Origin of the sequence: Shewanella sp. SG41-3, assembly GCF_014164545.1 — a bacterium.
GTDB lineage: Bacteria > Pseudomonadota > Gammaproteobacteria > Enterobacterales > Shewanellaceae > Shewanella > Shewanella vesiculosa.
In genome coordinates this window covers 115344-173014 of record NZ_JACJFJ010000004.1, presented here as the reverse complement: position 1 = coordinate 173014, position 57671 = coordinate 115344, and the positions used below count along the sequence as shown (strand labels likewise).

43 protein-coding genes and 1 tRNA gene (2 of these 44 cut by a window edge) are annotated in these 57671 nt (G+C 40.9%); 23 read left to right on the top strand and 21 right to left on the bottom strand.

Annotated elements, in window-relative coordinates:
* Positions 1 to 793, bottom strand: the 5' portion of a protein-coding gene (locus H5164_RS09165) for a S1/P1 nuclease (RefSeq protein ID WP_182755735.1). The gene continues 14 nt to the left of window position 1, outside the view; only the first 793 of its 807 coding nucleotides appear in the window; its start codon is at positions 791 to 793; its stop codon lies off the left edge, out of view.
* Between the two features lie 294 nt (positions 794 to 1087).
* Between H5164_RS09165 and H5164_RS09160 the strand changes: the two genes are divergently transcribed.
* The gene (locus H5164_RS09160) at positions 1088 to 4261 is read left to right on the top strand and encodes a TonB-dependent receptor (RefSeq protein WP_182741791.1); all 3174 of its coding nucleotides are present in this window, start codon (positions 1088 to 1090) and stop codon (positions 4259 to 4261) included.
* 138 nt (positions 4262 to 4399) lie between these two features.
* On the opposite strand, the gene H5164_RS20030 is transcribed toward H5164_RS09160, so the two are convergent.
* Both H5164_RS20030 and H5164_RS09155 read right to left on the bottom strand, forming a co-directional pair.
* Positions 4400 to 4522, bottom strand: a complete 123-nt coding sequence (locus H5164_RS20030; protein WP_011635985.1) for a hypothetical protein — start codon at positions 4520 to 4522, stop codon at positions 4400 to 4402.
* Between the two features lie 267 nt (positions 4523 to 4789).
* A complete protein-coding gene (locus H5164_RS09155; RefSeq protein ID WP_124017278.1) occupies positions 4790 to 5728 on the bottom strand; it encodes a LysR family transcriptional regulator in 939 nt (312 codons plus the stop codon).
* Positions 5729 to 5824: 96 nt separating this feature from the next.
* On the opposite strand from H5164_RS09155, the gene H5164_RS09150 reads away from it, so the two are divergent.
* The 4 genes from H5164_RS09150 to H5164_RS09135 are packed head-to-tail and all read left to right on the top strand — an operon-like array spanning position 5825 to position 9387.
* Positions 5825 to 6919 carry an HlyD family secretion protein gene (locus tag H5164_RS09150; protein WP_182755733.1) on the top strand — a complete coding sequence of 365 codons (1095 nt, stop codon included), beginning with the start codon at positions 5825 to 5827 and terminating at the stop codon, positions 6917 to 6919.
* A 1-nt stretch (position 6920) separates the two neighbouring features.
* Positions 6921 to 8552, top strand: a complete 1632-nt coding sequence (locus tag H5164_RS09145; RefSeq protein WP_182755731.1) for a DHA2 family efflux MFS transporter permease subunit — start codon at positions 6921 to 6923, stop codon at positions 8550 to 8552.
* A 44-nt stretch (positions 8553 to 8596) separates the two neighbouring features.
* Positions 8597 to 9055, top strand: a complete 459-nt coding sequence (locus H5164_RS09140) for a GNAT family N-acetyltransferase (protein ID WP_182723362.1) — start codon at positions 8597 to 8599, stop codon at positions 9053 to 9055.
* 14 nt (positions 9056 to 9069) lie between these two features.
* Positions 9070 to 9387, top strand: coding sequence for a putative quinol monooxygenase (locus tag H5164_RS09135; RefSeq protein ID WP_182755728.1), 318 nt, complete (start codon positions 9070 to 9072; stop codon positions 9385 to 9387).
* Positions 9388 to 9551: 164 nt separating this feature from the next.
* On the opposite strand, the gene H5164_RS09130 is transcribed toward H5164_RS09135, so the two are convergent.
* Positions 9552 to 10580 carry a porin gene (locus tag H5164_RS09130; protein ID WP_182755726.1) on the bottom strand — a complete coding sequence of 343 codons (1029 nt, stop codon included), beginning with the start codon at positions 10578 to 10580 and terminating at the stop codon, positions 9552 to 9554.
* A gap of 799 nt (positions 10581 to 11379) precedes the next feature.
* Here H5164_RS09130 and tcdA point away from each other — a divergent pair.
* Positions 11380 to 12183, top strand: coding sequence for a tRNA cyclic N6-threonylcarbamoyladenosine(37) synthase TcdA (tcdA, locus tag H5164_RS09125; protein WP_404948420.1), 804 nt, complete (start codon positions 11380 to 11382; stop codon positions 12181 to 12183).
* A 26-nt stretch (positions 12184 to 12209) separates the two neighbouring features.
* On the opposite strand, the gene H5164_RS09120 is transcribed toward tcdA, so the two are convergent.
* The gene (locus tag H5164_RS09120) at positions 12210 to 13790 is read right to left on the bottom strand and encodes an ATP-binding protein (RefSeq protein WP_124017284.1); all 1581 of its coding nucleotides are present in this window, start codon (positions 13788 to 13790) and stop codon (positions 12210 to 12212) included.
* Positions 13791 to 14020: 230 nt separating this feature from the next.
* Between H5164_RS09120 and H5164_RS09115 the strand changes: the two genes are divergently transcribed.
* Positions 14021 to 14632, top strand: a complete 612-nt coding sequence (locus tag H5164_RS09115) for a superinfection exclusion B family protein (protein WP_182755724.1) — start codon at positions 14021 to 14023, stop codon at positions 14630 to 14632.
* Positions 14633 to 14805: 173 nt separating this feature from the next.
* On the opposite strand, the gene H5164_RS09110 is transcribed toward H5164_RS09115, so the two are convergent.
* Positions 14806 to 14937 (bottom strand): DUF3149 domain-containing protein, encoded by a 132-nt coding sequence (locus H5164_RS09110; protein WP_011635995.1) that lies wholly within the window; start codon positions 14935 to 14937, stop codon positions 14806 to 14808.
* Positions 14938 to 15286: 349 nt separating this feature from the next.
* Here H5164_RS09110 and H5164_RS09105 point away from each other — a divergent pair.
* A tRNA-Leu gene (locus H5164_RS09105) sits at positions 15287 to 15371 on the top strand.
* 326 nt (positions 15372 to 15697) lie between these two features.
* On the opposite strand, the gene H5164_RS09100 is transcribed toward H5164_RS09105, so the two are convergent.
* Positions 15698 to 16669 carry a DUF4862 family protein gene (locus tag H5164_RS09100; RefSeq protein WP_182755723.1) on the bottom strand — a complete coding sequence of 324 codons (972 nt, stop codon included), beginning with the start codon at positions 16667 to 16669 and terminating at the stop codon, positions 15698 to 15700.
* Between the two features lie 468 nt (positions 16670 to 17137).
* Here H5164_RS09100 and nagA point away from each other — a divergent pair, with 468 nt between their 5' ends.
* A complete protein-coding gene (gene nagA / locus H5164_RS09095) occupies positions 17138 to 18274 on the top strand; it encodes an N-acetylglucosamine-6-phosphate deacetylase (RefSeq protein ID WP_182755720.1) in 1137 nt (378 codons plus the stop codon).
* Positions 18275 to 18291: 17 nt separating this feature from the next.
* A complete protein-coding gene (locus H5164_RS09090; RefSeq protein WP_182698409.1) occupies positions 18292 to 19209 on the top strand; it encodes a dihydrodipicolinate synthase family protein in 918 nt (305 codons plus the stop codon).
* 458 nt (positions 19210 to 19667) lie between these two features.
* Here the strand turns inward: H5164_RS09090 and nagB are convergent, their stop codons facing one another.
* From nagB to H5164_RS09065, 5 genes are all read right to left on the bottom strand, one after another.
* Positions 19668 to 20468, bottom strand: a complete 801-nt coding sequence (gene nagB, locus H5164_RS09085) for a glucosamine-6-phosphate deaminase (RefSeq protein ID WP_182741782.1) — start codon at positions 20466 to 20468, stop codon at positions 19668 to 19670.
* 33 nt (positions 20469 to 20501) lie between these two features.
* On the bottom strand, positions 20502 to 21386 hold the full coding sequence (locus H5164_RS09080; RefSeq protein WP_182755718.1) for an ROK family protein: 885 nt from the start codon (positions 21384 to 21386) through the stop codon (positions 20502 to 20504).
* Complete coding sequence (locus tag H5164_RS09075) at positions 21383 to 22102, bottom strand: N-acetylmannosamine-6-phosphate 2-epimerase (RefSeq protein WP_182755716.1); 720 nt, start codon at positions 22100 to 22102, stop codon at positions 21383 to 21385. The genes H5164_RS09080 and H5164_RS09075 overlap by 4 nt, the downstream gene beginning before the upstream one ends.
* A 31-nt stretch (positions 22103 to 22133) precedes the next feature.
* Positions 22134 to 24824 carry a sodium:solute symporter gene (locus tag H5164_RS09070; protein WP_182755714.1) on the bottom strand — a complete coding sequence of 897 codons (2691 nt, stop codon included), beginning with the start codon at positions 24822 to 24824 and terminating at the stop codon, positions 22134 to 22136.
* Between the two features lie 194 nt (positions 24825 to 25018).
* Positions 25019 to 25726: a transcriptional regulator NanR gene (locus H5164_RS09065; protein WP_182698404.1), complete on the bottom strand. Its 708-nt coding sequence runs from the start codon at positions 25724 to 25726 to the stop codon at positions 25019 to 25021.
* Between the two features lie 201 nt (positions 25727 to 25927).
* Here H5164_RS09065 and H5164_RS09060 point away from each other — a divergent pair, with 201 nt between their 5' ends.
* The gene (locus H5164_RS09060) at positions 25928 to 26737 is read left to right on the top strand and encodes an alpha/beta hydrolase (protein WP_182698403.1); all 810 of its coding nucleotides are present in this window, start codon (positions 25928 to 25930) and stop codon (positions 26735 to 26737) included.
* Between the two features lie 394 nt (positions 26738 to 27131).
* Here the strand turns inward: H5164_RS09060 and H5164_RS09055 are convergent, their stop codons facing one another.
* Together H5164_RS09055 and H5164_RS09050 are read right to left on the bottom strand one after the other, a co-directional pair.
* Positions 27132 to 28325 (bottom strand): cyclically-permuted mutarotase family protein, encoded by a 1194-nt coding sequence (locus tag H5164_RS09055; protein ID WP_182698402.1) that lies wholly within the window; start codon positions 28323 to 28325, stop codon positions 27132 to 27134.
* Positions 28326 to 28439: 114 nt separating this feature from the next.
* Positions 28440 to 31346, bottom strand: coding sequence for a TonB-dependent receptor domain-containing protein (locus tag H5164_RS09050; RefSeq protein ID WP_182698401.1), 2907 nt, complete (start codon positions 31344 to 31346; stop codon positions 28440 to 28442).
* Between the two features lie 1128 nt (positions 31347 to 32474).
* Between H5164_RS09050 and H5164_RS09045 the strand changes: the two genes are divergently transcribed.
* Positions 32475 to 33173: a hypothetical protein gene (locus tag H5164_RS09045; protein ID WP_182755712.1), complete on the top strand. Its 699-nt coding sequence runs from the start codon at positions 32475 to 32477 to the stop codon at positions 33171 to 33173.
* A gap of 289 nt (positions 33174 to 33462) precedes the next feature.
* Here the strand turns inward: H5164_RS09045 and H5164_RS09040 are convergent, their stop codons facing one another.
* The 5 genes from H5164_RS09040 to H5164_RS09020 all read right to left on the bottom strand — a co-directional run bounded on the left by H5164_RS09040 (position 33463) and on the right by H5164_RS09020 (position 39686).
* Positions 33463 to 37326: a S8 family serine peptidase gene (locus H5164_RS09040; protein ID WP_182698399.1), complete on the bottom strand. Its 3864-nt coding sequence runs from the start codon at positions 37324 to 37326 to the stop codon at positions 33463 to 33465.
* Between the two features lie 294 nt (positions 37327 to 37620).
* Positions 37621 to 38082, bottom strand: a complete 462-nt coding sequence (asnC, locus tag H5164_RS09035; RefSeq protein WP_124017288.1) for a transcriptional regulator AsnC — start codon at positions 38080 to 38082, stop codon at positions 37621 to 37623.
* Positions 38083 to 38180: 98 nt separating this feature from the next.
* Complete coding sequence (rluA, locus tag H5164_RS09030; protein ID WP_124017289.1) at positions 38181 to 38858, bottom strand: bifunctional tRNA pseudouridine(32) synthase/23S rRNA pseudouridine(746) synthase RluA; 678 nt, start codon at positions 38856 to 38858, stop codon at positions 38181 to 38183.
* Between the two features lie 85 nt (positions 38859 to 38943).
* Positions 38944 to 39234: a hypothetical protein gene (locus H5164_RS09025; protein ID WP_124017290.1), complete on the bottom strand. Its 291-nt coding sequence runs from the start codon at positions 39232 to 39234 to the stop codon at positions 38944 to 38946.
* Between the two features lie 32 nt (positions 39235 to 39266).
* Positions 39267 to 39686, bottom strand: coding sequence for a hypothetical protein (locus tag H5164_RS09020; protein ID WP_124017291.1), 420 nt, complete (start codon positions 39684 to 39686; stop codon positions 39267 to 39269).
* 404 nt (positions 39687 to 40090) lie between these two features.
* On the opposite strand from H5164_RS09020, the gene H5164_RS09015 reads away from it, so the two are divergent.
* Together H5164_RS09015 and H5164_RS09010 are read left to right on the top strand one after the other, a co-directional pair.
* Entirely contained in the window at positions 40091 to 41080 is a 990-nt protein-coding gene (locus H5164_RS09015) for a 2-hydroxyacid dehydrogenase (RefSeq protein WP_124017292.1), read from the top strand.
* 145 nt (positions 41081 to 41225) lie between these two features.
* Entirely contained in the window at positions 41226 to 41963 is a 738-nt protein-coding gene (locus H5164_RS09010; RefSeq protein ID WP_182755710.1) for a dienelactone hydrolase family protein, read from the top strand.
* A 230-nt stretch (positions 41964 to 42193) separates the two neighbouring features.
* On the opposite strand, the gene H5164_RS09005 is transcribed toward H5164_RS09010, so the two are convergent.
* The gene (locus tag H5164_RS09005; RefSeq protein ID WP_124017294.1) at positions 42194 to 42757 is read right to left on the bottom strand and encodes a mechanosensitive ion channel family protein; all 564 of its coding nucleotides are present in this window, start codon (positions 42755 to 42757) and stop codon (positions 42194 to 42196) included.
* 151 nt (positions 42758 to 42908) lie between these two features.
* On the opposite strand from H5164_RS09005, the gene H5164_RS09000 reads away from it, so the two are divergent.
* From H5164_RS09000 to H5164_RS08960, 9 genes are all read left to right on the top strand, one after another.
* Complete coding sequence (locus H5164_RS09000; RefSeq protein WP_124017295.1) at positions 42909 to 43652, top strand: spermidine synthase; 744 nt, start codon at positions 42909 to 42911, stop codon at positions 43650 to 43652.
* Positions 43653 to 43906: 254 nt separating this feature from the next.
* Positions 43907 to 44476 (top strand): alkyl hydroperoxide reductase subunit C, encoded by a 570-nt coding sequence (ahpC, locus tag H5164_RS08995; protein WP_124017296.1) that lies wholly within the window; start codon positions 43907 to 43909, stop codon positions 44474 to 44476.
* A 112-nt stretch (positions 44477 to 44588) separates the two neighbouring features.
* Positions 44589 to 46154 (top strand): alkyl hydroperoxide reductase subunit F, encoded by a 1566-nt coding sequence (gene ahpF / locus H5164_RS08990; protein WP_182755708.1) that lies wholly within the window; start codon positions 44589 to 44591, stop codon positions 46152 to 46154.
* A gap of 471 nt (positions 46155 to 46625) precedes the next feature.
* Entirely contained in the window at positions 46626 to 48245 is a 1620-nt protein-coding gene (locus H5164_RS08985) for a methyl-accepting chemotaxis protein (RefSeq protein WP_182755706.1), read from the top strand.
* A gap of 343 nt (positions 48246 to 48588) precedes the next feature.
* Positions 48589 to 52302 carry an ATP-binding protein gene (locus tag H5164_RS08980; protein WP_182755704.1) on the top strand — a complete coding sequence of 1238 codons (3714 nt, stop codon included), beginning with the start codon at positions 48589 to 48591 and terminating at the stop codon, positions 52300 to 52302.
* Entirely contained in the window at positions 52302 to 52955 is a 654-nt protein-coding gene (locus H5164_RS08975) for a hypothetical protein (RefSeq protein WP_124017300.1), read from the top strand. The genes H5164_RS08980 and H5164_RS08975 overlap by 1 nt, the downstream gene beginning before the upstream one ends.
* On the top strand, positions 52952 to 54172 hold the full coding sequence (locus H5164_RS08970) for a phosphoenolpyruvate carboxylase (RefSeq protein ID WP_182723381.1): 1221 nt from the start codon (positions 52952 to 52954) through the stop codon (positions 54170 to 54172). The genes H5164_RS08975 and H5164_RS08970 overlap by 4 nt, the downstream gene beginning before the upstream one ends.
* Positions 54173 to 54269: 97 nt before the next feature.
* Positions 54270 to 55265 (top strand): hypothetical protein, encoded by a 996-nt coding sequence (locus H5164_RS08965; protein WP_182755702.1) that lies wholly within the window; start codon positions 54270 to 54272, stop codon positions 55263 to 55265.
* A gap of 312 nt (positions 55266 to 55577) precedes the next feature.
* Complete coding sequence (locus tag H5164_RS08960) at positions 55578 to 56834, top strand: dicarboxylate/amino acid:cation symporter (protein ID WP_182755700.1); 1257 nt, start codon at positions 55578 to 55580, stop codon at positions 56832 to 56834.
* Between the two features lie 167 nt (positions 56835 to 57001).
* Here the strand turns inward: H5164_RS08960 and H5164_RS08955 are convergent, their stop codons facing one another.
* Positions 57002 to 57671, bottom strand: partial view of a lipopolysaccharide assembly protein LapB gene (locus tag H5164_RS08955; protein WP_182755698.1) — the 3' portion only. 506 nt of this gene lie beyond the right edge of the window; 670 of the gene's 1176 nt are visible here — the last part of the coding sequence; its start codon lies beyond the right edge, outside the window — the gene reads right to left on this strand; the stop codon is at positions 57002 to 57004.

The window sequence follows — 57671 nt, the reverse complement described above, 5'->3', positions numbered from 1 at the left end:
CATTGAGTTTTTCTGCCAATCTGATGCCTGCTTGCTGCAATCGCTGCTCGATAATTGGTTTACTGGTAAATACATAGTTAAAACGTAAATCGTCTTCACCTTGATAATTCTGTTCGAGCTGGTAAGCACCTTGCCTTAATGCTTTTGACTCATCTGCCCATTGGTAATAGCTTTGACCTATCCACTTTTGGCGTTGTTGCTCGTTAATACGCTTTAAAAAATCACTGTACTCTGTATAGCTTAACTGCTGCTGTTCTATTAGTTTGCTGTCCCACACTGTATGCAAATTTGTTTGTTCACCGAACCACTTCAAATTAACGGTATTGCCACCTTTATCATGGCTATGACCCACATGTAGCGGTTGGTGAATGTCGCCAACAAAATGTACGTAAAATGCCAATGCTTGCCATTTTTCTTGCTGGCTGGCTTTAGGGTTTGCTAATATTTTTTCAAAGCGTTGTAAACTTTCGATGATATCGCCATCAGGATTACGCTTAACGGTCTTCCATGTTTCATCGTCTTCAATTGAAATGTAATGCCATGGGGCAGCACGATCCCAAGTCTTATCTGAGCGGATTTCATCTGCCCAAGTCGACATTTGTGCTAAGCCTTCGCCATCTGTCAGTTGGTTTATTTGCTGTTGAGCTGTTGGGGATAAATTGGCTTGAGCGATTTGGCCTATAATTCTGTGACCTAATTGACCAAATGCTTTGGCTGGGAGGCTGAATGTTAAGGTGAACAAAGCACAGCTCACCAGCAATAACATGTTATTCAGTAAAACAGACGATTTCATAAAAAATTTCCCATTCATTATTGTTTCTAAAGCAAGAAGCGCGTCTTTAATGTGCCAGCATACGAGATGATTTTTATGTCGTGACACAGACTCGAGTCGCGACTATATAGCAACAATATGACATTTATGTGTTACTCCAAAGTTGTTTTTCTGTGGCTTTTTTCGTTTAAAAATGACATTAAAATGCAACATATCGACCTTAGACTTCGCCCTGAAGTTTTTGCTCTATTGATTTACCAAGCCCGATAAACGGGTAACTAAACATTAAAATATAAAAATATTCAGGGGTTTGAAATGTTGCTTAATCATAAGATGAGTCGTCTCGCGCTGGCGACATGTTTTGCTATGGGAATTGCTCTACCTGCAATGGCGGCCGATACCGCATCTGATATTCGTGGTCAGATTATAGGACCTGCGGGTAATGCTGTGACTGATGCAAAAATTACTATTATCCACCAGCCAACCGGAACTGTTACTGAAGTTCCTGTGAGTGCCAACGGGCAGTTTACTGCCCGCGGTTTGCGTGTCGGTGGTCCTTATATTATCAAAGTTGATTCTGATGTGTTTGCTGACACAGTTGAAGACAATGTCTACTTAGGATTAGGCGAAACATTCCGTTTTAACCGCACGCTAGAGGCCATTTCTGCTATGGAGCGTGTAGGTGTCGTTGGCAATGCGAGTTATTATCGAAGCGCCGGCAGTAACAGTGATTTTGGTGAGCAAGATATTGCTAATGCACCCGGTATTAGCCGTGATTTAAAAGATGTATTACGCCAAAACCCAATGGCTGTTGTGGGCACTGACGGTATTTCAATGAGCGTGGCAGGCATGAATCCACGTTTTAACACTTTCGTCGTCGATGGTATTTCTCAAAACGATGATTTTGGTCTTAATTCAAATGGCTATCCAACTCAGCGTTCACCTATTTCTATCGACGCAGTAGAGAGTGTTGCCCTAAACGTATCGCCTTATTCCGCTCGTAGTGGTGGCTTTACGGGTGCGCAAATTAACGCGGTCACTAAGTCTGGCACCAATGATTTATCTGGGACGGTTTTTTGGGAAACCACCAACGATAGTATGGCTGGTGATGGTAAAGACCAAGACTCTGGTGACACCTTAACCCAAGATTTTGAAGAAACCACATTTGGTGGCACGGTTGGCTTTCCTCTAATTAAAGATACCCTGTTTTTCTTTGGCTCATATGAAAACTTTGATGCGCCAAAATCAGCTGAGTGGGGGCCAAAGGGCGCTGGTTTTGCCAATGAGTCAGATGTGACTTCAGAAGAGCTTATTCGAATTGAGCAAATTGCCCAGTCTGTTTATGGTCTTGATAGCATTGGCGGTTACACCACCTCACCACAAGAAAAAGATGAAAAAATCTTAGCTAAAGTGGATTGGAATATTAATGACCAACACCGTGCTAGTTTTACTTACCAATCGACCGTAGGTAATTTAACTAACAACATGTCATCGAATAGTTCGTCATTAAAATTATCAAGCACTTGGTATGATAAAGAAGAGACTTTAGAAACCTACGCGGCAAACTTATATAGCGATTGGACTGACGATTTTAGTACTGAGATCAAAATTGCTTATAAAGATACCACCACTAAATCGAAAACCATTGATGACTTAGGCATTGGTATGGTGTCGGTACAAACTTTCGAAAAGTCAGGTGATAAAGTTATTTTTGGTACTGACAGTTCTCGCCAAGCAAATGAATTAAATAACCAAAATCTTGAGCTACGTTTTGTGGGCGACTATTACTTAGGCGATCATGATATTGGCTTTGGTGCTCAATACAATAGCGTCGAAATATTTAACTTATTTGCTCAAGATGTGTTGGGAAATTGGGAGTTTGATTCCATTGATAACTTAGCGACAGGGACTGTCGATGGTTTCCGTTATCAAAATGCAACTTCGGGTAATCCAAATGATGTAAGTGCCAATTTTAACATGGACACCTTGGCATTATTTGTTGAAGACACATGGGATATTACGGCCGATTTAGAGCTCACGTTCGGCATGCGTTATGAAACCATTAGCATGTCAGATAAACCAGCCATAAATGAAAATTTTGTTAATCGATATGGTTTTGCTAACAACGAAACCTTAGATGGCCAAGATATTTGGTTACCTCGCGTAGGGCTTAAATACCTGTTAAGCGATGATGTGACCCTATACGGTGGTGTGGGTCGTTACAGTGGTGGCTCGCCATCAGTATGGATTTCAAATAGTTTTTCAAATGATGGCAACAGCTTATTAAGCTATAACGATGGTTGGAACCCAGCTTGGGGCACCCCAGATTTTGGTAACGTCCCTGCTGATGCTCAAGCGGGGTTAGTCGGGGGCGACGGTAATGTTAATGCCATCGATCCTAACTTTGAGTTACCTTCTGACTGGCGTGCAAGTATTGGTTTTGACAGTACATGGGATTTAGGTGCTTTAGGTGATAATTGGTTTGTGGGTGGTGAATTTTTATACATTCAAAAAGAAAACGACTTAGCTTGGGTTGATTTAGCCCGTCGCCAAGTGAAAACCGATGCCACTGGCCGTGTGGTATACGAAACATGGGACCCATTAGCCAATAATGGTGCTGGTGGTAATACCGAGCGTTATGACCTCATGTTAACCAATGCAGAAGAAGATGGCTCAAGTAAGACGTTAAGTTTCTCGATTGCCAAAGAGTGGGATATGGGTCTTAGCATGCGTGCGGGCTATGCATATAACTCAGTTGAAGAAGGCAACCAAGGCTCGTCATCTACAGCAACGTCTAATTATCAATATACTCCAGTACAATATGATCGTAATGGCACCACTATGGGGACTGGCTATTATGAAACACCGCATCGCTTCACCTTTAGCTTGGGTTATGATGTAGAGTTTGTTGCAGGTTATAACTCTAGCTTTAACTTATTCTACGAAGCTCGTGAAGGTAACCCATTAACCTGGACACTAGGTTCATATCGTGATGGTAATTTAGGTGATCAAAGTAAGTTTGCTGGCGCATCATATTACTTACCTTACATTCCAACAGGTGCTGATGATGCCAATGTTGAATATGCGGGTGGATTAACTTATGAGGAGTTTAAAGCGGCTATTGATGAAATTGGTTTAGGCCAATATGCCGGTGGTATAGCACCAAAAGGTACTGACAACCAGCCATGGATACATCAGTTAGACTTCCGCTTTACGCAAGAGTTGCCAGGATTTACTGACGAGCATAAAGGTATTTTATACTTTGATATCAAAAACGTACTTAACCTAGTTAATGAAGATTGGGGCGTGGTTGAATACCAAAGTTTTAATAATGCTAAGTTAGTTGATCATGACTACAATGCGACGACGGGAGTTTATACTTATTCTGTTCCATTTGGCCAAGATGGTATTGAGACTAACAATTACGATACTTATGACATCAACAAATCAGCTTGGCAGCTTAAAGTGGGCGTGAAGTACAAGTTCTAGCCATCTGTTAAGTAGAATGCTGTTAAGCAGGGCGCGAATAAATAAGCGCTAAACAAAAAATACCGAGCAATTAGCTCGGTATTTTTATGTGCTCAGCATGCCTGCATCAAGCTATTTATAGGTTAAACGACGCATAAATTATTTGATCTTGCTGGCAAAATTTTCAGGTGAATTTTTTGACTGCTTAACTGCACGTTTCTCTTTTAAAGATAATGCCGGTTTTTTCTTCGCTTCTTTTGAATTATTACGTTCTTTGCTCATTTGTATAGCTCCTAGCGCGCATTATGCGTGACTAATAAATGTAATGTGTGTGGTTAGTATTGCAGCAGACAATGGATCAGTCGCTTAATACTTACCTAGCCTTTGAACAATTTCCTGAACCAAACTTATCATTGATATTGCGAATTAATAGTGCGAAAGCTGACCTCTATGATCTCAATTAATCACTTTATTGAGTTGATACTAGCACCTAGTCAGTTAAAAATATCTATATATCCTATAGATTATTTTGTGCTTAAAAACTCATCTTTAATTATGATTGTTTTGTACTATAAAGTCGGGGATTTCCAGCACACCATCTCCCCAACGCTGAAACAGGGCATCATATAAAAATTCGATGAATACTCGGTATTTTCGTGGGAGATATATTCGCTTGGGAAAGCTGAGTGTGACCTTAGTTTGCATCATGGGGAAATCTTCTAATACTGGCAGTAGTTGCTTACTATCAATAGCTTCTTGAGCAATAAAAACCGGTACCGCGGTAATACCTAGGCCTTCAATGGCTGCCTCTCGGGCAAAGGTAACATTATTGACCTTCAGCTGTGCTGGTGGATCGAGATCTAGCCATTTGATGCCATCAAAAATACGCCAGCCACCATCAATATGGGCCGATTGAAGCTTGATTGCAGTATGATTCATTAAGTCCTGCGGTGTTGCGGGAGCTCCATGACGTTTAAGGTAACTTGGACTTGCCATTAATTGTCTGCTTGCGGTCACCAGAGAGTAACTTTGCAGCTTTGGATCGTGTTGTTCGGTAATTTGAAATAAGAAATCGACGCCTTCTTCTATTACATCTACTTTGCGGTTAGTCAGTTCTGCATCAATGGTAATGTTGGGATAAGTCGCCAAAAAACGCGCAAGAATCCTCCCCAGATATAACTGACCTAGCTCGATAGGACAAATTACTTTTAAATTGCCTTTAATATCTTGTTGGCTTGCGCTGAGTAAGTCTTCGGCATTTTGTAAATCTTGCAAAATTTTACTGATGCGATGGTAATAACTCGAACCCGCTTCGGTCAGTTTTAATGATCGAGTGGTTCTAAATAGTAATAGCACACCGGCATCGGCTTCGAGTTCAGCAACCTTTCTGCTCACTGTGGCTTTGGTGATCCCTAAAGCTTTGGCTGCACCAGTAAAACTGCCTTGTTCAACCACCTGTGAGAAAATTTGTACACGATTTAGATCCATATTGTTACACCTGTGGAACAGTGGGTTATATTTTTACTATCTAATAAACTAAAGGAAACAGTAGTAAACTAGGCGAGAATAAATTAGGAGTCAAACATGTCTATCAATAAGCGCTTAGTATTAGTGCCAAGTATTATCCTTGTATTAGTTGTTGCCGGTGTTTATTGGTGGTCACAAGTTCGATTTATAGAATCAACGGATAATGCTTATGTCGAGGCCGATATTTCTAATATCAGTGTCAAAGTGCCAGGTTATATTGTCCAGTCTACCGTGGTAGATAATCAACATGTCAGCAAAGGTGAACTATTGGCTCAACTTGAAGATAGCCAATTTGTTGCCAAGCTAGCCCAAAGTAAAGCCTTATTAGCCAGCTCGCAAGCTAACTTGCAAACCTTGGCGGCGAAGGTTGATTTGCAGCAAGCGTTAATTAATCAGGCTAAGGCTGCTGTTGTGGCCTCACAGTCTGAACAGTTAATCGCCCAGCAACAATTAAAACGTTCACAAAAATTAAAAGTCAGTAATTACAGCTCACAAAATGATGTTGACCAACTTCAGGCGGGTTTCGATTCTGCCTCGGCACATGTCGATGAAGCTCAAGCTGCATTGGTGGCTAAACAGCGTGAATTATCAGTGTTTAATGCTCAGCTATTGCAAGTGCAAGCAGATGTTAAGCAGGCTGAGGCTAGTGTCGAATTAGCCAATATTCAATTGGCTGATACACGCGTTACAGCGCCATTTTCAGGCATTATAGGTAAGCGTGGTGCCATGGTAGGCCAGTATGTTCAACCGGGACAGGCATTGTTTAGTTTAGTACCAGATACTCAAGTGTGGGTAACGGCTAACTTTAAAGAAACTCAAATTGAGCACATGCAAGCAGGACAAAGCGTTAACGTCAGTTTAGATGCCTATCCTGATGAGGTGTTTAGTGGATTTATCGACAGCTTAGCTCCAGCATCGGGCTCTAAATTTAGCTTGTTACCTGCAGAAAATGCGACCGGTAACTTTACTAAAATTGTTCAACGTATTCCGGTGCGCATTCGGCTTGAACGAAAGCAGTCTTCATATGCTATCGGACGTATTTTGCCTGGACTGAGTGCGGTGGTTGAAGTCGATACTGAATCTGCTGCTCAATCTCAGGCGCTGGCTAAGTCGTCCGCTGATCAAACCACGTTAGCGGCAGCAGGGCATTAATATGAGTCAATCAACTGCAGAGGTAAATGCTTCTGAAGTTAGCTCTGCTAGTAAACAGGATGATAAACCGACTGGGTACCAGCGTGGTAGTGTCCGATCTTGGATAGCCGTTGCGGGCGGCCTAATTGGTGCATTTATGGCGATTTTGGATATTCAAATCACCAATGCGTCGATGAAAGAGATCCAAGGTAGTTTAGGCGCCACTTTAGAGGAGGGTAGCTGGATTGCTACCGCCTATTTAGTGGCAGAGATGATCGCGATTCCCCTTTCGGGTTGGTTAAGTACCGGATTATCGACTCGACGTTATTTACTCTGGACCACAGCGGCTTTTATCTTGGCATCGATATTATGTTCTTTGTCTTGGAACCTTGAGTCGATGATTGCTTTTCGTGCCTTGCAGGGGTTCTTCGGTGGAGCATTAATTCCGTTAGCATTTAGACTCATACTTGAGTGCTTACCTGACAATAAACGTGCGATGGGCATGGCTTTGTTTGGGGTGACGGCCACATTTGCCCCTTCTATTGGGCCGACGCTGGGAGGCTGGTTAACTGAGCAATTTAGTTGGCATTATTTATTTTATATTAATGTTCCGCCAGGCTTATTTGTAATGGCGATGTTAGCTTATGGTTTAGAGCGCAAACCCATTATTTGGGAAAAGTTAAAAGATGCTGATTATTCCGGTATTGTGACGATGGCACTGGGTATGGGCTGCCTAGAAGTGGTGCTAGAAGAGGGCAATCGTAAAGACTGGTTTGGTTCAGAGCTTATTCGTAACCTCGCGATAATTGCCGCCATTAATATCAGTCTATTTATTTGGATTCAGTTACGTAAAGCACAACCCTTAGTCAATATCCGTCTGCTTGCTCAGCGTGATTTTGCCTTGTCTACAGTGGCATATTTTTTACTCGGTATGGCATTATTTGGGGCCATTTACATGATCCCCTTATATCTATCACAAATTCATGACTACACTCCGTTAGAAATAGGTGAAGTCATTATGTGGATGGGTTTTCCACAATTACTGGTGCTACCTTTAGTGCCTAAGTTAATGCAGAAGTTTGATCCGCGTTATCTGGCTGCACTTGGATTCGCTTTATTTGCCACCAGTTATTACATGAATAGCAATATGACTCTTGATTATGCGGGTGATCAGATGATTACCTCGCAAATAGTACGTGCCTTGGGTCAACCGTTTATCTTAGTTCCTATTGGTATTTTGGCGACCATGCATTTAAAACCACATGAAAATGCTTCGGCATCGACTGTGCTCAATGTGATGCGTAATTTAGGTGGGGCGTTTGGTATCGCTTTGGTGGCAACATTAACCGATAACCTCGCAAGGGGGCATTTGGCACACATAAAAGAAACTTTACCCGCCGTGAGTTCGCAAGCCTATAATTATATCGCTCACACCAGTTCGATATTACAGACTGCTGGCTCGGACGCTGTAAGCGCTAACTCGCAAGCTTATGCTTTACTTGCTAAAACCATGTCACAACAAGCGTATATTCAAGCCTATAATGATGTGTTTTTTATTATGGCATGTTTTCTTTTTATCGCAGTCTTTGCAGTATTATTTATTCGAAAACCCCCAGAAAAAAGCCCATCAGATGAGCCTAGTGAGATACATTAATCATGCTAATATGGCACATAGAGCAGGGATAAATAAGGTTTGTGATGACATTACAATGGGTAGATGTTGGCTTTTCTGAATTGACGCTGGAACAACTTTATGGGTTATTACAACTTCGAGTTGATGTGTTTGTGGTGGAACAAAATTGTCCGTACCCTGAGTTAGATGGTAAAGACAAACATCCGCAAACAAGGCACTTACTTGGGCTGGACGAGCTTGGCCATGTTGTGGCCTATAGTCGTGTGTTAGCACCTAGTCTGAGTTATCCTCAGGCCAGTATTGGCCGTGTTGCTGTGGCGAAAGTAATACGGGGTCAGGGGATTGCTAATCAATTAATGCAAAGAGCTATTAGTATTGCCAAACGACATTGGCCCAATGACAATATCCAAATCGGTGCGCAAGATTATTTACGTCAGTTTTATCAACAGCATGGTTTCGTAGTTAATTCTGCAGTGTATCTTGAAGATGGGATTGAGCATTTAGATATGCTGTTAATTTATTAATGTAAGGAAAAATAATGTCAGATTACGCAATAAATACCCAACAAATTGTTTGTGTCGCTCAGTTTACCGCTAAAGCAGGAAAACGCGATGCCTTAGTGGCTGCATTGGCAAGTTTAGTTCCAGATACTCTACGTGAGCTAGGCTGTATTCGTTATGAACTGAATATCAGTATAGATGATGACAATAAAGTCGCCTTTGTGGAAAAGTTTGTCGACCGAGCTGCGTTTGATCAACATTGCGCTAAAGATGCGATTGAGCATTATTTTCACCATGTGATGCCAGAGTTGGTTGAGTCACATCATGTTGAAGTGTTCAATCAAGTGATTGCTTAGCTGACGGTTGTTAATCGTAAAGTGCAACAGCCTAATTTTAAATCACTTTTTAACATCTGATGACCACATCGTAATGATGGTATTACAAATACAAAAATGCCAGTCTACATAGACTGGCATTTTTAATCATTTATGCTGTTAAGCCGAAGCGGCTAGCACTATGATTAGAAGTCGTAACGTGCACCAACAGTGAAGATATTGTCATCTTCTAAATCAACAGTAGCAGTACCGACTTTGTGGTCGCCTTCATACATAGCATAGTGACCATAAACTAAGGTTGACTTAGAGATACGATAGTCAGCACCCACAGTAATTTGAGTGATATTTACGTCTGTACCTGTCGCTTCTTTAATATTTTTGTAGTAACTACCAAAACCAGCTTCATCTTGACCGTATTCAGCTTTTAAGTTTACGCCGTTTAGGTTGTAAGATACGTTAAGGAAGAAAGAATCACCTTCTTGATCAGTGGTTTGGCTTTCAGTGTTTTGGTATAAACCACCAAGCTTGAACTCACCTAGCTTAACTTGCGCCACACCACGATAAGCATCAATACCACCAATAGTGTTATAAGCTGCAGCAATATAATAAGGTTGTGCTTTAAGACCTTTGTCACCAAAGGTTGCACTTAATGCATATTGGTCTTCATCTGAACCTTCGTAGTTGTCATCCATTAAATAAGTTGCGTTTAATGTGACTAAACCAGCAATCACTGGTGAGTAGTACCAAATACCGTCAGCTCTACGTAATTGGCCACCAATCATACGATCGATATCGGCGTTAAAGTTACCGAATAAATCTATGCCACCTTCAGATTGTTTGAATACTGTATCGTTACGGCCGACTAACACAGTACCAGCGTCACTTTTTAAACCTAAGAATGTGTTACGCGCTTTAAATACGACTTCGTCACTGCCATTTTTGCCTTCAGTTTGAGTGGTATTTTCAACTTGGAATTCCATTTGGTATAACAGTTCAATACCGTTAGCAAACTTTTCACTGCCTTTTACGCCTAAGTTAGAAAAGTTGTTTTCTAATACTGTGCCTTCTTTACCATTTTGAGTTGTAGCGCCTTTATCAGAATTAGTCACAGCTAAATCTAAACGACCATAGAAACTTGGGCCTTCAGCAAGTGTAGCGAAAGAAACTAATGTGAGTACTGATGCTACCGATGCAGAGATTAAGGTTTTTTTCATCTTTCATGCTCCCTAGAACGTTATGTTCTATATTCCATTTTTCATGGTTTTAGTTAGTGAAGTTTGTCGCAGATTTAATTCTGTAACAATCTGGTGCAGATTTTCACAGATTTAGTTCCTTCATAGTGTGGGCTAGATCAAATAAACAAGCCCAACTTGAAATTTTGTCGATAAATCTGTGATATCAGCGACCATCTGTGTAATTAAATCAATATATGTCTTAAATCTGCCTCTTAGGGGCGTACCTATTTATGTAAAATCGGCTAGCGCTCAACCACAAAAGTTGCAGAATTGTATTTTAGTCCATGTTAATTTAATCATCGCGAATATTGAATGATAAATTGATCTCTTTAGTCTAATAAGGTCATAAATTAAGCATTTTTTAAGCGTTTTGTGATAATCGATTAGTTTGAGCGACCCATTTATATTTGATTACCTCCAGAGTGAGGCCTTTATTGACCACTACAAAATGCTGTTCCTGGCTTATTGCGAAGATTAATTGCTTGTATTAATTCGTAATAGACGTGCTCTTGAGGTATCAATCCACTTTTTAGTAACTAAAGTGTCAGTTTTATTTGGATAGTTTAACCACAGGTTATTTTTGATTGCTTTATCGCAACACTTATCCAAGTTGATGTGGAGCATTATCAGTAAATGCTTACATCAGATGCTTATGAATAACTTGAACCGCCACCTTAATCAGATTCATGTCGAGCAAATCGTGACAAACGTTTAGCTTTGGCGATAAATCGTTTAAAATTAGCCGCGAAAAAAATAGTCGTTAATTAGGGCGTAACCAATGTTGTCAGAATCTTATACTCATCGTTTTGCTGGTGTCGGCCGTTTATATGGTCAAGCAGCACTCGCGACTTTTTCAAAAGCACATGTGGTGGTTGTGGGTATCGGTGGCGTCGGAACTTGGGTCGCTGAAGCTCTAGCGAGAAGTGGTATAGGACAGATCACTCTTATCGATTTAGACGATATTTGTGTTACCAATACCAATCGCCAAATACATGCATTAACCTCTACTATTGGCCAATCAAAAGTCGAGGTTATGGCAAAACGCATTGGTGAAATCAATCCCGAGTGTGTGGTTAATGAAGTAGAAGATTTTATTACTTTAGACAATCTGGCGGAGTATTTTAAGCCTGCCTCACAGGGTGGTGATATTGATTATGTGATTGACTGTATTGATGCGGTAAAACCTAAAGCAGGTTTAATTGCTTGGTGTAAGCGCAATAAAATTGCCCTAGTGACTATTGGTGGTGCTGGCGGCCAAACCGATCCGACCTTAATTCAAGTGACTGACTTGGCTAAAACGGTACAAGATCCATTGTTGGCAAAAGTGCGCAACATATTACGCAAAGATTATAATTTTACTAAAAATATTCAGCGCCGTTTTGCGGTAGAGGCGGTGTTTTCGACCCAACATCTAGTCTATCCTCAAGCTGATGGCAGCGTATGCAACACTAAGGAAACAGCACAAGGCAGTATGCGGATGGATTGCGCTTCTGGTTTTGGCGCCATTACCATGGTGACGGGAACATTTGCTTTTGTTGCTGTGAGTCGTGTACTGAGTAAATTAGCCGCGAGAACAGTTTAGCATCGTTAAGTGCTGCTTTGCTGATGTTATCGCGGCACGCTTATCACGAACATAGGTCCTCCAAGGGGTGACATAGCAACATAGCGAATACTGCCTTTTATCTGCGTAATTGCATTAAATGCAGCTGCGAGCCCTAAGCCGACGCCACCTTTGTGGCGAGCGGTGGTAAAGAAGGGTTCAAATATATGCTCAGCAATGTCACTTGGAATAAGCGCGCCATTATTTTGAATTTCGATATCAATAGTGTCAGGTTTAGTTATAACATTAATGCAGATCTTCGCTTGTGAGGTATCTTTAAATGCATGTAAAAATGCATTTGATATCACGTTATTAATAGCTTGGGAGAGTAGGCTGGCATTAGTGTAAACCTGCAATTGCTCATCAATATTGACGGTTATCTCAACCTTTTGCGGCGAAAATATCATTATGGTTGAGTCGGTAATATCGCGTAATTGGTGATTAAGATTAAATAGAGTGTATTTTTCTTGGCTTTGTTCTGCCGCAATAGATTTAAACTGCTGGATTAAATAACTGGCACGAGTGATATTACTCACAATTAACTGACTGCTTTTTTGGTATTGCTCTAAAATCCCATTGATTTGTTCTAATGTGGCATGATCACTATGGATAAGCTTGATCAGATCTTCTACATAAGCCAATTGTGAACTTGCAGCCGTTAAACAAATACCTATCGGGGTATTAATTTCATGGGCGACGCCGGAAACTAATCCTCCTAATGCGGCCATTTTCTCTTTTTCTATCAGCACTTGTTGTGTTCGTTTTAACATTTGCAGTGATTGTTCAAGTTCTCTGGTTTGCTCTTTTACTTGGCGAGCAAGTTCATCTTTATAACTACGCTCTAATAATAGTAAGCGATCTCGATCTTCAACGGCATGCATTAAATCGACTTTTGATTGCTGCAGATCTTGATAAGATCCTCGAATTTGTTGCTGCATTGTATTGACGGCTTCGGCGACTAAACTGAACTCATCACGTTGTGGCTTACGGTTAAAATTTAAGGGCGTAAAGGGATTGTCTAAGCTAATTTCATCACAATATTGGCTTAATTGGCGCAGATGTTTGGTGACATTGAACCAGACCAAAAACAAAATAAAACCTGCAACGAAGAAGGTTTTGATCGCGTTGGACAGTAAAATCAGTATTGTTTTATTATACAGACGATCATAAATGGCATTGAGATCGGCTTGTACTGTAAGGGTCCCAACAGGAATATTTTCATTGTTGGTATAAATCAACGGAAATTGCTTTTCGATAACGGCCGTTTTCTGATACTCACCAAAATGCCATTCTTGATTACTGTCATCACGGATAGAAATATATTTAATGTCAGGTAATTGGCTTAAACCATAGAGTTGAGTGTTAATTAAGTCTTCGTCTATTACCCAAACACTGGATGCTAATACTTCTAAATTTACCGCTTCTATACTTGAAAATACGCGATCAATTCTATTCACATCCTCCTGATAATCACTTATGAGCTGATAAGCTGTCGTCACAATCGTAATCAAAGAGCTAAACACCACGATAGACAGTGTTAACTTTCGGGCAATAGGGCTCTGGAGCAATTGACGTATGAATATCAGCATATTTTCTTCAATGTGATTAATTACCAATGATGAGTGACATATAAAATACGAGCTTACAGCTTGTTGCGCTAGTGTTAATTCCAACTTTCTGAATTTTATTCAAGCATAGCTTGAATGTCCTAATATGGAATTGAAATGGTGTGAATAAAGATAATGTTAGTGATGTTTTTTTATGGCATATATTTTGCTTTAAGTCAGTATGATCAAAAATCTGACACTGCGGGTAAGCTATGATGAAAATAAAAGTAGGTTCAATAAAGTTGTTTAATAGCAAACGTTTATTCGTAAGTGCTATGACATGGGTTATTGTAACATGTACTAGTTTACTGTTTGCGCCTAAAGATTTACTGGCGTTTTTATCGTTAGATCACCTAGTCAATCAATATGGTCAGTTTATTGGCTTAGGATTAATAATGGGAGTCGCGTATTTTTTAAGTCAAATTTTTGCCTTTGTGGTTGATGAGTCTATTGTGTTTTTTCGCCAAAAACGCACAGTAGAAACCATCGAAGCAAAAGTGAAACTACTCGATCCGGCAGAACGAGCCTTGTTACGCGAATTCTTTTTACAGGGACAGACTATTTTAACCCTGCCGCAAAATGAGTTAGCAGTTAAAAATCTAGTTCATAGCAGTATACTTGAGATGCTTGGAAATGAGCGCCACTATGCGATTCAAGGACCAACGGCAGAATACAAGATATCGATGCCGGCGCGAAATTATTTAAATCGCGATGTATTACGTTTACCAGCAGGTGAGCCGAGTGCTGAGGAAATGACCTATCTAATCAAAACACGTCCACATTTTATTAATGGCTTGGTTCAATCACGCAAGCATGCCGCTTAATTTAATATTTTGTGCAGTATTTGATTGGTATAGATAAAAAAATGGGGGCCATATAGCCCCCAACTTGACATAAAAACACTCCATGTGTTTTATCGCCAATGTATGATTCGCAAGGAAGAATCCATATTGATCATGAAATAATAAGCAGTAAAATACTTAGCCTAGTTAGAGACTCACTTAGTAGGTGCAGACTTCACAATAAACATCCACATTAGATAAGACATTATTCCAAAGGTACAAAAGATTACAGTCATCGATAGTAATCCTATTGCGTTACCAAACATTAAATCTAACCAAAATGCCATGATATTTATCCTCTGGAATGTGAAATCATGATCATCATAAAGTCAAAACTCTGTCGTGATACTGATCTTGATCAATCTTCAGCAGTGATAATGTTATATTTGTGTGAAACTGCTAATTAGCTCACAAAAACCATCAGCCATTGTTATTTGGCACTATGAATGACTTTTGAGCAATTGAGTGTTTTTTATAGAAATAATAGGTAAAGTACTTGCGATTATTAAATGCAAAGGTATAATCGCCAACACTCAATTGTGACAACATAAGTTGATTAATTGAGTGGTTAGTTTTGCAAAGATATTTGCGTAAAGCAGATTTTTTTGCAAAGCTAAATACAGCTTACAAGTCTTTGCCTGAGTGATGAAATTGGTATACATGGGGGATTCAAAATCCCCTGCTTCGCGGCGTGTCGGTTCGAGTCCGACCTCAGGTACCATTATTTAAAGCCCTGTTCTTAATCGAACGGGGCTTTTTTATGCCTATAATTTAAGGTGACAGTGATAAGTTCATCACTTTAATACGTTAGCAAGCCATTGCATTCTTTAGTCGGTAAATTGACATGTTATCTATTTATACACCATTTCCGGTATAAACTGAGTTAAACATTTACTTGTCACTATGTTGCGCAATGCACTCAAATACTAAGCGCTAGAATGGGTAAAATGCACTATACAAACCATTAAAGTAAATTTTTAATCAGAAATACATGTGGCATATCTCATATAGATTATATTTGGCTGGCCAAAATGATTGATAGATTGCTCATGATTTTATTTCGAGTACGTGATCGAGCAATGTTGTTATGCTTTTTAAATAAGAAATTCGTTGGTCAACATTTGCCTCATTTGGGCTTAATGAAATTTTTCCACCAATAAACTTCAGTTGCTTGTAATCACACTGTTGCATGGTTTTTTCTATTTGCTCCATCGTTAATAAAGAGTTTTCTGCAAAGCTGGGAATGTATACGGCTTGTGCTGGAGGCATGTGAGTGTCTTTCCATTGCCCATAAGGGCCGTCTATATCTGAGGTACCAGAAAAGATGATCCCTTTTAACAAGCCGCTGAGATAAGCTTGTTTAGTATGTTGCAAGGGGCCATCGGTATTACGTGTTTCAATAGCTGAACGCCCCCAATTGATACTGACACCAATATCACTATTCAGTTTACTGTTAACGTGCGTAATCGCCGTCATTTCATCTTGTAATAGCATGAAGCCCTTTTCAGCTTCTTGCCCTGCGATATGTGCATCGCAATGTTCAATGACGAGTTTTGCGCCGTACCAGTTCCATGATTGCATGGCTTCAAGTGATGTTTGCAAAGCTTGAATAGATGATTGTGTGTTTTCAGTTATCTTTGGTGCTGTATGTATTTTTAAAAAGCTTACAGCCTCTCTTTTTAAGTGATTGTTTAATTTAAATATAGCTTGCTGTGCTTGTTGGTAAAAAGCCAGTGCAGCTTGTCTACCTGTTTCATTGGTGGAGGCTATGCCAAAATGCGGGTTTTTAGCAATCTGCCTCATCACCCCTGGAATTGATGTAAAAATGAATTGCCAATTCTCATCAATATTCTTAAGAAACCATTCATCATCATAAGGATGCAGCTTTCCCACAAAGGGGTGTTCTAAGCCAATGATATTACTTTGTAATTTTAGCCCCTGGTAGTAACTCGCTTCTAATTCTTGATCCCATTGCTGGGTCGAAGGTGCTGCGGCATACGCACCAATAATATATTCCATTAAATATTAGCCTTAATAAGCAGATTACGCTGTAGGTATACCTATTACACCACTTGAAGTGGTGTAATGCAATCCAGCTTTTGGATTTTTCTGATGAGTTGGATGGTAAATATCTCATTAATATCGAATGAAAATCGTTCATGGCCAAAGCAGAAGTATCTCTATGAACATCTAACAGCAATGTTTACGTAAGATTTTTAAAAAATATATTTTTCTAATCAAGTAACTGGTAAGGGAAGGATTTTAGACATTTAACTGTTGCTCAACTTACTGCTTTTCAAACAGCTTCATCATGCGGCTTAGTTGCTGATAGATTTTTTATTTTGACAAAAATAAATCAAAAGGTATATTGGTATAACAGGTTGATGGTGTACCTGTGATTTATTCTGCCAATAGTAGGGCTACTTTTTAAAAGCCTTGTTGAGTTCGCAAAACACTTTGTATGAAGCAACGTAAAGTCGAGAAGTCATGATAACAACTGTAATTGCCGAACAAGTATTTGATGGAAAAAACATCACTAATAACCAACCGATAAGTTTTGAAAATGGCAAGGTTATCGCTTTTGATGTGGTTAATAACGCCAAGGTTATTAAGGTTTCAGGCTTACTAACTCCGGGTTTTATTGATGTACAGGTCAACGGTGGAGGAGGTTTTTTATTTAACCATGACACGAGTTTATCAACGCTTAAAGCAATGGTTGAGGCACATAGCAAGTATGGGACCACAGGATTATTACCGACGCTGATCACTAGTAATCTTGAAACTATAAGTGCTGCCGCTAATACTATCGCACTAGCAATCAAGCAAGAGATCCATGGTGTTATAGGTGTACATTTTGAGGGACCGCATATCAGTGAGCCCAAGAAAGGCATACATAGCAGCCAGCATATTAGGCCCCTAAGTGAGCAGGAATTAGCGATTTATTGTCGCGATGATTTAGGAATAAAAGTGGTCACCTTGGCACCTGAGCGTGTGACAGGTGAGCAAATACAGCGATTAACTCAGCACAATGTAAAAGTGTGCTTAGGCCACTCTAATGCCAGTTTTGAATTAACCCAAGCAGCACTAGCTGCAGGGGCAGTTGGTTTTACTCATTTATTTAATGCGATGTCACCATTGACATCTCGTGAGCCGAATATGGTCGGTGCAGCATTGCTTGATAAATACAGTTGGTGTGGGCTGATACTTGATGGTCATCATGTTCATCCGGCAACGGCAAAGTTGGCAAATAGGCTTAAATGCTCTGGCAAAATGATGTTAGTCACTGATGCCATGTCAACCATTGGCAGTAGCCAAAAGGCGTTTGACTTCGATGGTCATAAAATTGTGCTTGAAGGCGATAAGTTGATGAGCCAAACAGGTCAATTAGCGGGTTCAGCATTAGATATGATCACGGCAGTCAATAATGCTCAAGTGATGCTTGATATACCTCTTGAGGAGGCGCTAAGAATGGCGAGTATATACCCTGCTAATTTTCTTGGAATAAATGACAACATACAGCAATTTGCCATAGGTGCTAATGCAGATTTTACCGTGCTTGAATGCGGTAATAACTCTGCCTTGCACGTTAGCCACACCTGGATTGGCGGCAAAAAAATATTTTAAATTTATGGAGATTTATAATGCAAAAACTGACTGGATTAATTTCCGCCCCTCATACGCCATTTGATAGCAACGGTGAAGTTAATCTTCCTGTCATCGATCGCATTGCTGAACTTCTTATTCGTCAAGGCGTGAAAGGTGTTTATATTTGTGGCACAACAGGTGAAGGCCTTAACTGTTCTGTTGCTGAACGTAAAGCGATTGTTGAGCGTTGGGTTTTGGCATCACAAGGAAAGCTCAGTATTACAGTTCATACTGGTGCCTTATCCATTGTAGATACACTTGAATTAACAAGACATGCTGAAACCCTCGATATTTTTGGCACTTCGATTATTGCGCCTTGTTTTTTCAAACCGAGTTCTCTTGATAGCCTTGTTGATTACTGTGCCACTATTGCAGCAGCAGCACCGACAAAAGCATTTTATTATTACCATTCAGGTATGTCTGGGGTGATGTTTGATATGGAACAGTTTCTTATCAAAGCTGATAAGGTGATTCCAAACTTGGCTGGTATTAAGTTTAACCATGTTGATCTTTATGAGTATCAACGATGTGTACGAGTGTGTGATGGTAAATTTGATATTCCATTTGGGATTGATGAGTTTCTCCCGGGTGGCCTTGCTGTTGGCGCGATAGGTGCAGTAGGAAGTACCTATAATTATGCTGCGCCACTCTATTTGGATATTATTGCTGCTTTTAACAAGGGTGATCAGCTGGCTGTCGCTGCCCTCATGGATAAGGTTATTGCTCTCATTCGTCCACTGGTACAATACGGGGGAGTTGCTGCCGGTAAAGCTGCTATGTTGTTACATGGTATCGATGTTGGTGATCCTCGCTTGCCAATTAGTGCGCTTTCTAACCAAGAGAAAGAGGATGTTGTTGCTAAAATGACAGCGGCTGGCTTTATGGAACACATGCCGCATGACAAAAATAACTAATAATAATTATCTTTTTGGTATTAGAAGATAATATTAATTATTTAGCATGAGGTTTTAGGAATATATAAAAAAGTTTGAACGCGAAGATTTTTATATTGTAGTGTTTTTAAAGTGAAGTTGTTGTTAGTGCGTCATATCTAACCATCAATATATTATTGGTGGTTTTTTTATGCAAGATAGTCGGGTAGGTAAATCTGGGCGGTAATAATTACTGTTCAGTGATGTGCTCTGTAGACAGTTCATCATGGCGAACAGGGTTTGCTTAATATTACCTTGCAGGTCCAATTGAGCGATCTATAGATTCCGAGTGGCAATTAGTGGAGAGCTTGGTATTTATTTGGTATGTGATGAGAGATTAGATGTGCTTTGCTATGAAAACATGTGCCTGTATAGCCAAGTTCATTAATATTTAGTCGACTAAATATTAATGAACTATGGGTGAACTATAAATAAGTTATCTAGATGAATAGTCCATAGGCTTGATTAATTTTTTGGTGTTCTTGGTTTGCCCAAATAAAATACTCTTGATCGCTTAATTCACATGCAGCCTCTTTGTCTAGCAGAATGATCGCATTTTCATGCATTTGTAAAGCGGATGCGGGACACATAGCGGTTACAGGTCCCATGATCATTTGCTTTACTGCTGCTGCTTTATTTGTTCCTGTCGCCATCAGTAACACATAACGAGCGTCAAGAATGGTGGCAATGCCCATTGTCATCGCCATCGTAGGTTGGTATTCATCTTTATCAAATAAGCGGCTGTTATCTTGTAACGTTTGCTTGGTTAAGGTTTTAATTCTTGTGCGAGATGCTAAGCTCGAAGTCGGTTCATTAAAGCCGATATGTCCGTTTGCGCCTATGCCTAATATTTGCAAATCAATTCCACCCGCATTGCGAATTTTTTTCTCGTAAGCAAGGCCTTGAATACGTGGGTTTTGATCTTGCTGACAGATAGGTAAAAATGTTTTATTTTGGTCAATGTCTATATGATCAAATAAATTATCTTTCATAAACTTGCGGTAGCTTTGTGCATTATCTGCGGCAATATTATGGTACTCATCAAGGTTAAATGTCGTGACATTAGCAAAGCTTAACTGTGCTGTTTGATGGCGTTGTACTAGCCGTTTATAAAGTTGAATAGGGGTGGTGCCTGTGGCTAGGCCTAAAACTGGAGTTGATTTTTGTTTAATAACTTCTGTAACCCATTGTTCAGCATGAGTTGCAACTTGGTCGGGATTATCTAAAATAATAATTTGCATGTTTGTTCCAATAAAATAGCATTTCAGTCGCGGCTATTGAGTAACATCATTGAAGTCATTCATCGTTTGAGCATACATGGCTGCGCCGATAAGATCCGCATGCTCTCCTGTTATAGGCGAGACCAAGCTAACCTGATATATCATCGGTAACTTGGCTATTTTAGCTGCCACTCTTTCTTTAAAAGCTGATGCCCCCCCGACGCTTCCTCCTAAGACAACCACAGTCGTACCTGTAAGAGCCTTAATATTCGCAATTAAATCAACGAGCGCATCAGCACATTGGTCCAGTAGCGTGGTTATTTCTGGGTGAGACAGATGCTGTTCGAACACGTTTTTGCAGCTAACAGCAGTCTTTAAAATTGTTGATGCTTGCCTGGCGATTGATGTGCCCGATGAAATAGCTTCGACGCAATTGATTCGGCCACAATGGCATTGAACACTAAGAGCCGTGGGGCAATTAACTGACATATGACCGATATGTGCACAAAAACCATCACTAGCAGTGACCAACTGACCATTTTGGATAATGCCGCCGCCAATTCCGGTCGACACCGTAATATAAACTAAGGTGCTGTCTTGTCTTTTGGGACCTAAACAATATTCTGCCCATGCAGCCGCTGCAGCATCATTTAAAATGACTACGGGCAGCCCAAATCCTGCCTTGAGCTGCTGCTGTAAGGGTAGGGCTTGTTTGGCTGACAGAAAGTTAACTTGATGTTTACCAACTTGTCCGGTGCAGGCTACGGCGACTATATGTGCTTTTTCAATCCAGTCTTGGCATAAATGAACCACATAACTCGCTAAATTATCGAGATTGTGATGAATAATCGAATCAGTCTTTTTTGATTCAATGATTTCATTATTATCCATCAGTGCGGCAGATATTTTTGTACCACCAATATCGATTGCGATGATCATATTGCTGTTTCCATTGAAGGCAACGCCTCTGTGATGCTAGTAGCGAACCATTTGGTAATATGTTCTACGCGGGTGATTGCCGAGCCGACAGTGACAGAAAAGGCGCCTAGTTTAATCGCTTTAGCTGCTCTTTCTGGAGAGTGATAGCGACCTTCTGCGATAACATTTAACCCTTTGCTAACCCAATGAGCGACGAGGGCATAATCGGGATCATGGGGCGGGGGATTCAAATCGGTATAACCAGACATGGTACTGCCAATAAAAGTGCAGCCATGTTGTGCCAGCATGAGGCCAGTTTCATAGTCTGCGCAATCTGCCATGGCAATACAGCCTGCATTATGAATAGCTTCAAGTAGCGCTAACATTGGTACTGGTCTTTGTCTTTGTGTACCGTCAAACGCGATAATACTGGCTCCGGCTTGTGCCAAGGCTTTTACATCTTCAATAAACGGGGTAATGCGAACTGGACTATCTATTAAATCCCTTTTAATAATGCCAACGATCGGTGTGCTGGTTGCCTTGGCTACAGCTTTAACATTTTCGACGCCTTCGATTCTTAACCCTTTTGCGCCGCCATCTACGGCGGCCAACGCCATAGCAACAACATGCTCAACCTTATCCATAGGGCCGTGATCAACCGGTTGGCAAGAGACAATTAACGACTGTTTTAATAAAGTTAATAGTTGTTTTTCTAAAATTTTATTTACTATTGTCATACTTATTTCCTAAAGGCTATTTGAATATTAATCACGATTTAATAGGGGTTGGATGCATGGTATATAAGGTTAGCCCAGTCAAGTCTTTGTTCGTTGTCTTGGACGTTTGTGTTAATAAACTGGCAATATAGCCAACGACTAAACATGACATTATGCCTATGGTTGCATATAGGTAACCGTCGGCCCAGCCAAACTGCCATGCAGATATCATGGTGGATACACCGGCTAAAATACCTGTTATCGCGCCAAACGAGTTGGCTTTTTTGGTTAAGGCGCCTAATACAAATAGACCACCCAATGCGCCCATAAACATGCCGATCACTTTAAAATAAGCTTCCATAAGTGAGCGGATTTCTGGATCGATAAAGATCAGTCCAGCAAGTGTGCCGAGTATGCCCATGATAAAAGTTAGCCAGCGCGCAGCACTCATATAACCTTTTTCAGTTTTCACTAAATTAAAAGGCCTTATGAAGTCAGTTACTAACGTCGTCGCGATAGAGTTCATACTGGTCGATACTGTTGATTGGGCGGCCGCAAAAATTCCCGCAACAATCAGACCCGCAACACCAATTGGCAGTTCAGTCGCAATAAAGGTGGGAAATATTTGATCAATCTGGATGGTAGGGTCTAATTTTTCTGGATGTGTTTGATAAAAGGCGTATAGCGCGGTACCAATACAGAAGAATAATAATGCTCCTGGGGCTGCAATTATTGCATTTGCCCAAATTGATTTTCTGGCATCACTCGGATTTTTTGTCACCATATAGCGTTGTACTACGGCTTGATCGGCAGTGTAGCTCGATAAATTTTGGCCAATACCACCAATAACAATCACCCATATAGACAGTGTTGTTATGCTATCTAAACTGAAATCAGCATTGACCATAGTAAATTTATCATCACGTAAGCCAATGTTTATAAAGTCAGTTAAGCCGCCATCTAAACCTGTAACTATGATGATAAAGCAGGCTATCGCACCAAGAATTAACACAACGGTTTGTAAGGTGTCAGTCCAAATGACAGCTTCAATGCCACCCATGGTGCAATAAATCAAACATAAGACGCCCATAATCAACACACTGTCACTAGCTGATAGTGGCGTTACTGCCGAGAGGGATAATGCTGTTAATGCCATAACTATACCCATTCGACCCACATGAAATAGGGTAAATAAGCCACTAGCAAATAGCCTTACACTCATATTGAAACGTTTTGATAGATATTCGTAAGCGCTAGTGGCGTCAATTTGGCGAAAAAAGGGCATAGCAACATAAATGGCCAGAGGCGCAACAGCAACAATCATCCATATGCCAATAAGTAATACCCAGTTACTTTGGTAAACGACAGCAGGCAGTGCGACGTAAGTTAATGAGCTTAACATAGTGGCATATATTGAGCAGGCTGCTGCCCACCAAGGGATAGATTGACCCCCACGGAAATAATCATCGGTATTTCTGTTTTTGAAGACAAAAAACAGTCCGAGCAATACCACACAAATTAAATACACCACTAAAACGGTCATATTAACTAAACCAAAATTCTTTTCCGGCTGTTTGAGTGATGCTTGCCATAGTCGTAATGCGCTAGGATTATTATTGCTGCGATTTAATGAGTAGATGACCCCGTCAGATGTTGTGACATTTTCACTAATATATTCAGTCGTTTTAGCGCCATTGATAACCTGGGTTTTATCGATATTGTTGGTTAAGTAATGTGTCCAACTATTAGTAATGGCATTAAATGATAAGGTATTGCCTTGATCGGTAAACGCTAAGATATGTGATTGACCAATAGAACTTAGGCTATTAATTCGTTGATTAAGTTTTTGCTTGGCAACAGAGATATCGCCAAGATTTTGCCACTGATTTTCAGCGTTTTTAGTATTGGGATCAAATTTCCAATGTCTAGTTAAAGCGAAAACCTTTTCTTGTGAGTTGAGATATTCAGCTGGATTGAGCTTGTCATGTGCAAGTTGATAACCACCTATGGCAAATATTTTGGCTCCAGTACCATCATTTTGAACTGCCAATTTAATCCCATTTTGGTAAGGCATATTTTGATTGGCTAAAGGCAATGAAGGTAAGCGCTGCCATGAGTTACTATCGATAAAATGGTCAAGAGTACGTTTACTATAAGATAATTTCCCTTCTGCGTTTATCAGCCCATTGAGATCCAAAGCAAAGAATTGGTTGTTCGCATCTGAACCGGTTAACACATAGAGGATATTGTTAATGACGACTGCTGATGGGGATTTTGCTGTGCTAGGTAATACTGGCAGTGGATAGCTATAAAGTGTTTTCGATTCAGGGCGCCATATAATGAGATTGACTAAATTTGTCGTTTTTTGTTTGGCTATACCCCCGGTTACAAGGGTGGCACCAAGGAAACTGGTTGCCGCGGCAAAAGATCTATTACCTTGTTCTGCCGACAAGTTCGTCACAATAACATTACTACCATCAACGAGATATATTGCTTCTGATTCAACGCTGCTGTCTGTTACCTGCTCTGCGATAAAGAGATATGGTTTAGCAGTTAAATCTACTATACCTGATGATATCACTAGACCAGTACCTTGATGGTCGATAAACGCACCGTGATTAATGTTAACTTTGTCTATTGAAGTCGTGTTTAATTCCTGCCACTGGATTGATGTTTGAGCATGGGTTAGCAACGGCATCATCAACATCAAAGTAAACGCTGACTTTAATATCTTGTTAATCATATGTACTCAAATAGTGTTGTTTTACTGTATACCTGTTATACCACCTGTTTTAGGCTAATGCTATGAAAATATACCATTCGATTTGAGAATTTTTAGCGAACCGCTATTGAAGTGATGTTATTGCGCTGCAGTTAGCAAAAAAGCTATCTATCGATAGCTTTTCTCAGTTGTGCTGTTTTAGTTATGACGCTCTATTACTCAGCGTAATATTTGTCGAATACATATTGTATATGTTGTGTCAGCTTTTTATCCGCACCTTCCACATCACGATTTTTAATGCAGGCTAAAATTTCAACGTGATCTTGGTGGCTTCTAGCGTTGAGTTCTTGCACATTAGTTTTTGCAGGACGTGCATCTATTACCCAATCGACAAGGGCTTGATGTATAGCTAAAAAAATAGGGTTACCGGGAATTGACGCGATGACTCGGTGAAAGTAAATATCGGTCTTTTTAAATTGGTTTTCATTATTTATCGCTTTGCCGTTTAGCTCAACCGCCTTTTCTAACTCCTGAATTTGCTCACTTGTTGCAAATTCAGCAGCATGACGTACTAAGCTTGATTCAAAAAAACTTCTTAATTGATCAAAGTACTGTAAACCGTTTGGCTGTGATAAAAAGTCTTTCGACATGCCTGACAATTCAGAAATAATGGCATCTGGAGAAGGTCTAGTGACGCGGGTTCTTTCACCGCTACTAATTTTAACCAAGCCTTTGCGGGCTAGTGCAGATAGCGCATCACGAATAGAAGGCCTACCAACACCAAACGCAGCCATGAGCTCTCTCTCAGAGGGAAGCGCATCTCCTTCGGCTATTTCACCTTGACGTATCATCATTTCCAATTCTTCTTCAACTGTTTCTGATAGCTTTTTTCGTTCAACAGGACGTTTAATCGTAATTGGCATTGGGAATTCCTTTAGTACGCGAGCGATTATGTATCACCTATCTGGCTATTGTACCAATGTGTTAAGGAATGTATATGAAATTATCTTTATGATTAATTTTTAATCATAAAGATGCAGTTTAGTTTGATATCTAAAAGCGTTGAGCTTGTGGTGTACCTATTGTACCATAGCGATAGTTAGTATCTTTTAGAGTACCTGCCTATGAACACTCATCAGAAAAAGACGGTCAGTTATGGGAGTGAAGGTCAGCAGTTTGCACATCTTTATACGCCGACCCACGCAAACAATACGCCAGTGGTCATTGTGGTTCATGGTGGCTATTGGAAAGATAATCACAGCCTTGAGACTTATGCCACTCGCGCCATCGTTGATTACTTGCAAACCTTTGAGGTTGCGATATGGAATGTAGAATACCGGCGCATGAATACCGAAGGTGAAAATATCAATGCGCCTTGGCCTACAACCTTTAAGGACGTTGCTGATGCCATTGATTATCTGCGTCATATCCAGCATAGCGAAAGCTTAGATTTAAGACGAGTTTTGATCATTGGCCACTCTGCTGGTGGGCACTTGGCGACTTGGGCAGCATCAAGAGAAGGTATAGCCGCTGACAGTGAGCTTTATTATAACGATCCTTTGAAAATACAAAGAGTGGTGACTATTGCGGGTATTTTAGACTTAGTGTCAGTGAACGATATAGACCAACCAGAGCAAATATATCGACTGATGGGCGGGACGCCAGACTGCCACCCTGATCGATACCTTGCCTGTAATCCGAGTCGTTTATGCCACCCGCAAATGGTGTTAACTGTGGTACATGGTGGGCGAGATACTTGCGTAAACGTTTCACAAGTAGCGCAATTTTGTGAACAAACTCGAGCTAGAGTGAGGCAAATTATGTTACCCACCGCCGATCATTTTTCGATGCTACCTCATAATGGTCATTGGGTTGAGACGCAGTGGCAGCAAATACAGCAATTAATTGCAGAGGAAATTGTGGCTTTAGGCTAGTTCGTCATCCCAGCGCGGCTAATGGGTAAAAGACTTATCGGTTGTTTTATTGCTAACCATTCTTTATTTGTGGAATTAAACACCTTGTTATAGCGGCTAAATGTTAGCTAGCTCGACATTTCAATAAAGTACTGCTAGTTGCTTCATAGATAATTCCGATTGAATCATTGTGTAGTTACACGATATCTGTGTAGTCGTTCACGCCATAAACGCGCTAATAGGGCACTCCAAATATCTGTCCTTGATCAGTAATGCTAGTGTTCGACATTTGATCAGTGCTTGGGGGCTAACAGTAATGACAACCTGATTTTAGGCTGAGTAAAGTATAGATAGTCGGAGCAGAATACATTCAGAGTTTCACCCTATACATTTAGCTTATCGCCATGTTATTGGGTTATAAGACTGTACCTTGATAGATGTTGGGGCTTCGTACTACGGGTTTAATCTCACCTGAAATCCAATAGATTTTATTTCCTTGCTGAGTGATAGTGAGTGGTCCAGCTCCGCCAGTAAATGGCACGTTATTAGTCAGTGCAGACCAATCATCTTTGTCGATATTATAAATAATCTGGCGACGACTAAAATTGATCTCTTGTTCACTCAAGCTGAAGTAATATTGTTTAAAAGCCGTCAAACCTTCATTTTTTTGTGTGGTCAATTGATAGATAGCATCATTAAAAATAGCGCGATTTACACCACCCAGTAATACTAATTGATCATCATTAATGGTAGCCACACCACCACCGGTTACCGAAAAAGGCTGTTTGTCCAAAGTGATAGGCGCTAATGTTGTCCAATGCGACTTTTTAAAATCAAAAGCATAGGCATCAGTTAGCACAGCGTTATCAGTCAAAAAACTCAAACCGCCGAAAATGTAAAACTGACCTTTATGATTGATCGCTGGAAAATCTGAACGATCAGCACCAGGAACAGCAGGAATATTCTCACTATTAATGCATGACTTACTGACGAGAGAGTACTGACAGACACGATTGTTTACTTTGCCATTTTGCTCTCCAGCAAAGATATACAAGTCGCCATCTTGCCAAGCAGCGCCACCTGAATGCCATGTGAAAGGTAAATGATCGATCAATTCAGTGGTCAGTTTATAATCTGAATCTAAAGTTAATTTTATAATGGAATCGAAGGCTTGTTGATTATTTTTACCTCCAACAAGATAAAGGCTGTTATCGACGACTAAGGTTGCTCCATGCCCTGCTTTGATAGGTAAGTGGCCATGTGCAACCAAGTTAGCGAATTTATTTGTAGTATCGAAGACAAAAATATCCGAATAGAATTCTTTTTCCCCCTGTTCAAAAAATGGGTGGCCATTAGGGAAATTGGCGCCGCCTGCGACAATGAGGTAATTACCTAAAAAACCGCTATAGGCTCCAGAAATACCAATCGATTCAGAAAAGCCATCGGGTACGGGTAGCTGACCAGCCTTTATCCATGAAATCTGTGGCGTGTTGTCGAATGATGAATCATTTTGTTGGGGATAATGGGTCATTTTATCTGCAGCATTAGCATCAACTGTTAACAATAATGATGCTATTAACAAATTTAGTAAGTTAATAAGCTTCAACATCCCCTCCTTAGTGGTTATTAAAAATAAAACCTAATCAGCACTGATTAGGTTTTAAGGCTCTCAAATTGCGTGTAAGGCATGCTTTATAAAATATGCTGCATGCCGTTTTAGTTATTAGAATGTCAACTTAACACCGGCGAAGAGTTGGCGACCAATAACATCATAAGCTTGAGGTGTTGTATTGGTACCAACTGCTGAACTTGTTGCTTGGATATCTGGTTGTTGATCGAGTAAGTTATTCGAACCAATATACACATTTACCGCATCATTAATTTGGTAGCTTGCTCGAACATCTACATAGTAAACAGCATCCATAGTGTTAAGATCATCCGATAAGGTCGTTTCTCCTAGAACACCTTTAGTTTCAGCACGATATGTCATCTGGGCAAACAGGTTAAAATCATCTGTGATGTTATATGAGGCATTCATAGTGTAGCGATATTCAGGGAATAATGTCGTTCCTAAATTGTCAATTTTACCTGTAAGAGTATCTATTTCATATTCGGCTAGGTAGTTAGCAATAAAGTTTACTGTCAGGTTATCCAGTGAATATGCTACTTCCAAATCAACGCCACTGGTTGAAATAGTATTAGCATTTATTGATGTCGAATAAATATTTAGAATCGGACCATCTTGCACATCTCTCACGATTCGGCCATCACAGGTCTTATCAAATTGTGATGGATCGACATCATAACAACGTTTAACCATAGTATCGGGAGTGATGGTCGTAATACCATCTTCAATTTCGATACCGTAGTAATCCACCGAAATCGAGAGGTTGTCTAGCGGAGTCATTACAAAACCTAATGTTAATGAGTCTGCCGTTTCTGCTTTTAAGTTAGGTGAACCACTTTGAGACACTAAGGTATTATTTGTCTCTGAACCCACTAATATATATTGGCCGTCTGGATCTGTATCCATTCGATTTGAAATTGCCGAGATAGAAGTGCAATTCACGTCGATATTAGATGTGCCTGTCTTGGAGGCACCATTACAGACATCTATCGTTGGGTTTGCAACACTGGTTGTTCCCGTAGAGAATATGTCATTGATATTCGGTGCTCTAACTGAGCTCGACTGGCTCGCGCGAATTCGGAACATCTCATGGATAGGTGCATCGATACCTAAACGGTAAGTTGAAGTAGTACCTATTGTTGAATAATCACCGAATCGAGCGGCAAGACTTAGGTTAAGCCAATCTGTAACAGGGACGTAAAGCTCACCAAAAACTTCCGCAACGTCAAAGCTGCCGTCGATTGGTTGAACAGGGCCTTCACGGGTGATGCCTAGTTGACGGAAACTATCAGGGTTTTCAACGGCGGATTCTTTTCGGTATTCAACACCAGCAGCAAAGCCTATGTTGTCATCTCCGATAGCAAAATCTAATTCACCAGACATAACACTGTTCACCACAAACTGTTCAACTTTACCTGTTTGCCCTGTGTTAACTGCAAGATACTTCATTGCTTCATCGGAAAAACCAGTGATACCAGCTTGACCAGCCAAACTATCAGTCGTTCCAAATGGATTCACTGGTACACAGCCATAAGTCCTGGCGATAACATCAGCACATTGGTATCCACCATTGCCGTCTTCTTCGATAGTGAGTGCTTGTTGCAAATTAGGTATGCTGAAGTCACCACTGTTCTGTTGTGTTTGTGAAGTTATGCCGTACGTTGCGCCTGTTTGCCAATCCATACCATTGTCTAAGTAGTAGGTATAGTTACCTGCCACGCGGAAAGTATCGCGTTGGTTTTCTGTGAGACGATTGCCAAATTCAAAAGTACGCCTATTGGTGGTTACACCATCAAGAGAGGTGTTATCTCCCATCACAGCTAAAAGTTGCTGTCCTGCGCTACTACCGACAAAGTATGGGCTCGTGGCGACGTCGATACCGGTTGTGCCGCCATTGCCTTTTCTGAAGACATTATTGACAACATCGATTGGTGCTTCTTCTAAATCAACCCGAGCCTGTGTTTGTGCATAGTTTAATTCAACCTCTAATGTTGATTTCTCAGAAATGTCGAAAGTGACTCCAGAAGCAATATTAAAGCGTTGATATGGCAAGACTAATGTACGATTAGAATGTTGATTGTCCCAGTCTGAGTCACTAGTTGGCTGATAATTACTGTCCAGTAAGGGTTGGTTTGCATTAAATTGATCGCCATTACCAAAGATTTTTAAATCGCCATAACCCAATAAAGCGCCATCCACATGACCAGGTCCATCTCGCCTTGCAATCGTATCTCTAATGCCATCGCCGTTGGTATCAACAAATCTCATTTCATATCGAGAAAAGTCTCTTTCAGAAGAATTCAATACCTCTTGATTAGCATAACCGGCGGAAATCCAAGCATTACCAGAGTCAAAGTTTTTGCCATAGGTAAAATCAAAATTTTGTCTTTCTGCGCCACCTTCGCTGGATTCTGCTGCAAAAGCGTTTATTTCTGCGCCATCAAAATTCTTTTTTGTGATGATGTTAATCACACCAGCAATCGCATCGGAACCGTAAATTGCGGATTGACCGCCCGTTAATACATCAACGCGTTCTATAATTGCGGTTGGAATTGAATTTAAATCAACACCATATCCCGTGTTTGCAGAAACACCAGATACATAACGACGACCGTTAACTAAGACTAAAGTTCGTGCAGAACCCAAATTACGAAGTGATGTTGTTGACACGCCGACATTACTGCCTGCACCACCAAGAGAAACGTTATCACTTGACCCATTTATCGCGGAAGTTACCGAAGGTATATTGTTGAGCACATCCCCAATAGAAATTGCTGCTATACCTTCAATCATCTCTTTACCCACTTCGGTAATAGGGGCGGATGATGAAGTGTTAGCGCTACCTTTAAAAATGTTTGAACCAGTAACAGCAATACGTTCAACATTTTTTGGGGTTTGTTCAACTTCCTTAACGCCTTCTACTGCCAAAACTGCTGGACTAAGTAAAGCAGCAATACATACCGACAACGCAGTGCGACTAAATGTTCTGTGGATGGTGTTCATACTTCCCTCTCTGAGTTTTATAGTTTTAATTTCATGTTCAACTGTTTCTGATGTCGTTAACGTTTTTAATTATTGAACAGATAACGCTCGCTTCTGTGTCATGCAGTTAACCTATCATACCATTACACAGTCGGCAACATAAATTACTCTAAATGTAAACTTGCGGTTTACACTTTGGTAACTTAGGCTCTGATTATTCCCGTAACTGCATTTTTGTTATATAAATATCGTTAATTCAATTTGTTATGTTTTTATGCAGGCTTTATACATTAGGCATTGGCATGGCTTTTTTGATTATGGATGTATGTTTAAATAAACAGAGTTCTATGCCATGTATTTAAAAAGCTACTTAGACTGGTGATTCGGGTGGTTATCTGTTGACTCATGTCATCAAAAGGTAGGGCTATCTCAAGGTGAATTTGTATTGTGTGTTGAGATTGAATGTAACTATATCGGTTGTTTTGAAAGACTAAAGCTGAGTGTCACGCTCGATATGTTATATAAGATTGGGAGGTGCTCGACTTTGAGTCACATGAGTTGCTGCCGAGTGGAATATCTGTTGAAGGTAAGACGTTGTCTGAAGCTTAAATACGCTCCTGATGCTTATTGCTGGCTTATGAGATCATTGTAAAGCCTGAGTATTATTGCTTTATAGCGACTAAGGTTCACATTTGCCTATTCAGAGTTCAGATAATTATGATGGCGACTTCAAATTGAGCTGAGCATAACGACGCTAACTGTTGGGATGATCCATTAAAGGCAAGCGTAGCAGTGATAAATCTGGTTCGGGTAGGTCAGTTGCTCATTGATAATGTTCATTTTTCATCTAATTGTCATCGCTAACAATTACGTACTTTCTGGCTGTTTCATATTTAATCCAAAGAAATAACTCACAATATGATGTTTAATTGTTAACTAAATTAATACCATATAAACAAAGTTTAATATAACGCTTAATGTGTTATTTATATAAAACAAAGCATTTACTATCAGTATCTTAGGTTTTTATCGGTAAATTATTATCTCACATTTTTTGTTTTTAAATCGATCTATTGTTGCGCTCTTACATGCAGGGCTTTAGTTTGGCTAATGTGCGTCAATTTTTGATGCTCACCTGAAGGAGTTTCCATGACAGCACAATTTAATGTTCAAATTGGTTCTTTTCGTAAAATCAACAAGATCTCTAACGCCTGGTCAAATAAAGATTACCTTCAATTGATGGCTATTATGGGCTTAAATGATGGCTTAGATGATATGGAGGAGTCTGAACTTAGAGAAATGTGCATGATGTCTTTAAATGATTTAGAGGCCACCGAAGCCGCTAAAATTGTCTTAACTCATTTATTCACTGAATTAGCAGAAGGTAAAATTGACCAGTTAAGTAATGACATGATTGGTGACAGGATGTGGGAAGAATATTCTGATTGCTTGCTTCATGAAGGCTTTTTTAGTGCTTATGCATTATTGAGAGAAGCTTTTAATGGTGTCTTTGCTGAGCCTACCGGCGTTGAGTTTACGGTTAATGTGACCGCAACAGATGCAGACGATTTAAGCATATTTGATCAGTCGTTGCATGCATCTATGGTACGTCTTTTAGCATCAGGGTTATCTCCCGATGTGTTATTACATCGATTGTTTGAAGATCAAATTACCGGCACACAATTTCCAGAAGCAACTGGCATATTATGGCAGTTAGAATCTGTTACAAGTGAAGGCTTATCACGTCAGTTTAAGATGGTCAGTTCAGATTTCTGGTTTGGACAATTAGCCAATATTGAGATGTTTGAGGCTTCAGCTCATGCTGATGAATCAGATGAAGAGGAATAGTTGATCGGGGGTTAGGGATAGTGAGCGTTTATTTAATAACTTTTAGCCTTGCTCGCTATCATTAACTTGCATCGGTTGCTAATCGATGGATAAGAGACCTTGTAAGTAAAAATCATCGGTTTGATATGATATAAGGTAAATGTTGTTATCTCACTTGTCGCTCATGTTAGCCAAGCTAAGGTGAAGAATATTATCTGATTAATTTCTTTAACTAATAAAAAACCAGCTGAATAATACAGCTGGTTTTTTTATATCATTTTGGCAATGCCAAATTAATGATGACTAATAATTAGTGCTTACGACGACGTAATGCAGCTAATGGTAGTAATAGTGCGGTTAACCAACCCATAGAACCACCAGAAGATTTCTCTTCTTCCTTGGTGACATTAATGGTTGCAGTACCAGGCGCACTTGTCAGTTCGCCGTCAGATGCGGTTACAGTGAACGTGAAGGTGTCATTACCTATAGGAGCGGTAAAGTTAATTGTTGGACCACCGTTAGTAAAGTTAACACTCTTACCACCAGTTTGGACCCAATTATACGTTAAAGCATCACCATCGATATCTTTACCATTAGCCTTCGCTGTTACAACGAAACCACCGGCACTATTCATTCCTGAAGGTGCAACAGTAGGAGCGTCATTTACGTTAGTCACAGTAATAACAACTTGTGCAGGAGTGCTCAGATTCCCTTCTTCATCAGTAGATGTATAAGTGAATGTGTCTGTACCTGTGAAGTCTGCTTTTGGTGTATAAGTAAATGATCCGTCAGCGGCCAAAGTAAGCTCACCATTAGTCACGTTATCAACAAGAGCAACAGTACTTAGTTTTCCTGCTGGAGATACGTCAATTAAGCGTTGAGCTTTAGCTGTCATGCCATCACCCGTTACTTGAGTACGAGCTACTTTTTGGTCTGGTTTAGTATCATTATCTAATACATTACCTTCCATAGAAGTGTCTTCATCAAGTGACGGCGCATCAGCTTGGCCGAAGCTAAACTCAGTGACCATAGCTTTATAGCCGATTTCAACACTACCAGAGTTTGATGCTCTAACTTCAACATAATCATCGTTAGTAACAGCTGAACCTACACCGTTGTAGTAATAAGTCGTTCCGATAGTACCACTGATGTTTTCTGCACCTATGGTTACGTTAGCTGGCATACCAGGAATGTCGAAGTAGTTAAACGTCACTTCTTCAGTATCGCCAGTTTTTAACCAAACGCTGAAGCTGTACTTGTCACCTGATGAATCACCATAAAGCTGTGCATCATTCCACTCAACAACTAAGAATGAAGCGCTTCCAGTGCTCACTACACCAATAGAGATAGCTCCACCACCAGTGTCGCCAACCGTACCATCACTTAAATCAAAATCTGACCAGAATGGTGCAAGGATATTATTTGGATTTGAGCTGTCAGGTAGTTCTTTATTAGCATAAGTACCAGCAGTTGAACTATTGCCAGGGATAACTATACCGTTATCAGAAATTGTGATTTGAGTATAAGTTTGGCCATTGTATTTGTAGGCTGGTACGTTAAATACAAATGTCGTTTCATCACAACCATCTAGGCAAGCTGGTGTTTGGCTTAAACCAAGGTCTGTAATATTTGGGTATGAACCAGAGCCACTTGAAGTAACCATTTCAGGCAAGTCCATTGAACCAACCCAAGTGATAACGCCAGTATTCTCATCAACAGATAGACCATTTTGCGAAGCGCCGTTCAGGACAACAGATACATCATCTTTCGATGTAAGCTTAGTGCCCTTAGGAGCAGAAGCTGTCACAGTAACAGTATTTTCGAACATGGTATTATTAACAACAGATTTTACAGTGAAAGGATCTGCAACAGTAATATCAGTATCAGTTGTATAAGTAGAGATTAATGATGAATCACTAGACTCTTTAGCTAATACAGCTAATGGAAGATGAGCATTTTGCTTACCTTCAGTGCTGGTGATCATTACGTTACCAAAGATCCAATCGCCATATTCACTGAATGTTGAATCAACAGTAACGGTAAAGGTTGCAGATGCACCCGCTTCAAGTTCAAGTGTTGATGGAGAAATCATTAGGCCAGCAGTATCAGAATTTGCTGAAAGTGCCCAAGATGATTTTTCATCACCTTTGTTGTAAACAGTACGAGTAAATGTACAGATACCGACACAAGAGTCTGCTGCAATTGAAGGCTTATCAAATGTTAATACTGCTTTTGCTGCAGCATCAAGATCCATACGACCAGCACCCATATCAAAAGGAGTTGCAGGTGTTGACGCGTCATCATCTAAAATACCATCCATTTTAGATGTTGATGTTAATGCTGTTTTAATATCAATTGATGACCAATCTGGATGTAACTGGCTTAATAAAGCAGCAGCACCCGCCACGTGTGGGCTGGCCATACTGGTACCAGTAATCATGTTAAAGTTTTCTCCACCATCGTCTGGTGAGAAAGCAGATAAAATATCTGTTCCTGGAGCAGCTAGATCAGGCTTGAGAATGTTTTCATTACCATTTGGACCACGAGAGCTAGACTGATTAATCGTATCAGCAAGGTTGCTTGCGATAATACGTTTAATTTCAGAACCTATAGTACCTTGAATCGTAGTGTCACCCATTGAATCAACAATTGCCATGCCATCATCTTGTGAGATCATAGCTGAAGGGAATGTAATACCTGGAACTGACATGGTGATTGGAGCACCAGCACGGTTATTGTATACCACAACCGCTTTAGCACCTGCGTTTTGAGCATTAGTTACTTTATCACTAAAGTTACAAGTACCACGTGAAATCAACGCAATGCCATCTTTAAACGAATCAGCGGCAAATGCATCACAGCCTTCAGTGTTTTCAGCATCGATGTTTAGAGCTAAAATAACTGGAGCAGTAATATCCATCTCAATGATGGTATCAGATCCTGGAACCGCTAATAAATCATCACCACCAACATTGAAGCTGTTAGCAAAATAACGGCCAGTAGTACTGTTAGCTACAGTGATACCAGATTCAATACAACCAGGACAACCAACTGATTTAGCTGCGTTACCATCGTTACCAGCAGCACTTACAACAACAACACCAGCAGCTTCAGCAGCTTCAAACATTGTTTTATATGGGCTGCTTGCTGGATCGGCACCGGCTCCACCACCCCATGAGTTATTGATTACGTCTGCACCATCATTAACAGCATGTTCTAATGCTTCCATCAGCATAATGTTAGAACCGCTGCCACCAGAACAATCTTCTTTAGAATACAGTGCTTTATAAGCCATTAAATATGCGGCTGGAGCAACACCTGATAAAGTAACGTCAACACCTTGGAAAGTGGTATCTACTTTGTTACCTACAGCGGTACCAGCAACGTGAGTACCATGACCACCGTAGCCTAATGGGCTCATGTATTCATCTGGACATACCGCAAACGTTGGTTGTGACCAACGTGCAACAATCAGTTTATCGTTACAGAATGAGCTATCAACCGTTGAACAATAGTCATCGGTTGGCATCATAGAAGTTGGAGCGGTAAAACCTTCTCCTGAGAACATTGGGTTCTCAGGACGAATACCACCATCAATAATTGCAACACGGATACCTTTACCGGCATTTTCCATACCATCAACAGCATTCCACATCGCTTGACTATTAATAATGCCAAGTGAAGCATCCATGTTTGTTTCGTACATTGCTTCAGGGTATACCGAGATAACCCCTGGAATAGCCATGATCTGTTCAACAGTTAACCCTTGGCTAACAATGGTTACACCGTTAAATAATGTCTTAAACTGACGTTCAACTTTAGCATTTGAAGCCACTTTTGAAAGTGCTTTTGTAAATGCTGCTTGCTCTGCTTGCAAATGAGATGCGTAACTTTTCACTGGAGCTGATTGAATGTCTAGCTTGCTATTTTTATCTTTAATAGCTGTAGAGGCTAAAGTAGAAATGCCACCTTGGTACTTTGCAATGGCAGGCGACTCTAATTCAACAATATAACGTTGAGGAGCTACTACGTTGTTTTGTCTTACTGTTGGTTTGTTGTTATTTTTAACGGACAGCAGTTCAATGCCTGTTTGGTCAGAGCTATATTGTGTATTTGCATAAGTCGCACTTGATATCAGTGCAGCCGAAATGGCTAGAGCTAATTTTGTCTTCACAACTTCTTCCTTGTTTTATACATCACTCAATGTGGGGGGAGGATATCGTTTTAAGACGATGTATATTAAGTGATAGTGTTTATATTAATTTCTGCTTATGTGTTGCACTCTGTGGTGCATCAACAGCATTTGTAGCACAAAGAATTAACAAAAGTAACACTCCAATTTAAAAAAAAGGCAATTAATTGTTAATAAGTATGTGTAGGTTTGTGATTTAGGTTATGAAATGCACTTGTAGCGTTTGACAATTCTGAAGGTAATACAGACGGGGAAAGAGATTAAGCCCTCAATGATTTAGGGCTTTACCGATCGGACAATAGGGTTTTGAAGGCTAATAAGTGTTTCAGTAGACTGGATTTCATCAATTGATTGGATACGGTTAATCAGCACATGCTGTAATCCATCGATAGATTGGCACATTACCTTTACAAATACCGAGTAATTACCAGTGGTATAATATGCTTCTACCACTTCTTCTAATTCATTTAGCTTGGCAATCGCTGCTGGATAATCGCCAGCACTCTTTAAATTGATGCCAATAAAGCAGCAAACATCATAACCCAGTGCTTTGGGGTTAACGGTAATTTGCGCGCCGGTGATAATGCCAGCTTGTTTCATTTTTTCAACGCGAACATGAATTGTCCCTGCACTGACATTGAAACGTTTCGCCAGTTCCGCAAAAGGTGTTCTGGCATCTTGCATCAGTGCGGTAAGAATATGATTGTCTAATTCATCACGATGAAATGAGCTATCCACGATATTAAGCCTAACAAACCATTAATTGGTCATAAATCTACGACTTTCATTGCGTAATAGCTACTACAATCCACATATTTATTAATAATGTTTAATTTTTACTGTTCATCGGTTGGCGTCATGAAAGTGACGGCTGCTTCAAAATGCATTGCTTGTCGTGAGTACGGATGAGTTATCGATAATGCTGCCGCATGCAGCAGTAACCTAGGTGATAAGCTTTTTGCTAAAGGATCGGCATAGAATCCATCGCCAAGGATCGGGTGCCCTAACGCCATCATATGAACTCTCAGTTGATGAGAACGTCCCGTAATTGGGGTGAGTTTTACTAACGTTGATTTAGCACCGTAACTGACAACTTCGACAAGTGTTACCGAAGGTTTGCCAATGGCGTGGTCGACTTTTTGCTTGGGTCTATTAGGCCAATCGCAAATGAGTGGTAAATCAACCTGAGTGATACTAGGCTTCATGTGGCCGGCAACCCGAGCATAATAAGTTTTGGCCGTTTCTCTATCACGAAATTGACGTTTTAATTCGCGCTCTGCACTGCGTCTAAGTGCGACGACAATCACCCCAGAGGTTGCCATATCTAGGCGATGTACAATTTGGGCATGAGGGTGTTCAGCTAAAACCCGCGCATAAATACTGTCATGATAAATGGCTTCTCTTCCCGGTACCGATAGCAGTCCAGAGGGTTTGTTTGCGACCAGAATATCTTTATCTTGATACAAAATATCCAGCCAAGGACTGGTGGGTGGGTTGTATATGAAATCAGCCATAGTTGCTCTCGTGAGTCAATTCGCGGCAAAGATACCGTTAGGGCTTATGATGTGCAAGTATAGAATGGTACTGAGAAGTGGCGACTTAAGAGAATGCATTGCCGTTAACGTGCATTATGGTAAACGTCCACACGACAAATGCGAGCGGGATATGCACTAATGCATAAAAACATTGATCAAGTCGACTCATGCCTTTTGCTAACCAAATTAAATACAGGTGTGTGGCGATCACTGCGGGAAATAGCACCAGCAGAGGATAAAGCGAAAATGGACTAGCATCAGCAAAAATGGCGTGAGTCACTATTGCCCACGCCACCATAAAAGCGGTCGTCATTGGCGGCATTGCTATGCGATATTGATCTGGGTAAGGGAACATCCCATGTCCTTAAAGTCATTTATAGTTGGGTATTAGCCTTTTATTTCTTTTTTACTCTGAATCACCTTCCGGTGCACTATCGAATAATGCCGCAATCCGGCGGGTCCATGAGATACAATAACAGATAATAAAATAATAAAGATGATTAATTCAGAATGGCATTGACTTATTTGAATAAAAAATCCTAACAATATGATTTTAAATAAGGTTAATACTCCTTTGAGTTGAATTAACCAGCGCCAATCTCTAATGATTTCCCAACTCATTAGCAGTACGCCAGATGTAATCGCTATAATCCAATAATTAAGCCATAGAGATAATTCAAGATTAAAGATAATACCGCCGCCACTGCCCACTATACCGATAATATGCAGTGCTCTTAATGACGTTTTACTGATCCGTTCGATCCAAAAACGACGGTTTGAGACTGGTAATTTTTTTTTATGATTCATAGTGTCGTGGGCTTAATAACATTGCGCTAATATTAGCAATTTCAATATGTAAAAACAGTGATATACGCAGCAGTTCTTTTTATTATCAATGTGATTATATTGCTTGTGGATCAAGTTTCATTTCCTTCAATATGGTTAGTATTTGACTCTAATATTGATTATGGTCATGGGATATTAGTGTGGCGAATGGGACAGATTTATTATCGGTATGACCAAATCGACTGAATTGCCAGTCACTATCCTTAAAGGCTCTTCACCAGAGAGAATCTAGATCACAACTTCATCGTTATTCAGTGTGATATTGACGACAATAACCGTTAATTCACATACAATTAATTCATATCTAGGGGCTGATCATATTGATGATTTGCTCATCAATTCGCTATTAGTAAATTTGGATACCTATGAAAATTGGATTTTTTAGCGCCAAGCCTTACGACATTCGCCATTTCACCAGTATTAACCAAACGTTTAAGGTCGATATTGAATTTTTTGATTACCGACTTTGCATGCAAAACGTCAAACTAGCGGAAGGCTATGAGGTTGTTTGTGCTTTCGTCAATGACTCCTTATGTGAAGAAGTATTAGTTGAGTTGGCCAAAGGTGGCACAAAAATTATTGCTATGCGTTGTGCTGGCTTTAATAACGTTGACTTAGTGGCTGCTGAGCGTTTAGGCATGAAAGTGGTCAATGTGCCCGCGTATTCACCAGAATCGGTTGCTGAGCATTCAGTGGCACTCATGTTGACGTTAAATCGTAAAATCCACAAAGCTTATCAGCGCACTCGTGACGCTAACTTTGCTTTATCGGGGCTTGTCGGTTTTAATATGTTTGGCAAAACCGTTGGCGTGATAGGTACGGGTAAAATTGGCCTAGCCACCATTAAAATCTTATTAGGTTTTGGCTGTAAAGTATTGGCATTTGACCCTTATCCAAACCAAGCTGTTATTGATCTTGGTGTCGAATATGTTTCATTAGAAACCCTCTATCCTCAATGCGATATCATCAGTTTGCATTGTCCATTGACCAAAGATAATCATCATTTACTCAACAACGTTAGCTTTAATCAAATGAAGCAAGGCGTGATGGTGATTAATACCAGCCGCGGTGGACTATTAGATGCATTGGATGCCATGGAAGCGTTAAAAGATGGCAAAATTGGTTCATTAGGGCTTGATGTATACGAAAATGAAAAAGGGCTGTTTTTTGAAGATAAATCAAATGAAATTATTCAAGATGATATCTTCCGCCGCTTATCGGCTTGCCACAATGTTATTTTTACCGGTCACCAAGCTTTCTTAACTGAAGAAGCGCTGAACTCGATCGCCTCAACAACATTAACCAATGTGACTCAGTTGATCACAGGGCAAGTTTGTAATAATGAGCTGTTTTAATTTGTTATAGTGAGCAGTAATAGCAGCTCATTAATACCAACTCACGACAAACATCAGCTTACTAATGCATAGGACATACGCTGGCAATTACCATTATGTTGAGTAGAGCCTTGTGTTGGGTATAATGTGAAATAAATGGAATATTATGATTACAACAACTGAAATTCACGATATTAAAACGGCCACGGGCTTGATGCGTACCACGCTTTATCGTCCGGATACTAAAGGCCAATTTGCGACTATCATTTTCTACTCAGAAATATTCCAGCAAACTGCTCCGATAGTTCGATCTGCTGCTATTTTGGCTGGGCATGGGTTTGTGGTGTTAGTACCCGAAGTGTTTCATGAGCTCAACCCTATCGGAACTGTGTTGGCGTATGACGACGTAGGTAAAGATAAAGGTAATGCAGACAAGTGGGCTAAGCCGTTAGAGCAACATGACAGTGACACTCAAGCGCTTGTCGATTTTGCGCGTGCACAGTCATTTTGCAGTGATAAAGTTGGCGCTATGGGAGTATGTATTGGTGGTCATTTAGCCTATCGAGCAGCGCTTAATCCTGATATTAGCGGGGCTTTTTGTTTGTATCCTACAGATATTCATTCCAATACATTACCTTGTAAAGAGGGCAATGATTCATTGGCTCGTACTGGCAGCATAAAAGGCGAGTTAGTGATGGTCTTTGGTAAACAAGATCCACATGTGACTAAAGAAGGTCGTAAGCTTATTTATCAAAAGCTTGAACAAGTGAATGCAAACTTTACTTGGCTTGAAGTCAATGCTCAACACGCTTTTATGCGCGATGAAGGTGAGCGTTTTGATGCCGCTTTAGCGTTGCAGATGTACTTGCAAGCCGTAGCGTTTTTCCATCGAGTATTAAACTAGCACCGCAATATATCTGCGCAGAGCTTAAGTCTGAGTATAAATATGGGCTTAAATAAAGCAGGCATTACTCTATTCGATACATAAGCCCAGTTAATGTTAATAAGATTATGTATCGATTCTCTACTTATTACGGCATTATTAAGCCGAAATTGTTGTCAACATGGCTAAGCCAGCAGAGCATTGGTTGCTATTAGTCAGATATAAATCACACCACTGGGTATAGCTAAAGATTACTTAAGCCATTTTGCTCTACTTGCATTAATCTTCGCCTTGGTTTTGTTGCTTGTTGCAAGTGAACTAGGGTGGCGTGGTTCGGGTAACTTAATCACCGCTTTTTGGAGCATCAAGCTGTTAGGGTAAGTCATCACATCGCCGATATCCCGTTTGATCAATACGTGAAACAAACTGATTTCGACAATAATGCCACTCATATCCTCTTCTTTATCGACAATTTTTATGCGATCGCCAATTCGATAAGGAAATGCAAAAAAGATCAATACACCAGCAGTGATGTTGCTCAATATCGACCATTGAGCAAATAGGGCCACGCCTAATACCGCAAAGGCTGAAGACACAAATAGCGACACCTCTTGATAGCCTAAACCTAATGACACCGCCATGACGGATATCGTCACAAAGAACAACAAATAAGAAATTAAACGAGTAATCAAACGGCTACGAACCTCGCTGACTTGTTTCTTTTGTGCTTGCTGACGGATCCATTTTTTGACCTGTCGCTGGGCTAGAAAGAACACCGCCAAATACAAAATTATCATCAATAAATGGTTAAACATGTCGATTTCCTATCTGGTCGTATTAATTTAATTCTGCGAGTTATCTGTATCACTTGTCGCCAACTTTATACTGTATTCTGGGGTATAATAAGGTTTTAAAGTAGAAAAATCTTGCTGTCACGTATTGGCGAGACTCCTCACAGAGTGAAGTATGTCTGATTATAAAGTATTGCACGTCGACGGTGATCGGTTTGGTGATTTTTGTGTGCTCGACGATGGCGACTATCGGGTCTTATCATTTGGTGATAATGATGAGCAAAGTAAGATGGATAAGAGTCAACCTCATGTACCGCAACATACTTATGTTCAGGCCATGTTAGCAGTGCTGTTATTCAGCCAACCCAAAAGTGTGATTATTTTAGGCTTAGGTGGTGGTGCACTCGTGCATTCCCTTAGGCATTTTGATGCAGCGATTAAAATTACTGCAGTTGAATTGCGCCAACAAGTTATTGAAGTGGCTAAACGCTTTTTTCAATTACCTTTAGGTAAAAAACTGACCATAGTGCACCAAGATGCCTATGTCTTTTTAGCCCAAGCAGAGCATAAAAAAGTCGATGTTATTTTTGCTGATATCTACAGCGACAAAGGCGTAGATAAACAACAGTTGTCTAACCAATTTATTCAGCAAACAAAACAGCTGCTTAAAACGGATGGCTTTTTAGTATTAAATTGTTGGAAAGAACACAGTCGAGACTTACAGTTACGTGACACGCTTCATGAGCATTTTAATCAAGTCTTTGCTTGTTTAACCGGTGGTGGGAATTGGGTGGTATTTGCCACCAATAAAGCCAATTGTTTTTCTGCCGCAAATAATAAGCAAGATTTACAAGCCCTTTCACAAAAGCTCGATATTAATGTTAGCCGCGTGCTGACACGATTTGGTCCTTGGGAATAACATCCACCAATAAACATCATTAATCGAGTACCAGCTTTCAAGCGTACTCGGTGTTGATGATTTATACCCTTCATACAAATAGTCTCTCAAAGATAGTTCAATATGAAAAACCGATTAGGGTGATAGTTTTTATCCGTTATACTTAGTTAGCCTCCATCGCTATTATAGCTACATCAGATGACGAGCACAGTTTGTTTATCATCACCGAAACCATATTGGTATCGGGTTTAATGTAAATCTAAATGGAGCATGACATGACACAATCTATCATCAATAGCACTATCAAACCGTTCAAAGCAACTGCATTCCATAATGGTGCTTTCGTTGACGTTACTGAACAAGATTTATTAGGTAAATGGGCAGTAGTGTTTTTCTACCCAGCTGACTTCACTTTCGTATGTCCAACTGAATTAGGCGACATGGCTGATCATTATGAGAAGCTACAGGCAATGGGCGTTGAAGTTTACTCAGTATCAACTGACACTCACTTCACTCACAAAGCTTGGCATTCAAGTTCAGACACTATAGGTAAAATTACTTACCCAATGATAGGTGATCCAACTGGCGCAATCACTCGCAACTTTGGTGTGATGATTGAGGAAGACGGCTTAGCACTACGTGGTACTTTTGTGATTAACCCTGAAGGCCAAGTTAAAGTAGCTGAAATTCATGACCTAGGTATTGGCCGTAGCGCTTCTGAACTAGTTCGTAAAATTCAAGCGGCACAATATGTTGCAACTCACGATGGCGAAGTATGTCCTGCAAAATGGCAGCCAGGTGAAGAAACATTAGCTCCTTCAATTGACCTAGTCGGTAAAATCTAACCACTAAGATAACCCTTAGGTTAGTAATATCATCTCCAGCTAGTCGGTGTTCCCCCGGCACTGACTAGCATCTTGTAAATTCATCGATTATTTCCCATTTTTAGGAGTTGTTATGTTAGATGCGAATGTAAAAAATCAACTGAAAACCTATCTGCAAAACCTCAAGCGCCCAGTTGAACTTGTCGTATCTGCAGATGACTCAAACAAAGGCAAAGAACTCACCAGCCTAGCCCAGGACATTGTTGACTCATCAGATCTAGTCTCAGTGACTTATCAGCAAGGTCAACGTACACCAAGTATGAGTGTGATTAACCCGCAAGCTGCAACTAATATCACCTTTGCAGGTTTGCCAATGGGCCATGAATTTACCTCACTGGTGCTAGCACTATTACACAGCGGCGGCCATCCGATTAAGTTGGATGCGGATATCATTGAGCAAATCCGTCAGCTACCAGGTGAATTCCATTTTGAAACCTATATTTCGTTAAGTTGCCAAACTTGTCCTGAAGTGATCCAAGCACTTAATATGATGGCAGCAATTAACCCAAACATTACTAACGTGATGATTGACGGTGCGTTATTCCAACAGGAAGTGAGCGATCGCAATATCATGTCAGTGCCATCAGTATTTTTGAACGGCGAAGCCTTCTCTGTGGGCGCCATTAGCGTTGTTGAAGTACTGAATAAGTTAGATAAAAATGCCGCAAGCAGACAAGCCGAGCTGCTTAATAAAAAGTCGGTTTTTGATATGTTAGTCGTGGGCGGTGGTCCAGCAGGCGCCGCAGCGGCCATTTATTCAGCTCGTAAAGGGTTAAATACCGGCATAGTTGCTGAAAAGTTTGGTGGCCAAGTGGCCGAGACGGTCGGTATTGAAAACTTTATTTCAGTGTCTAAAACCGAAGGTCCAAAACTGGTGGCGAACCTTGAAGCTCATGTTAAAGATTATGACGTCGATATTATGCAAAACCAACGTGCGTTGAGTTTAGCTAAAAACGGTCTGCTTAATGTGACGCTTGAAAGTGGCGCCACCTTAAGCAGTAAAACGATTATCTTAGCAACCGGTGCACGTTGGAGAGAAATGAATGTCCCTGGTGAACAAGAGTATCGTAATAAAGGCGTAGCGTATTGCCCACACTGTGACGGTCCGTTATTTAAAGGTAAGCGAGTTGCGGTTATTGGCGGCGGTAACTCAGGTATTGAAGCGGCTATTGACCTAGCAAACATTGTCGAACACGTCACTGTACTTGAGTTTGACAGTAAATTACGTGCCGATGAAGTGCTACAGCGTAAGGCTAAATCAATGGGCAATATTACGATAATTACCCAAGCCATGACCACGGAAGTTAAAGGTGATGGTACTCGTGTAACCAGTTTGGTTTACACCGATCGCGCCAGTGGTGAAAGTCATACCGTAACCTTAGCCGGTATCTTTGTACAAATTGGTTTAGTGCCTAATACCGAGTGGTTAAAAGGTGTGGTTGATATGACTCCTCGCGGTGAAATTATTGTCGATGAGCGTGGTCAAACATCTATTCCTGGTGTATTTGCTGCGGGTGATGTCACTAATATCCCCTTTAAGCAAATCATTATTGCCATGGGTAGCGGCGCCACAGCATCATTGGGAGCATTTGATTATTTAATAAGACATTCAGAAGAAGCCGATGTTCAAGCTGCATAAAATGTTGCAATAGCCATTTAATGAGGTGCTGTAATCGCCTCAATGAACCAAAAACAGCCCGCTTTTGCGGGTTTTTTGTTGTTATATTGATTTATAGTCTTTAAGTGAGTGGATTAACCGTCTATAAATAAGCACAAACAAATTGATATATTAGAAAAATTTCAAGTATATTGATGTTAGGCCGATATTGATTTACACCGATATACATTGAAAACTTCGTGATTTACAGCAACAAAAATTTATACTTGGTTAAGATTAAATAAAATTATGCTCTTATTATCAAAGATGCTTATAACAATAAAACATATAGTTAATTGACTAAAGAATAGCGTTAAGCGGTATTTTTACAGCACATAAAAACTCAAGGAGCGAGCACAGGCATCAATAGCCTTAATAACGATATTTTGGTCGCTGCATTAAGAAGTTTTACGTTTGCTTTATCTTCATTTGATTATCGCTTAGGGGCGAAATATGAATTGGTTTAGTAACATGTCGATCTTTAAAAAGGTAGGACTGATTTTTGTCTTATCAGTGATTATTTTTGCCGTTAACCTTGGCATCAGCACCGTTGCGATTAATAAAAACCGTGACACATTATCTTTCATGGAGACCAAAGTTGCACAGCGTGTTGAGCTTGCAAATCAAAATGTCATATTTGTCCAACGATTAGATGAGTTGTATACCCAATCAGTATCCTTTGCCGATGAAGATTTGCTCGGGAACGCCATGAAAACCTTTTCTTCACTCAAAGATAACTTAACCAATCTATCAACTATTGATCAGCCCGAAAGTGCATTGTTATCGCAATTATCTAACAGCCTAGACGAATACAATACCATGACACTGTCACTGGCTAGAGGAATGCTAGACGGTACTATTGATATGGCTGATGTAGGGCAAATTAGTCAGAAAAAAGCCAAAATATTCGAAAGCTTAACGAATGGGATCACGGCTTATAAGGCCGATAAAGTGGCAGAGTTTAGCTCTACTATTAAAGAAGCGGGTGACCGCTCTGAACAGAGTTTATACCTATCATTGGGCATAGGGGTCGCATTATTGGTCTTTATGGCTCTTTCAACTATTTCAATTGCGCGTGCCATTAGCGGCGCTGCGGGTGATGTGGCTAACTCATTAGGTGAATTAGCTGACGGTAAAGGCAATTTACGTCACCAACTGACGGTTGTCGGGACTGATGAATTAGGGCAGGTATCAAGCAACTTTAATCGATTTTTACGCTTACTTGCTGAGTCAATTCAAAGCGTTGTGAGTGTGACTAAACCATTGCTAGACAGCGCATCATCGCTAAAAGAGCGCATGGCGGTTGCAACTAAAGCGACTAAGCAACAAAGTCACGATGCTAAAACTGTGCATATGTCGATGGAAGAAATGCGTCATTCAGTCAATGATATTTCACACAGCGCCCAACAAGCGGCTGAAGCTGCACAAGTTGCTGAACGTGAGGCAACGGAAGGTTTAGCAGTAGTGCAGCGCACGGTGAGAATTTCACAAGAACTTAATTCAGGTATTGAACTCGCATCAAATTCTATCAATGAGTTAGCCAAAGATACCGAAAGTGTTGGCTCTATTTTGAACGTGATTACCTCTATTGCAGAACAGACCAACTTGCTCGCGTTAAACGCTGCCATTGAAGCCGCCAGAGCGGGAGAACATGGACGAGGGTTTGCCGTGGTTGCTGATGAAGTTCGTGCACTGGCGTCTAAAACTGCCGACGCGACTAAAGAGATCCGTGGCGTATTAGAAAAGCTTAAAGTAGCGGCTGAATCATCGGTTAGCACCATGGATGTGGCCATTGCTAAGTCATCAGAAAACGAGCGTTATGCCAAAGATACCGGTGCAGCATTAAGTTCAATTCAATCTAAAATTGTCAGTATTAACAGTATGAATACCCATATAGCAGCAGCTACAGGACAGCAGTCTTTAGTTGCTGCACATGTTGCCAATAACGTAGTTGAAATGAATGCTTCATTTGATCAAACACTGGGTATTCTTGCACAAGTGCAGGGGATTTCAGAAGGATTAGATGGGTTTGCTAATGAGCTTAGCCATGCGACCTCACAATTTAAATTGTAACGTTAATCTTAATATAAAATGCTCAGATAAATTTTAGTACCGCATAACAAAAAACGCAGAGAGAAATCTCTGCGTTTTTTGCTTTATTGCAGCGAAAAAAGATCTTATTTACCCCCAAACTTGAGCACATTTATGCGACATAAACCGTTTCTGCTTGTTTGCTGCATTGTTAGCCGCCATTTTTGAATTATTTAGCGTATTATAAAGCCAATTTTTGTGGGTGAAAATTGCCTCTAGGCCGCGTTTGTTTTACTTTATTGACATTGAAAAAACAGACGTTATTTTTTCATCCGTATTTTGCTTTTTAGTCACTGTAATGTGAGCTGTTTGGAAAAGGATTATCATGCCAAGCTTGATTAGAATCGTGTTAATTAATACCCACCTACCGGGTGTGGTCGAACTGTTATTAAGTGGTCACACTAATATTTGCGGTACCAATGCCTCGGGTAAAACAACCTTACAACGTCTGGTGCCGGTATTTTATGGCGAATATCCAAGCCGAGTGGTGCCTTCAACACGTGACAGTTTTGAACGTTGGTATTTACCCCATGATTCAAGCTACATTATCTATGAATATCAAAAAGATGATGGCTTACTTTATCAAGCTGTTTTAGCCTCAGCAGGTGACGGTAAAGGGGTTAACTACCGCTTTATAGCCCGCGGTTTTGAGTTAGAGCATTACATTAAGTCACGTAATGGCGACACCATTATTTGTCATTCAATGGCAGAGCTTGGCCGTGAAGTAAAACGTGATGGAGTTGCTCATACTAACTTGTTAAATACCCGCGAGTTTCGCGCGATCATTCAAAACGATCGCAGCTTGCTGAACACCGGTAGTAACCGCAATGAGTTGCGCACTTATGCGCGTCAGTTCTCCTTGTGTGACGGCGACCATAGCTTGCGTCATATCGAAAAACTCGCCAAAGCAGTGCACTCGAAAGAGGGCAAAATGGAAACGGTTAAATCAATGATCGCAGCCATTTTAGAGGAAGATGGTGTTAACCCGCCGACTTCTAGACTCAATCCGCAGCGAGTAGAAACCTGGATCCGTGAAAGCCAGCTGGTGCAAGGTTTTGAGCAAATCCGCCCAGAATATGACAAGCTCGAACAAGAATTTAATCAGTTATTAAGTGCCGAGCTACGCTTGGCCAGTTTATCGCGCGGTTATCGCGCTGATGAAACCTTAGAGTCTGAGCGCCAAGACCGTAATCAAACTCATGGCAAAGAGTTAAACCTCAAATTGCGCTTGTTAGATGAAGAGTGGAAAGATGTTCGTGATGAGCTAAACCAAGAATTATCAGCAGCAAAAGGCGATTCTGGTAAGTTTGAAGATGAACTCAATGCCATTGAAGATCAGCACGCCGCTTTTTTAGATGCCGATATTGAACAAGCCAAAGCAGACCTTGATAATTTGCCGAATTGGCGCAGTGATGTTGAAAATCTTAACGAACGTCATAAATTACAAACCGAAAAACACCAAGACATCGAAGCGGCTTTTAATGCACGTCGCAGTAAAATTGCTGAGCAATTACATCGTGAACTTGAAGTCTTACATCTTGAACAAGACGCTCAACGTGAAGCCCGCGATAAGCAGCGCGAACTCGCCAATGACGACCTTGCTAAGTTAGAACTGCAATGGCGTGAACAAACCGATGTGGGTAAAGCAACATTCAGCGAACAAGAATATCAACTCAAATTAACTGCTGCCGAGCTCAAACATCAAGTGGATGGTGTGACTTATACCGAAGATGAAAAAATGCGCCTAGCCATTTTTGATGAGCGTATTAGTTTGGCCGACGAAGAGCAAGAAACCTGCAATCAAAAGGTCGATCGCTTAACCACTGAAGAACGTAAACAACGGGCCAAACGCGATCAAGCGAATGAAGCGCTGCGCATTGCCACCATTCGTGTCAGCGACAGAGAAAATGCCAAAGAAGAACTGCACCATATGCTGTTCCCGCAGTCGCATACACTATTGGAATTTTTGCGAAAAGAAGCCCACGGTTGGGAGCACACCTTTGGTAAGGTTATCGCTCCAGAGTTGTTGCATCGCAGTGACTTACACCCAAGCCTAACCCAAGACAGCAGTGAAGCCCTCTTCGGGGTGAATCTCGACCTTAAAGCGATTGATGTTCCCGAGTATGCCGCAACAGAGCAAGATTTGCGTATTCGCTTAGCCAAAGCAGAAGACGCATTGCAAAGCGCTCAAGAAATGCATGCAGAAGCGGAAGATCAGCTGGTTGCCATGAATGCAGCGCTCGATAGTATTACCCGTGAGCTGACCTTTGCTCGCACAGCCTATAAAAATAGTCGTGAAGACTTGCGCCGTTTATTTGATGAAAAACGTAACGAACAACAAAAAATTAATCAAGCAGTAACCGATCGCAAAGCAGATTCGAGCAAAAGATTAGTGCAGCTTGAGCATGAGCTTAAGCAACTTCATAATCAGCATCTTGGTTGGTTAACAGAGCAAAAAGAGCAGGCGCTGGAAGCGCGTATGGAAAAAAATGCTTATTGGCAAGAAGTGGTCGGCGCCATTGATAATCAATTGGGGCAAATTAAAGCCAATATTGAACAACGCCGCGCTAATGCTAAAACCGAACAAAAGGCCGGTGAAACCTGGTACAAAAACGAGCTTAAGTCACGTGGAGTTGATGAAGGCACGATTTTGGCGCTTAAAAAGCAAATACGCGATCTTGAAGCCAAAATTAGTCATGCCGAACAACGTCGCAGTGATGTGCTGCGTTTTGATGATTGGTATCAGCATACTTGGTTGGTGCGTAAGCCAAAATTGCAAACTCAATTAGCCGATGTTAAGCGTGCTACGCTGGAATTAGAGCAGCAATTAAAAGCGAAAACCACAGAAATTAAGCAACGTCGTGACAGCCTAGAAACCGACCGTAAAGCTTGTGATGCTGCCCAAGTTGAGGCCTCTGAAAACCTCACTAAACTGCGTGCAGTGATGCGCAAGCTCGCAGAGCTTAAACTGCCCGGCAACAATGATGAAGCGACCGGCGGTATTGGTGAGCGTTTGCGTCAAGGCGAAGATTTATTGCTAAAACGCGACTATTTAATGGGTTCAGTGAAGCAATATGTTGAGCACTTTGATTCGGTTATTGCCAGTAAATCAGGTTCAAGTTTAGCCGAGTTTTGGGAACGAGCCCGCGATGAGTCGAGCTTTGTCAACGATAAAGGCATTCGTTTACTTGACTACCGTAAGTTGGTGCCACAGCTTGAACAGCTACTGAATGTGATGGTGCCGCAATCGTTAATGGCGATTCGTGAGCAAGGACGAATTTTTGGTATCGACTTAACCGCGTTTTATGATGTGTTAACTGATATCGATCGCCGTATTGCCAGCCAAAGCGCGCGCATTACCCGTGAAGTGGGCGAGGAGTTATTTCTTGATGGCGTATCAGAGTCTGCGGTCCGTATTCGCTCGCGCATTAGTGAACTTGAATTTTGGCCCGAACTTGAAGTGTTTGTTAAAGCCTTTAAGGCGTGGAAAGCAGATGGTTTTAGTCAGCTACCAGACGAACACTACACTAACTCAATGCGCCGTGCTTTAGACATTATTGGTCGCGCAGCATTAACTGGCGGCATAGCCAAACTGCTCGAAATTGAGCTGCGACTAAAAGAAGGTAACAGCGACTTAATTATTCGTACCGATCGCCAATTAAACGAATCGTCTAGTCATGGCATGGCCTACTTGATTTTATGTAAATTCTTATTAGCGTTTACTCGTTTATTACGTGGCAAAGCCAATGTGACGATTCATTGGCCCATCGATGAGTTAGGCACTTTGCATCACACCAACGTGAAGAAAATTTTCGATGCCTGTGAAAACAATAATATTAGTGTATTAGGCGCATTTCCGAACCCAGAATCTGAAGTGTTAAATCTATTTGCTAACCGTTATATCATTAATAAACAAACTAAAAAATTGCAAGTGGTGAAGCCAAAAGCCAACCCATTAGCGGCACGTTTATCACAACGTAATGCTGAAATGACCCATACCGACACCAGCATGACTGAAACTGCTAAGGAGCACATCTAATGTCAGATTCGACTGAAACAACCTTAGTAGGTACTGGTGCGTTAATTGAGCAACTGCTGCGCGGTGAATTTGTTTGCCGTGTGACTAACGAAGACGGCTGGCGCGCCCTAAAGAATAATAGTACTCGTGACCGAGTTGAAACCTATCTGAATCAAATTAATCGTACCGTTGCCAGCGCTGGTGAAGGCGAAGTGTTTTTTTGCGGCTATTTGCAGCTGGGCGAAGTGGAACGTAAAGTGATTTCGTCGCAGTTTAAAGATATTTGCGCCGCGCTTATCCCACTGGTGGAATGGTTAGTTCTGGTGCAAGAAGCCAGTGGTCAAGATGCGCCTTTAAGCGAAGGTGCCCCTATTCGCTTAACCGACTTACAAGCACGGATTGAAGACACGCCAGCCTTCAGAGAACAGCTGACTAAGCTGAGCCATTATCGATTATTTGGTTCAAGCAGTACTAACGTTGATGGCCAAATTAAGTTGGTGTTTAAGCGGTTAGTGGAGCTGGGTTATTTAACCAAACCCAATAGTGAAAAACAGATTTATATCGCCACGGGTAAACTCGATTATTTGTACGAAGTGATCCGTTTTATTGATGAAACCGAAGGGCTAAGTCTTGAGGCTCAAGCCGAAACCGCGACCCAAAGGGATCTTATATGAGCAGCAACTTACACCAAGCCGGGGTAAAGCTGCTCAAACAACTTGGGCGGCATGCCGACGTCATTATGGATGCCTATTTAGCGGGGTCGATTAGCGATACTGCCCATGATAGTGGCGTTATTGAAAAATTAAGAAAAAGTGGCATTTTATGGCGCCCTGAGCCCGATCAAGAACTGCGCTTAAAGCGTTCAGTGCGGGCATTATTGGAAGAAGCCTTAAGCGATGAGCGCAACAGACAAATTGATGCTAACGTCGGTTCGGCGCTCGCGACGATAAAAACCTTAGCCGATCACTATAAAGAAGCGCGCCGCGATGTTGATTTTAGCGCAGCGGAAGCCTATTTAGCTGATTTAAATGAGCATGTGTACAGTTTTACCGACAGTTTACGTTATTCAATCCGAGTGTTGTGGAGCCGCATTAATAATGAATTTGGCTATGTAGGCACCATAAGTGCGAAAATTCGCGAAAACGAATTAGCTCAAAGCCAAGTATCAGAACTGCTCAACGGTTTAGACATGTTCCAATTTAGCGAGCTAGGTGAAATTGCTGGTGATATCCGCGAACTGCGCCGCTTACTAATGACGAGCTTGCAAGAAACCTTAAGTCAATGCACTCAGGAATTAAGCATTGTGCAAGCGCGATTGTACGAGTTATTGGGCCGGTTTAGACAAATACAAGGACGCACCAGATTACTAAAAGGCTGGTTATTACACACCAGCATGCATCCAGATTATCAACCTGAAAACCATGTGGTGCATAAAACAGTACCTGTATTGTTCAACTGCGCTGAAGCCTTGATAGCCCCCGCGAGTGTTGATGTTGCTAATCCGCATCATGAACTTGAGCTAATGAGTTTGGTCGCGCAAGTGAAAGCCATCAGCCGTGATTCATTGCCGGCCATGCTGCGTGAACACAACGTGACCTTTGAAATGGGTGACAGTGAAGATTTTGATATCCCTGAAAACCCACTGAAAATTGCTGTTGATGAGTATTTCTGTGAAGTGATTGATTCAGGTCTGCGTCAATCGGCGCTCAGTTACCTTACAGAGAAACAATTGCAGTGGGATGCAGAAAGTTGGCTATATCAGGTGATTGGTGGCTATGAAGGCTTAGCTGATGAGCATAAGAATTACTTTGAGCTTGAACCTATAGGGAAGCCTGACCCGATATATAGTGGCAACTTTGTCATTCACGATGTTGAACTTTGGTTAGCGTAACCTTGGCGTCATTTCGTTGGCCATTAAGCTTGTCGGCGATCAATATTGTTAACGTGTAATAAACTGAAACGATCAATATAAAAGATGAAGAGTCTAGATGGCGAGTATCAGTAAACATCACTTGCAAATGTTGGCTCGCGCAGCAAAACAACGATTGCCGCGAGTGCCATTTAATGCCGGTTGGCAACATGTTTATCGTCTGTGGCAAATAGGTGAAACCGACGGCGCCCAAAAGCAATTGTACTTAAGCGTTAACGATCATCAGTTACTGCGACAAATGGCACAAATCGATACCGGCCTAGATATTCTAGCGCTAGACTTTGATGTGACACGGCAACAAATGTCGCAGCAAAGCGCGAATGAGAAATACGCCAATATTGCGCCAGAAGCCGACTATCTGCTGCTAAAGTTAGCCCCACCGTTATGCCAAGGCCTATTGGCCGAGCATGATTGCGCACTAAGACTTAAGGTTGATCGTGCCGTTAACCTTTGCGAACAGCTCGCCATTAACTGCATTATGGTGGTGGAAAACTTAGACAGTTTTGATAACGTTTTCCAGTATCAGTTTGATCAATCTATGACTAAGCTTATGGAACGGTGCATGGTGGTGTATCGCGGCAGTCATCATTATTCCCCCGCTGGACGCAAACATTTCTTAGGTTTGATTGATCCTGCCAAGGTGCAAGTGATTGCGTTTACCGATTTAGATCCCGCCGGGTTAATGATTGCCCATAGCCTAGATCATTGCCAACACCTCGTCGTTCCTCAATTAGCCCTCAGTGCACCCGCAACATTACTGGCATTGCCGCAAATCAATTCAGCGACAGATTTTTATAAGCAGCAGCGTCAGTTAGCTTATATCAATGAAACTATCGCGGCTAAAAATAACCCTGGTGAATGCCTTGGGTTACAGCCATCGCCTTTAGTCAATCGACTTATGCCGAGTTCATCGACCTCTGATGTCATTGATGGCAGCAAAGGCTTAGCAGTAGATTGGGATCAATTAGTGGCTTGGGTGGCACGCTATCATGTCAGTATTAAGCAACAACATATGCTGGCAAAAAAGCTCATCTTGTCGTTATTGCGCTTTTAGAGGTTATAAGCACTGTCCATTTATGGCATTTGAGCCAGCATAAATCAGTGTTGAAGTTATGATAAATGGTTTTCTGCGATAAATATGTCCTTACTTACTAATGTTTTGATTGGCTAATCGTATGTTTATTATGGCATTTATAATTATTTCGATATGAAGTCTGTAAAAAGTGGTCAGCTTTGTTCAGATGATGATTGAATTATCTTTGTCTATGTCTCAGTATCACTGCGCTCGAATAAAAAAAATGCCTAGGATTGGGTATATTAATAATAATAATTAGCAACTAATGTTGCATTTCGAATGGGAAAAAATATGACAAAATCACTTTCTGCACGGATCTTTATTGGTCTATTTCTCGGGGTTGTGCTGGGCAGTATTGTGCAGTTTTTATTAGCCGATAATGCTTTTTTTGGTGGCACATTAGTGACTCTGGCAAGTGGTGTTGGCACCATGTTTGTTAATATGATCATGATGCTAGTCGTGCCACTGGTGTTTGTGAGTATTGTTTGTGGTGTGTGTGAATTACAAGATTTAAAAAGTTTTGGTCGTTTAGGCGGTAAAACCTTTGGTTTTTATATTATTAATACCGTGATTGCTATTTTAGCTGCCTTTACCGTTGCTATGATATTTGAGCCTGGTAAAGGCGTGGATATGTCGAGCAATGGCTCGCTGGATATTACTGCGACTGAACTGCCAGATTTAATGTCGTTAATTGTGAGTATTGTGCCAAATAATCCTTTTTCAGCTTTTACCTCTGGCAATATGCTGCAAGTGATATTTATGGCGCTATTAATGGGCGGCGTGATCAAGTCAATGGGCGCATCTGTTGAAGGTGCGGTGAAAGGATTTCAAACTGCCAATAAAATCATGATGCGTTTAATTTCAGTGGTTATGAGTTTAGCGCCGTACGGTGTGTTTGCCCTGATGTTTAAATTAGGTGCAACCTTAGAGCCTGAAATTTTTGTCAGTGTTGTCGAGTATTTAGTGCTTATTTTGGCATTGTTGTTGATATGGATTTTTATCGTATATCCATATTCTGTCAGTTTATTTACCCCAGTTTCAGCGAAAACCTTTCGCGAGAAAACCCAAGAGCAAATTTTATTTTCGCTATCAACAGCCAGTTCAAATGCGACAATTCCAGTCACTATGCGCACACTGACAGACAAGTTAGGGGTGAGTAAAGCGGTTGCTGGTTTTGGTGTACCGCTTGGTGCAACCATGAATATGGGTGGGGTATCGATTTATATCACTATTGCGATTTTCTTCGTTGCTAATGCCTTTGGGATGCCTATCAGCAATGAGCAAATCCCGTCGTTACTGTTTAGCGTGTTTTTATTGTCAGTAGGTGCGGGTGGCGTTCCTGGCGGCGGCATGGTGATGATTGGGGTGTTGATTTATCAATTAGGTTTACCAACAGAGGCATTTGTTATTGTGGCTGCATTGGATCGTATTATTGATATGGTGCTGACATCATGTAACGTGGTGGGTGATACTGCGGTATTAACTATTGTCGATCAAACTGAGCAAGTACATCAGCTTGAGGCGGCAAAAGCTGCTGAAGAAGCATAGCCATAATCGAGTGATCATCATGGTGATTTAGTTGTTGATAAACATGGCCTGCACAAGCAGGCCATTTTTATGTTTAATGTTTTTACGCAAACGATGTGCTGAGGATTGTATCGTTGGGATTTTCTATTCAAACCTATGGCTAGAATGGTTAGCGATACTATAAGACCTTATCTATGCTGCATTTTATTTTCAATTTTAGACATAATCTTTAATGTAGATGTTTCTAAATCATCTAAACGGCGATGCGCAACCAGTTCATAAGAGCGATTAATATATCGATAAGCTTGCGGGTAGTTATGTTCAACCATTTCTAATTCCGCTAAATCGTTGAGCGCTTGTGTTTGCCCTACGGGGTAGCCCATCATTTTATGATATTCAATGGCTTTTTTAAATTGCTCTCTGGCATCAGCATTACGGCCGATGCGCTGATTTATCACACCAGCAAGCTGTGATATATAACCCAGCGTTAGCCAGTCTTGCACTTTTGCAGCATTAGTTTTGGCGATACTAAGCACGCTTAGTGCGTGTTCTATCTTATTGGTTTCAGTGTAACTTTGGGCTAAGAGTAATCTGAACCTGGCCAGCTCTCGTTCATCTTTTTGGCGAGAAGCTTCAATGATTGCGGTAGTCAATGTGCTATTCAGTCGTTGATATTGATGTCGCTGTAATTGAATCATGGCAAGTAGGCGCTGAGCGACTAAGTTATCGGGCGCAGTATCTATCAGCGCAGATAATTGCTCCTCTGCTGCGACGCTATCACCACCTTGCATCAGAGCTATTGCGTGAATTAGTTGTGGCGGGCTAAAACGTGAAGCGAATTGCTCTGTGATTTTACTG

Excerpts from the sequence above, each read along its gene's own strand:
- H5164_RS09015 (WP_124017292.1), top strand. The coding sequence starts at position 40,091 with ATGAAAATTGGATTTTTTAGCGCCAAGCCTTACGACATTCGCCATTTC.
- H5164_RS09160 (WP_182741791.1), top strand. The coding sequence starts at position 1,088 with ATGTTGCTTAATCATAAGATGAGTCGTCTCGCGCTGGCGACATGTTTT.
- rluA (WP_124017289.1), bottom strand. The coding sequence starts at position 38,858 with ATGGCTGATTTCATATACAACCCACCCACCAGTCCTTGGCTGGATATT.
- H5164_RS20030 (WP_011635985.1), bottom strand. The coding sequence starts at position 4,522 with ATGAGCAAAGAACGTAATAATTCAAAAGAAGCGAAGAAAAAACCGGCA.
- H5164_RS09130 (WP_182755726.1), bottom strand. The coding sequence starts at position 10,580 with ATGAAAAAAACCTTAATCTCTGCATCGGTAGCATCAGTACTCACATTA.
- H5164_RS09060 (WP_182698403.1), top strand. The coding sequence starts at position 25,928 with ATGAACACTCATCAGAAAAAGACGGTCAGTTATGGGAGTGAAGGTCAG.
- H5164_RS09070 (WP_182755714.1), bottom strand. The coding sequence starts at position 24,824 with ATGATTAACAAGATATTAAAGTCAGCGTTTACTTTGATGTTGATGATG.
- H5164_RS09005 (WP_124017294.1), bottom strand. The coding sequence starts at position 42,757 with ATGTTTAACCATTTATTGATGATAATTTTGTATTTGGCGGTGTTCTTT.
- H5164_RS09025 (WP_124017290.1), bottom strand. The coding sequence starts at position 39,234 with ATGTTCCCTTACCCAGATCAATATCGCATAGCAATGCCGCCAATGACG.
- H5164_RS09110 (WP_011635995.1), bottom strand. The coding sequence starts at position 14,937 with ATGGCATTTTGGTTAGATTTAATGTTTGGTAACGCAATAGGATTACTA.
- H5164_RS08970 (WP_182723381.1), top strand. The coding sequence starts at position 52,952 with ATGAGCAGCAACTTACACCAAGCCGGGGTAAAGCTGCTCAAACAACTT.
- H5164_RS09120 (WP_124017284.1), bottom strand. The coding sequence starts at position 13,790 with ATGCTGATATTCATACGTCAATTGCTCCAGAGCCCTATTGCCCGAAAG.
- H5164_RS09075 (WP_182755716.1), bottom strand. The coding sequence starts at position 22,102 with ATGACAATAGTAAATAAAATTTTAGAAAAACAACTATTAACTTTATTA.
- H5164_RS08960 (WP_182755700.1), top strand. The coding sequence starts at position 55,578 with ATGACAAAATCACTTTCTGCACGGATCTTTATTGGTCTATTTCTCGGG.
- H5164_RS09065 (WP_182698404.1), bottom strand. The coding sequence starts at position 25,726 with ATGCCAATTACGATTAAACGTCCTGTTGAACGAAAAAAGCTATCAGAA.
- H5164_RS09090 (WP_182698409.1), top strand. The coding sequence starts at position 18,292 with ATGCAAAAACTGACTGGATTAATTTCCGCCCCTCATACGCCATTTGAT.
- H5164_RS09155 (WP_124017278.1), bottom strand. The coding sequence starts at position 5,728 with ATGGATCTAAATCGTGTACAAATTTTCTCACAGGTGGTTGAACAAGGC.
- H5164_RS09055 (WP_182698402.1), bottom strand. The coding sequence starts at position 28,325 with ATGTTGAAGCTTATTAACTTACTAAATTTGTTAATAGCATCATTATTG.
- H5164_RS09145 (WP_182755731.1), top strand. The coding sequence starts at position 6,921 with ATGAGTCAATCAACTGCAGAGGTAAATGCTTCTGAAGTTAGCTCTGCT.
- nagB (WP_182741782.1), bottom strand. The coding sequence starts at position 20,468 with ATGCAAATTATTATTTTAGATAATCCCGACCAAGTTGCAACTCATGCT.
- nagA (WP_182755720.1), top strand. The coding sequence starts at position 17,138 with ATGATAACAACTGTAATTGCCGAACAAGTATTTGATGGAAAAAACATC.
- H5164_RS09010 (WP_182755710.1), top strand. The coding sequence starts at position 41,226 with ATGATTACAACAACTGAAATTCACGATATTAAAACGGCCACGGGCTTG.
- H5164_RS08965 (WP_182755702.1), top strand. The coding sequence starts at position 54,270 with ATGGCGAGTATCAGTAAACATCACTTGCAAATGTTGGCTCGCGCAGCA.
- H5164_RS08985 (WP_182755706.1), top strand. The coding sequence starts at position 46,626 with ATGAATTGGTTTAGTAACATGTCGATCTTTAAAAAGGTAGGACTGATT.
- H5164_RS08975 (WP_124017300.1), top strand. The coding sequence starts at position 52,302 with ATGTCAGATTCGACTGAAACAACCTTAGTAGGTACTGGTGCGTTAATT.
- H5164_RS09050 (WP_182698401.1), bottom strand. The coding sequence starts at position 31,346 with ATGAACACCATCCACAGAACATTTAGTCGCACTGCGTTGTCGGTATGT.
- H5164_RS09150 (WP_182755733.1), top strand. The coding sequence starts at position 5,825 with ATGTCTATCAATAAGCGCTTAGTATTAGTGCCAAGTATTATCCTTGTA.
- H5164_RS09115 (WP_182755724.1), top strand. The coding sequence starts at position 14,021 with ATGATGAAAATAAAAGTAGGTTCAATAAAGTTGTTTAATAGCAAACGT.
- H5164_RS09020 (WP_124017291.1), bottom strand. The coding sequence starts at position 39,686 with ATGAATCATAAAAAAAAATTACCAGTCTCAAACCGTCGTTTTTGGATC.
- tcdA (WP_404948420.1), top strand. The coding sequence starts at position 11,380 with ATGTTGTCAGAATCTTATACTCATCGTTTTGCTGGTGTCGGCCGTTTA.
- H5164_RS09135 (WP_182755728.1), top strand. The coding sequence starts at position 9,070 with ATGTCAGATTACGCAATAAATACCCAACAAATTGTTTGTGTCGCTCAG.
- H5164_RS09100 (WP_182755723.1), bottom strand. The coding sequence starts at position 16,669 with ATGGAATATATTATTGGTGCGTATGCCGCAGCACCTTCGACCCAGCAA.
- H5164_RS09045 (WP_182755712.1), top strand. The coding sequence starts at position 32,475 with ATGACAGCACAATTTAATGTTCAAATTGGTTCTTTTCGTAAAATCAAC.
- H5164_RS08980 (WP_182755704.1), top strand. The coding sequence starts at position 48,589 with ATGCCAAGCTTGATTAGAATCGTGTTAATTAATACCCACCTACCGGGT.
- ahpF (WP_182755708.1), top strand. The coding sequence starts at position 44,589 with ATGTTAGATGCGAATGTAAAAAATCAACTGAAAACCTATCTGCAAAAC.
- H5164_RS09000 (WP_124017295.1), top strand. The coding sequence starts at position 42,909 with ATGTCTGATTATAAAGTATTGCACGTCGACGGTGATCGGTTTGGTGAT.
- H5164_RS09140 (WP_182723362.1), top strand. The coding sequence starts at position 8,597 with ATGACATTACAATGGGTAGATGTTGGCTTTTCTGAATTGACGCTGGAA.
- ahpC (WP_124017296.1), top strand. The coding sequence starts at position 43,907 with ATGACACAATCTATCATCAATAGCACTATCAAACCGTTCAAAGCAACT.
- H5164_RS09080 (WP_182755718.1), bottom strand. The coding sequence starts at position 21,386 with ATGATCATCGCAATCGATATTGGTGGTACAAAAATATCTGCCGCACTG.